Below are 57,671 nucleotides of genomic sequence, written 5' to 3' on the forward strand. Positions count from 1 at the left end.
TTCCAAGTCTATTATGAGCGATTTAATGAATATATGCTTGGCTACGTTGTCGCTTAACTATGTAGCTCATCGACTTGATCTTGCAAAAGGTCTCTTTTCAAGGACAAGCGCTTATTCCCTTTGTAAATCCGAACAGCAATTAAAAAGTAAGCTAATAGTAGGGGGCCGTAAACCAATCCCATCAGCCCAAATAGCGGGATACCAATAATAACTCCGATGACCGTGATGATCGGATGAATATCTCCTACCTTTTTGGCGATGATTAATCGCAGTACATTGTCAATATTAATTACCAGTCCGAATCCCCAAATCAAGAGTCCTATCCCTTGCCAATTCTGTCCATTAGCCAACAAAACTAACGCGGCAGGTACAAATATCAAGGGAGGTCCTAATAAGGGAACGAAGGATAGAATAGCACATATAACGCCCCAAAAAACAGGATCCTTGGCGCCGAAAATCCAAAAACCAAGCGCAAGACAAGCTCCTTGAATAATCGCAATAATTGTTTGGCCAATAATATTGGCGTAGGTGATGTTTTTAAGCTCTTCTCCAAACGCTACAGCATTCTCGTCATCGAATGGCAAGTAATGGATTAAACTCCCCTCAAAACCCTTATAATTAACAAATAGGAAATACAGGATGAAATACATAACCGTGATGACAAGGAAGGCATTTGCAGCACCACCAAGTGTCGAGGTTAACAAGCCTCCCAGGTAACTAGAGCTTGCCTCGAGTTGTTTTTCCAATAAGTCAGGTTGCCCTAATTTATCCCCAACAAAATGATCGACGGCATCCATTATTTTCTTTACCCATTGCGGATTCTGTTGCAACTCTATGGCTTTATCGAACAGCATTTTCCCAATGCCGACAAAAGGGAGGACAATGATAATAATGGATAGAATAATAAGGAATATGGAAGATGCTGGTTTTGGCCAGTTCCATTGCTCGATCAGAAATATGTTCAGGTTACGAAAAAGCGTATACATGACCATGGTACCAAGAAAGGCTCCAAAAATGCCACGCGTCGCGTAGAGGATGATACCCCCTAAAATGACAACAATTATTAGGATAATCACATTTCGCTCTTTCTGCGAGAAAACATCATTTTTGCTCATAAATTTAGATCTACCTTATGAGTAACAATAAATTAGAAATTTGGTTTTCTTTTCTCTAGAAATGCAGATACACCTTCGTTGAAATCTTCCGAACCAAAGCTCTTTCCGAAACTTTCGATCTCTATTTGATAGCCATTTATGGCTTTCTCCATTCCTGCGTTTACCGCATGAATAGCGTTAGCAATAGCCGATTTCGAGCGTTGATACATCTTATCAAGTAATGCTTGGGCGGCATCTAATAGTTCGTCTTGAGCAACCACTTTATTCACTAGCCCCCATTGATAAGCATCTTTCACATCAATCATATCCCCTGTCAAAATCATTTCCAATGCTTTTCCACGACCTACGAGTTGCGTGAGGCGTTGTGTTCCTCCATATCCGGGAATCAAGCCTAACGATACTTCTGGCAATCCCATTTTTGCAGTTTCAGCAGCAATGCGGATATGACAAGCTAAAGCAAGCTCAAGCCCTCCTCCAAGTGCAAATCCGTTAATCGCGGCAATGATTGGTTTGGGGAAATTGGCAAGCATGTCCATTAGTTCATGTCCAAATACGGAGAGTTCCATCGCTTGTTCATCCGATTTACCTACAAACTCCTGAATATCTGCCCCTGCAACGAAGGCCTTTGCCCCAGCACCAGTCAAGATTACACCGCGTGTATTCTCATCTTGTTTCAATGCTGTAAATACAGTTTTCAACTCAGCAATCGTATCGTAATTTAAAGCGTTGAGTTTAGACTCACGATTGATCGTCACGTAGGTGGTAAATCCTTTATGGGTTAGTAATACATTTTCGTAGCTCATAATTAAAAATTGATGTTAATAGATACTCTAACTCTTTCCTTTTCCCCATTTGGTAAACCCTGGTAGGTTAATCGTTTCACATACTCAACCCTCAAAAAATTTAGGATATTGTCAATTCCGACAGAACCTTCCCAGTATGGAGCGGTATTTAAAATCTGTGTTAAAATTTGTCCTTCGTTATTTTTATCAAATTCAACGACATCATTACTAATATAAGGGTTATTACGATCACTCATCTTTCCATAAAACATATTGGCTCCCCAAATCTCCCTTAAGTTTAATTTTTTAAGAAGTGGAATCTTGTTAAATAGAAATCCCTGCAATTCATGTGAAAAGCCAAATTTCAGGTATTGATCTGCTGCGAATTCCATTTGGTTCATCATGCTATAATCAATTGCGTGTCGATCATCTGGTTGCTTCACATTCGGCATCTCAAGTAGTGTATAAGGTAAAGTTCCCCAAATCTTTCCTCCTGTTAATTTTACATCGGCAAATCCCAATTGATTTAAGAAAAACCGTTTAGAAGCCGCAAGGGATAGCTTTTCATAGGCATAACTTGTATTCCAAAAGCCATCTAAACTTCGCGTATATTTAACGTTGAAAACGGGGTATTTTTCTTTGATCGTCCTTCTTGTTAAGTTTCTATAGTAGAATTTTTCATAGGGTGCCCATCTTAAATCCACATGCGCCTCATTCGTATTCACTTCCGTTACTAATAATTCAGGGTTTCCTGAATTTACCAAACGCAAATCGCCTACTGTGTTTCTACTTTGATGGGTAAAGCCTGTGGTTAAGCTTAAGTGGTTACCAAATTCGATTACATGCTGAAGTTGATATCCCTGTGTATCAAACCACTTTGTAGGTCTATTTTTTCGAATCGATCGAAAAAAACTATCTCCTTTCAAGAATGCTAATTGCTGTCCAGGCTCCATAATATCGCTTTGAACTGTTCCTTCGATGTAGTGAGCCGGGAAAGTCACGACAGACTCGCCATTTAAGGAAACCGCTGAGCGGAGATAATACTTCAGCTTTTGGTCATCCATGCCATACGCTAAGTAGCCTTCAAAAAAAGCTTTATTTGTTAAATCTTGAGTGGTTCGACCACCAATACGAATTCGATTTCCTTCAATATTATTTCTGCTATACAAGTATTCAAGCGGTCCAAGCTCGAATTTGCCTAAGTTGTAATAACCTTGCGCTATTAAGTAGCCTAAGCCTAGCATCGTCTTAAAACTCTGTTTATTATTGAGTTGTTCAATATTCTGATAAGTTGCCTTTTCAAAAGAGCTGAGCTCGACGGGGCGCTTTGTTGCGATAAGTTTTGCTTGCGGTTGCAATTCGATGGGAGCCCCTTGAAACGCGCCATCAGGGATTGTTGCTGGCAACTGATAATCAGTATGTACACTCAGGCGATCTGCAAAAACCGCATCACCTCGTTTAGTACCAAACGATATAAAAGCATGTGCAGTATCGAGTAACATGATTCCTTCTTCATTCTTGCGGTAGTGAAAAGTCAACTCTCCTTGATTCACCCAGTTGATATTCGCCTCTTTATCGATGGATAAAAAAGCCTTCTTTACTGCATAGCTTCCATCCATACTTACTTGAAGCTTTCCTTTGAACAAGAGATCCGTAGCGTTCCTAGGTTCAAAAGCTAACTGAATGAAATAACCTTCTTTATTGAATATGGTATCTAGAATGTAGTATTTGTAGAATACTTTCCCATTGTCAGCAATAGGACTTAAAAACTGTTTATTGAGAATAAAGATACTCTCGTCGTAGACGTCAATCGGCTGAAAAACATAGTTCAAATAAGATTGGATATTGTGGTTGTTGATATATCGCTTATCAAACTCTGTTTGCTTTTGGCTGTAAACTAATTTCTTATACTTGGATGGATTTTTCTTGTTGTATACTTTGGCGTTGCTCTCTTCCATGAAGATGGTGAGTAGCTTCTTATCTTTATACTGAGTGGTATCTAAGTTATTGAAGAAAAAATTCAGGTCAGAAAGCCCTAATTTGAACATGGGTTTAGGATTCACCATTCCGAATTTGAGCTTATCGTATTGCTCAAAAGACAAACTATCCTTTCCCTTTAATCGATTTTGCTGTTTATGTTTAACAACGAGATCAATTAGTTCAACAGCCTTATTGTTTCTATTTCTATATTTTCCACGATGTGTTATGGAAATGGCTTCAAGCGTATTCGCTTCGTCATCCATCAATAAAGTTATGGCTGTATCTGCCGTACTGATGGTTTTATGCAACACTTTATACCCCATCGCGCGCACTTCGACCTTATACTCTCCAGCTTTCAGCTGTAGGGTAAATCGCCCAAGGGAATCTGTAGATGTTGCCTGTTGATCTTTTATCGAAAGAATCGTGGCTCCAGCAAGGGGTTCCTTCGTATCCTTATCTATTACCCTTCCGCTAATCGGCGATTGTGCATATACGACAGCATTGTTGCTTAGGGTAATAAATAATCCGAAGAACAATAAACATAGTAATCTTACAATCCGCATAATCAACTCTGAATGTTTATAAAGATACAATTTGTTGTGAAAGTTCAAATTATTTAACGAGAAAAGGTCGACAAATTGTACAGCAATTACTTACATACCTAAAAATAAAATCCAGTAGGTAGGTATTTTCAGCAAATTTTCAAAAACAAAAAGCCCCGTTAGTAAACTAACGGGGCATATATCTGCTATCGATTATTAAATTAATCGAATAATAAGGTCCGGATAAATACCAATTACAATGGTTAAGATCACTGCCAATCCGAATACAAATTGAAAGTTGACTGGAAGTTGTACTTGTGATTCTTCTTCTGATTTCATAAAGTACATATGTACAATAATTCGGAAGTAGTAGAATATACCAATCGCTGCATTTATAGCTGCTAAAATTAATAATACGGTATGGTAATCGTTCATCACATTACTAAACATCATAAACTTACCAATAAAGCCCGCAGTTAGTGGAATACCGGCTAACGATAACATCGCTATTGTGATTGCGAATGCTAAGCCAGGGTTTTTCTTTCCGAGCCCGTTAAAGGATTCAAATTGATCTGATCCGATATGACGTTTCACCAAGATAAGTGCACCAAAGGCTATAATCGAGGAAAGTCCATAAGCAACTGCGTAGGTAAGAATCCCAGACGCAGAGGTTGCACCAATGGAAAGGATCGCGAATAGCATGTATCCAGCATGTGAAATACTAGAGTATGCCATCATACGCTTGAAACTTGTTTGCATCAACGCAGATATGTTTCCAACGAACAAAGTGATAATTACTATAGTCAGCAAGATAGGCGTCCAGAATTCATTCAATGGTACTAATACCGTACTGAATAAGCGTAAAAATCCAGCAAATGAAGCAATCTTCACTACTGTACTCATAAAGCTCGTAATTAAAATAGGCGCTCCATCATATACATCGGGTGTCCAAAAGTGAAAAGGTGCCACACCGACCTTGAAACATAAGCCAACAAGCATTAATAAGATACCACCATAAAACAAAGGTGATATACCTGTTGGATTTGCTACAATATATTCTTTTAAAGCTGTTAAATCGAAGGTTCCTGTCGCTCCATACATGAGGGTTATTCCAAACAATAAGAAACCCGTAGAGAATGCCCCCATAAGGAAATATTTTAAGGACGCTTCATTCGAGGCTTTATCTTTTCTTCGAATACCAACAAGGATATAAAGTGCGACAGACATAATCTCTAACCCAATGAACAGCATCGCAAAGTTGTGGTAAGAACTTACCAGAAGTGCTCCTGTTAGCGAGAAGATAATTAATGTGTAGTATTCTGCAATATTATCGGAGAAACTATTGAAGTACTCCTTAGACAGAAATAGAATGAGAATAGTCAGGCTGATACATACAATAGAGAATGATAAGGCGAAATGATCAAATAAGACCATGCCCTTATATAATGTCACCGCTTCGATATTCCAATAATATAATTCAAACGCCAATGCTCCTAGGAGTCCTAGAATACTTACAGGTAATAATGCATTCTTTGCTTTAAACAAGCCTAAATACAAAATAAGAATACCTAATAAAGAAAGCGTAATAATAGCACCCATAATATATTGTTAACTTGTTCTATTTAATTTGTTGTAATAATTGACTTACCGATGCTTCTGAAATATTCAATAACATATTCGGCAAGATACCGATTACAATTACCAATGCAACGATTAGTACTAATACTAATACTTCTACTCCGTTAATATCTTTTACTTGTACATTGCTGTCAGATATATTTCCAAGCATGGTCTTTTGAAATAAACGCAACATATAAACCGCACCTAAAATTAGTGTAGTCCCTCCGAATACCGCAAACCATACACCGTTAACTGGATATGCAAAGATTCCCTTTAACAATAGGAACTCTCCAATAAATCCATTGGTTAGTGGTAATCCGATTGCTCCCATGATAATAATCAAAAAGCAAGTAGCTAAAATCGGCATACGTGATGCTAGCCCACCTAAGTCAGCGAAGTTTCTCGAGCCCGTACGCTGCTGAATAATATCTATAACAAAGAATAATCCAACAACAGAAATACCATGATTTACCATTTGGATGATAGCACCTTGTATACCCTCTTGTGTTAATGAGAATATACCTGCTGAAATCAAACCTACGTGCGCTATGGAAGAATATGCTATAAGACGTTTTGCGTCGTTCAATTTGAATGCAATTAAAGAACCATATACAACCCCAATTATACTTAGAGTCATCGCTAAAGTTCCGTACTGAGCAACTGCATTGGGTACCAATGGTAATAACCATCTCAGTAAACCAAATAAACCCATCTTAAGCATAATACCAGACAACAACATCGTTCCTGCCGCTGGAGCATGAGTATATGTATCCGGCTGCCATGTATGCAATGGAAATAAAGGAATTTTAATAGCAAAGGCGATAAAGAATGCCCAGAAAACCCATGTTTGAGCACTCTCGGTTAATTTGAGGCTCGTTAAAGTCGACCAGGAAAGGTCGTTCGTTCCGGTTTGTTGATATAAATAGATAATCGCAATTAGCATCAATAAACTTCCAAAGAACGTATAGATAAAGAATTTTAAATTGACACGAATACGATCTCCATCACCCCATAATGCGCAAATAAAATAAATCGGGATTAAGGCAGCTTCCCATCCTACGTAGAATGAAAAAGCATCCAGTGAAATAAATACCAACACCAAGCCTGCTTGCATAAAAGAAATCAAGGCATAGAAATTACCAGATTTGTTATGCGCAAAGCTTGCGAGTATGATTAGCGGAATTAAACCATTAGTCAAAATGAGCATCGGTAGGCTAATTCCATCTATTCCGATTTGAAACTTGATTCCCAAACTTTCTATCCACGTGAATGATTGCGCGAATTGTACGCTTGCATCCGGGATAAAGTTACATAGGAAAGGGACAGTCAATCCCAGTTGTATTAAAGACAAAAGCAATGCTGCCCATCTTGCAGATGATGACTTGATAAATGCTAGGATTATAGCACTTAAAACCGGTAAAAACAGCAGTATAAAAAGGTTATCCATTGATTCCTAAATTCTTTTACTAGACGGTAAATAATCCATAAAGCATGATTGCGATAACACCTATCACCATCATGAAAATATAAAATCCAACATGTCCACTTTGTAATTGTCTAATTCCTTTTCCAGAAGAGACAAACATATCACCAATCCCATTCACTATACCGTCTATGCCCGAAAGCTCAACGATACGCAGTAAAAATTTGGATAGCGCATTTAATGGGCGAACAAATAGGGTATTGTAAATTTGATCGATGTATAGTTTTTGATAAGATAAATTATACAATCCTGTCGATGGTGCATCTGCATCCGCCAACGGAATATCATTCTTCTTTACGTATTTGTTGTAAGCAAATATAGCCATCACAATAGCGCCGACCGCAGAAGCTCCCATTAGGATAAATTCTGTCGAATGTTCCATGTGGAATGGTTCCACAATTGCATTTGTTTGTTTGAATACTGGACTTAAAAAGTTTGCTAACCAATGTCCACCACCTAAGGCTTCAGGAATGTTTAACAATCCACCAACTACAGATAAAACTGCCAATACAATTAAAGGAACAGTCATCTGCCAAGGAGATTCATGCAAGTGATGTTTTTGCTCCGCAGTACCTCTAAATTCACCAAAAAAGGTCAGATAAAGCAATCTAAACATATAGAAAGCTGTACATAGAGCACCTAATAATCCTAATACCCAGTACACAGGGTTGGCAACAAAAGCATGTGCTAAGATCTCATCTTTAGAAAAGAAACCCGAGAGTGGAGGAATTCCTGCTATTGCAATCGTACCTAATAACATCGTTACATAAGTAATCGGCATAAACTTCTTCAAGCCGCCCATAGAACGCATATCTTGATCGTTACTCATCGCGTGAATAACAGAACCTGCTCCTAAGAATAGTAATGCCTTAAAGAATGCGTGAGTTAATACGTGGAAAAACGCTCCTGTAAATGCCCCAACACCTAAGCCTAAGAACATATAACCAAGTTGAGATACCGTTGAATAAGCAAGAACTTTCTTTATATCGTTTTGTGTTATGGCAATAAATGCGGCTATTAATGCCGTTGCGATACCAATGATGGCGATAATCTGCATCGTCACAGGCGAAAGTGTAAACATGATGTTCGAGCGAGCAATCATATAAATCCCTGCTGTTACCATCGTCGCAGCGTGTATTAAAGCCGAAACCGGTGTAGGTCCCGCCATCGCATCCGGTAGCCATGTAAATAATGGTATTTGTGCTGATTTACCTGTCGCAGCAACAAACAGCAATAAAGTAATGGTTAATAATGTGATATCACCCATTGGTAATTTGCCCGCTTCCGTAAATACAGCTCCGTATTCCAATGTTCCAAAGTTGAACAAGATGAAAAACATAGCAATTAAGAATCCTAAGTCTCCAATCCTATTCATTACAAAAGCTTTCTTCGCCGCTTTCGCATAAGTGGAGTTCTTATACCAAAAACCGATTAAGAGGTAGGAACATAGTCCTACGCCTTCCCACCCGATAAACATCACCAAGTAATTTGATCCTAAAACCAACAATAACATGAAGAAAACGAACAGATTCAAATAGGCAAAGTATTTTCCAAATCCTGGATCACCAGCCATATAACAAGCCGAATACAAATGGATTAAGAATCCCACCCCCGTAATGATCAGCAACATGATGGAACTTAAAGGATCCACCAAGAATTTAATATCTACACTAAAGTTTCCAACAGTAAACCAATTGAATATCTCTTTAATAAAAATCCCATCCTCGCCTAACTGTCTAGCTGCATACACTTCTTTGAAAACCCCGCAGCTTAACAAAAACGAGATCAGGATAACACCGCAACCAATTATGGAAATCAGTGGATTTGGAAATTTGTCTCTCAACAATCCCACAATCACGAATCCTAAAAAGGGAATTAATGGTATGGCCCAAATTAATTCTATCATATCTAGTATCTATCTAAATGCTTCTAATTACCACCTTAATTTACTTAAGGACTCTATATCCACCGATTTCGTATTCCTATATACCATAATGATAATAGCTAGACCTACAGCTACTTCTGCCGCTGCTAAAGCCATGATAAAGAATACGAATACTTGCCCGCTAGGATCTCCACGATAAGCGGAAAAAGCGGCCAATAATAAGTTTACTGAGTTCAACATGAGCTCAATTGACATCATAATAATGATGACATTACGACGGATGAGCACACCAGTTACTCCAATCGCAAAAATAATACTGCAGAAAATCAAATAATGATTTAGGGGTATCCCCTGCATATTTTGAATAAGACTATCCATGCTGTTTAACTCGTGTTTCTTTTTTCGCTAATAATACGGCACCTACCATCGCTGTTAATAACAGAATTGATGATATTTCAAAAGGAAGTAGGAAATCGCTAAATAACACTTTCCCTAGATTTTTTACCAATCCTATATTCTCATGTCCCTGAACCATTTCGTTGTTGCTTTCTAATAGTCTGAAAGCTCCTAAGAAAGTTACTATTAAACACATCCCCGCAACAATGCCCATAATCTTTACGAGATTAGACTTCATCGGCTCTGTTTCTTTATTAAGATTTAACAGCATCAGTACAAAAAGGAATAACACCATAATGGCGCCCATATAGACAATAAAATTGACTGCCGCCAAAAACTGCGCATTCAATAAGATATAATGAACGGTAAAAGTTGCAAAGGTTATCACCAAATACAATACACTGTGTACTGGGTTCTTCGTGAAGATAGTCATCAACGCAAAGAATATAGATAAGAATGCTACAAAATAGAATATCGTCATCGCTTAGTTAGTAATTTGTTGTTGATTTAATTTCGTGATATCGAACTTTGGTTCCAACAACTTATCTTTTCCATAAATAAAGTCTTTACGTAGGTAATCTGCCGTTACGTGCTTACCATCTAGATAAATAGCTTCTTTTGGACATGCTTCCTCACATAGGCCACAGAAAATGCAACGTAGCATATTGATCTCGTATACGACAGCATATTTTTCTTCACGGAATAGTAGCTCCTCTCCTTTCTTACGTTCGCCAGCAGTCATCGTAATCGCTTCTGCAGGGCAGGATAAAGCACATAACCCACATGCTGTACATCTCTCTCTTCCTAGTTCATCACGTTTTAAGGAGTGTTGTCCACGGAAATTCTTGGAATAAGGACGAATCTCCTCCGGATATTTGATAGTCGGAATCTTTTTGAAAAAGTGCTTTATCGTAATCGATAAGCCTTTCGCGATCGCCGGCAAATATATTCTTTCCCAGAAGCTCATAGGCTTCTGTTCTAATACTTTCTTTCTATTGGATAACGATTGCATACCAGATTATTTAAAATATTCATCAACAACAATAGTTATTACCCCAGTCAATACGATGTTCGCAATCGCTAGAGGTATTAACATTTTCCATCCCAAATTCATTAATTGGTCGTATCTGAACCTTGGCAAGGTCCATCTAATCCACATAAAGAAGAAGATAAATCCGAATATCTTAAGGAAAAAGACAATTACACCAATAATCGTAATCCAGTTTTCAGATAGCCCAAGATCGTACATAAACGGAAAGTTGTATCCGCCAAAATACAAGGCTGCCATTAAAGACGATGACACGAACATATTAATATATTCAGAGAACATATATAAGCCTAACTTCATGGAAGAATACTCAGTATGGTATCCACCAACAAGTTCAGTTTCACATTCAGGAAGATCAAAAGGAACACGGTTACACTCTGCGAATGCACAAACCATAAATATTAAGAAACCTAAAGGCTGAGCCCAAATATTCCAGTTTACAAAACCAGACTGCTGCGCTACGATCTCTCCTATTGATAAGGTTTGAGTAACCATTAATAGCGCAATGATGGACAGTCCCATGGCGATCTCGTAGGAGATACTTTGAGAAGCTGCACGAATTGCACCCATTAACGAAAATTTATTGTTGGATGCCCATCCCCCCAACATAATGCCATAAACACCTAATGCAATTACACCAAATATGTATAAGATTCCGATGTTGACGTCCGCAACTTGTAGACTAATGGTATTGTCTCCAATAGTAAGATTCTGCCCCCATGGGATTACAGCCGAACTAATACAGGCCGTTATAATTGCTAAGGTTGGGCCTAAAACGAATAATGACTTATGTGCTCCTGCGGGGATAATCTCTTCCTTAAAGAAGAATTTACCACCATCACAAAGAGGCTGTAATATACCAGCAATACCCGCTCTGTCCGGACCATATCTGTCCTGCATAAAACCTGCAATCTTACGCTCTGCTAAGGTCGAGTACATGGCAATAACTAAGGTTACTACAAAAACAATAACCACTAATATCAATTTCTCTAATATAAACGCTGTTTCCATCTTCCCTTCCTATTACTTTAATTTCTCAGATCTCGCCAACTGCTCAACATTAGCTTCCTTCAATTGAGGATTCTCCTGAATAACAGCTGGTGGATTAAATGCATGGTAGTGATTGGATGCAATCACAGATTGATCACTCACATTGGTAGGATGCTCCAAGACCCAATCATCGGTATGTTTCTTTTCGAATCGACAAGTATTACAGATAAATTCATCCACCTCATCATACTCATCCTTTCTACCCGTTACACGTATCACATCTGTACCTTTATACCAAAGTGTTACTTTCCCAGAACAAGTTGGACAATCACGATGAGCATCAACTGGCTTCGTAAACCAAACTCTATTTTTAAATCGGAAAGTTTTATCCGTTAATGCACCTACAGGACATACATCAATTACATTCCCAATAAAATCATGATCTAATGCATTTTCAATATAGGTAGATATCTCCGCGTGGTCACCACGGTAAAGAATACCATGCTCACGCTTGCCCGTTAACTGATTGGCAGTAAATACACATCTATAGCATAATATACATCTGTTCATGTGCAATTGAATCTTATCTCCAAGATCCACACGGTCAAAAGTTCTTCTCTCAAACTCATAACGCGTATTAACTGCACCATGCTCATAGCCTAGATCCTGTAATTTACACTCTCCTGCTTGGTCACAAACTGGACAATCTAAAGGATGGTTAATCAATAGCATTTCTACCACCGCTTTTCGTGCATCGACAACATCAGGAGATGTTATGTTCTGTACTTCCATACCATCCATAACCGTCGTTCTACACGAAGCAACTAACTTAGGCATAGGACGAGGATCTTTTTCGGAGCCCTTGCTTACTTTCACTAAACAGGTACGGCATTTACCACCACTACCTTCTAATTTCGAATAATAACACATTGCTGGAGGTACAATATCACCTCCAATTTGACGCGCTGCATTCAATATTGTAGTTCCTGGATCCACCTCAATAGCGATTCCATCGATACTAACTTTAAATTTTTGAATTTCTTCTGCCATTGTCTCGTTCTTTAAAAATAGCTGCTACTGAGTCACTGGTTCCAATGGGTCAGCGTAATGTGCTAAACCATAATTTCTTTGTTGAGACTCCCCCGGATTCAGTATATGCCATTCGAACTCATCTCTAAAGTGACGAATTGCTGCCGCTACAGGCCATGCTGCTGCATCGCCTAATGGACAAATTGTATTCCCTTCGATTCTACGCTGAATATCCCACAATAAGTCGATATCCGCTAAGCTACCATTACCAGATTCTATCTTGTAAAGTAACTTTTCCATCCAACCCGTTCCTTCACGACATGGCGAACATTGCCCACAACTCTCGTGTCTATAGAAACGCGTATAATTCCATGTATTTCTAACGATACATTGATCTTCATCAAATGCGATAAATCCACCGGATCCCATTGCTGTTCCACTTACAAAACCTCCATCTGCTAGAGACTCATAAGTCATTAATCGAGGATTTCCGTTAATTGTCTTAGTAATTAGATTTGCTGGTAGAATAGGAACTGAAGATCCTCCAGCAACAACCGCTTTCAGACGCTTTCCATTCGCAATTCCACCACAATATTCATCAGAAAAGATGAATTCTTCCACTGGAAGTCCCATCTCAATTTCATATACACCCGGTTTAACTAAATTTCCTGAAGCAGATATCAATTTAGTCCCCGTACTTCTTTCGATTCCAATCTTTGCATATTCTTCTCCTCCATCATTGACGATAGGAACGGTAGCAGCGATTGACTCTACGTTATTCACCACAGTTGGACAACCGTATAAGCCGGCAACAGCGGGAAAAGGAGGTTTTATACGCGGATTTCCACGCTTACCTTCTAGTGATTCCAATAACGCAGTTTCCTCTCCACAAATATATGCACCACCTCCTGGTTGAACATATATCTCTAGATCATAACCAGTACCAAGAATATTCTTCCCTAACCAACCCGCAGCTTTTGCTTCTTGAATCGCATTCTCGATAATACGAATCTGCGGCATCATCTCTCCACGGATATAGATATAGGAAGTATTTGCTCCCAAAGCATAGCTGGACACGATCATTCCCTCAATTAAAGCATGAGGAATATTGTTCATCAAATAACGATCTTTGAAAGTCCCAGGCTCTGACTCATCACCATTGCAAACCAAATAACGTGGAACACCTTCAGGTTTTGCTAAGAAGCTCCATTTCATCCCTGTTGGGAATCCTGCACCTCCACGACCACGAAGACCCGATTTCTTCACCTCTTCAACAACATCTTCCGGAGACATTGTCTTTAAAGCTTTCTCGACTGCCCTATATCCACCTTTTTCTCTGTAAACAGCTAAGGTGTTGATACCCGGTACATGAATATGTTCTAATAATAATTTACGTCCCATATGATTAAGCCTCGCTTTTAGCTTTATCTTTTAATTCATTAATAAGCTTATCAACACTTTCCTCGGTCAGGTTTTCATAAAACGTATATGAAGGTCCTATTTGAAGTACCGGTCCGAATCCACATGCTGCAAGACATTCAACACCTCGCCAAGAAAAAAGTCCATCTGAAGTAACTTCTCCCTCCTTAACACCTAACTTATTTTCTATGTGTGTCATAATTTTCTCCGCCCCAACTAAACAACATGGTCCAGTTCGGCAAACCTCTAAAAGATATTTACCTTGAGGTTGGAGTAAAAACATAGTATAGAAAGTTGCCACTTCATATACTTCAATCGGCTGTATGTTAAGAAACAAGGCTACTTTATCCATAGCGTCAACACTTAACCATCCATATTCTTCTTGAACTAAATGAAGAATTGGCAGCAGAGCAGACTTTTGTTTGTCTCCTGGGTAACGGCTAACGACATCGGAAAACTTGTTCAATAGTTCTACCGAAAACTCGACAATAAGATTTTCTTTAACACTAAGCATCTAATTCTCCTGCTATAACATTTAAACTACTCATATTTAAAATTGCATCCGATAACAACATTCCGCTGCTCATTGGAGCAAACATCTGATAGTTAATAAAAGATGGTCTTCTAAAATGCAAACGATATGGCGCTCTTCCTCCATCATGTACTAAATAGAAACCAAGTTCACCATTTGCTCCTTCTACAGCATGGTAAACCTCATCCTTTGGAGCATCCCATTCCCCCATCACAATCTTAAAGTGATAAATTAAAGCCTCCATATTGGTATAGACTTGCTCTTTTGGCGGCAAATAGAAATCTGGTACATCTGCATGGAACACCCCTTTAGGTTCTTTTTCAATTTTCTCTAAAGCCTGCTCAATAATGCGCATTGACTGCCACATTTCTTCATTACGAACCATATAGCGATCATAGACATCTCCATTAGTACCCACTGGGACTTCGAAATCAAATTCCTCATACGAACAGTATGGTGAATGCGCTCTAACATCATAATCCACTCCCGTAGCTCTCAAAATTGGCCCAGACCAACTATAGCTCAAAGCTTCTTCTGGAGTAACTGATGCTACATTTGACGTACGCTCAACGAAAATTCTATTTCTATCGAAAAGCTCTTGAAACTCTCTTAAAACAGGAGGGAAACGCACCAAGAATTCTCTAATTTTTGCAAAAGCAACATCGTTGAAATCTCGTTCAAATCCTCCTATACGACCAATATTAGTGGTTAAGCGTGCTCCACAAATTTCTTCGTAAATCTCATATATAAACTCACGTTCTTGCATTACGTACAAGAAACCAGAGAATGCTCCCGTATCAACACCGAGAATACCATTACAAATAATATGATCCGCAATACGAGCAAGCTCCATCACAATTACACGCATATATTGCACCCTTTTCGGGATTTCGATATCCAACAGCTTCTCCACCGTCATATGCCATCCCATATTATTGATCGGCGACGAACAATAATTTAGACGATCCGTCAATGGGGTAATTTGATAAAACGGTCGGTGCTCTGCGATCTTTTCAAAAGCTCGGTGAATATATCCGATTGTTGAAACACCACTTACTATACGCTCTCCATCAATTTGCACAACATTCTGAAACACCCCGTGTGTTGCTGGGTGAGTTGGCCCAATATTCAGGGTGATCAAATCTTCTTGAGGATCATTATCCTCAAAAACAGGGCTGTTTGTCGATATACGCGTTATTGGTTTACTCATGATTACAATTGCACTTAGCGTCCAAAATAAAAGTCTTTCTTATCAACACGGTTCGGATCCTCTAATGGATACTCTTTCCGCATTGGAAAAACACCTAAATCATCCATGTTCAAAATTCTTCGCAAATCAGGATGTCCCTCAAAATTGATTCCGAAGAAATCGAAGGTTTCGCGCTCCATCCAGTTAGCACCATTCCAAAGGACCGTTGCCGAAGGGATATTCAGATCATTAATATTTAAAAAGACCTTGATTCTGATTCTAACATTAAAAACTAAACTGTGAACATGGTAAACAACCGCAAATGCATTTTCCAATTCTGGATAATGAACTGCAGTTATATCTGTAAGATAAATAAATTGCAGTGTATCATCCTCTTTTAATAGGCGAAGGATTTCAATAACACTGTCCTTGCCCGTCACAATAGTTAGTAAACCTTTCGGTTCAGCGACATGCAAAATTCTATCCGCAAACTGCGACTGCAGCTTATCTAATACTTGTTGATTGTTCAACTTATCCATTGTCAGTTACAATTCCGTACTTTTCCAATAAGGCTTTGTACTCTGGTGTATTTCTTCTATTTAACGACTCGCTTTTTACGATGTCTTGCAAACGTAAAACGCCATCTAGAATAGCTTCTGGGCGTGGTGGACAACCTGGTACATAGACGTCAACAGGAATGATTTCATCAATCCCCTGTAGAACAGAATATGTATCAAAAATACCTCCACTCGAGGCACATGCACCAACAGCGATCACCCAACGAGGTTCCGCCATTTGCACATAAACTTGTTTTAACACAGGAGCCATCTTTTTAGCAATGGTCCCCATTACTAACAACATATCCGCTTGTCTAGGTGAAAAACTCGGACGCTCTGCACCAAACCTAGCTAAATCATATGTAGAACCCATCGTAGCCATAAATTCAATCCCACAGCAAGAAGTCGCAAAAGGAAGAGGCCATAGTGAATTAGCACGTGCTAAACCAATAGCTTTATCCAATGTCGTTGCGAAAAATCCCGCTCCTTCAACACCCGGAGGCGCATCTGATAAGGTAATATTGCTCATTTCAGTATATTTAACGTTTTAAGCTAGCCTAGATTAATCCCAATCTAAAGCTTTCTTTTTAATGATATAAATAAAGCCTAATAACAATAAGCCCATAAAAACAAACATTTCAACTAATCCTTGCCATCCAAATTCCCGAAAATTAACTGCCCAAGGATACATGAAGATAACCTCGATATCAAAAATTACAAAGAGGATCGCAACAAGAAAATATTTAATGGAAAATGGTTGTCTAGCATTACCTACAACCTCAACCCCAGACTCGAAAGCCCCCAGTTTGTTCTCTGTACGAACTTTAGGGCCAATTAAGTGCGTTCCGATAATCGTAACGACCCCAAAGCCCACTGCAACAATTAATTGGATTAATATGGGTAGATAATCAATTGGCGTACTCTGACCTGCTAGCTCATTCATACCTTCAGTTTAAAGTTTATTAGTAGTCTAACAAAAATAGAAAAATAAGTCATAAAAAAAAGGGGCTATTGTCACCAAAAGCCCCTTTTTTCTTATTTTGAATGATTATAAATTACTTCTGATTTAATACATCCACCATCTGCTTCGCAAATGGGTCTTCTGCATTGATTTTCAATGATTCAGCAAAGTGAGTCTTCGCTTTTGCTGCATCACCTTTCAAGTATGCAAAGTAACCTAAATAGTTATGCGCATCTGCAGCGTATGCTTTTTGAGCATCCGTAAGATTAGTACTTGCAGCGATTGCAGACAATAATTCAGTAAATGAACCTACAAATAAACCTTTAGCGTTTTCAGCATCATGAATTACATTATCTAATGCTAACTCAGAAAGTCCCTTGTAGTATAAAGCATTCACTTTATATTTATCAACAACCTCTTGTTTTGTAGCCTTTGCAACTAAATCTAACGATTTAACAGCTGATTCTAAATGCGGTTTCGCCTCTTGGAATTTTGCAGCAACTACTTCAGGAGTAGCTTCTGCTTCTGGAACACTAACCAATTTAGATCCAACACCATACTCTCCAGTTCCCATGTAGTAGTTTGAATCGTAGTAATAATCCGACTCCGGATTAGAAGCAGGGAATGCGAATAATTTTCTAGCTACTTCTTCTTCACCATCTTGTAATTTAGCGAATGCTGTTTCTGCAACTTCCTCGTCTAAATTCTCATCTTCACTTTGTTTAGAGATAGCAACTTTTAAATCTGCATTTCCTTGAGCATCATTACCATTGATAATTTCACTCATCCCTTTAATTAAAAAGTCACGAGCAATAAGACGGCTAGTATCGACTTTAGAGAATAACTGAGTCATATACTCTAAAGATTTAGCGTAATCTTTATCTTGTAAGAACGAAATATAACCTAAGTAACGAAACACCTTAGCATCCACGCCTGCTTGATTAGATAATTCTTGAGAAACTGTTTTCAGTTCATCATAGTTACCTGAATATACCAAGAAGTCAGCGTAACGTACTTTTGCGTCAAGAGAAGCGTCACCAGTTAATGACAAGTATTTCTTGTAATTCTCTACAGCCTTTTGGTTAATCTCACGATATTGATCTTCCGGAGCTTTTTTCGATGACAAGTAATACGTCTCAGCTAATTCACGATAAATTGGACCATACTCAGGGTTTTCACCTGCAAGTGTCGTTAATTGCTCTAATACTACATCGTAAGCTTGCGCTCTACGAGAGATAATCGCTTGACCGATTTTTGGTGCTAATAATTTATCGTTCAACGTTAATGCATCACGATATGCCACATATGCTGGGCTACTTTCGCGTAGACCTGCGTAAGCATCACCTAATGCAGTAGGTACTAATGCGTCCTTAGGAGCACCTTCTTTTGCTTTTGTTAAATATTCAACTGCTTTTTTGTAATCAGGTTTTGGAGCATCAATATATGCTCTACCAATGTAATACAATGGTAAATAATCTTTCTTACCAAGACCAGTAGTAGCTTCAGTAAATTTTGACTCAGCACCACTCACATTACCCTTCTCCAATTCCACGATACCTAAACCGACAACGTTTAATTTTTCTTTTGGAGCGTTGGTTACACCTTGTTGAAAAACGTAAGCAGCAGAATCGATCTTATCATTCACCAAGTGAATTTGACCCAAATAAAAGTAGTTTTCACCATCTTTTGCTTTTTTCTCTACTAGTTGCTGAAGCATCGTTTTAGCTTTATCATATTGCTCCGCTTCCATAGCAGCTTTCGCGTCTTTTAAACTTTGCGCACTCACTGTTCCTACAGCACCCGCTAACAAAAGACTTAAAAATAATTTGCTGTTTGTCATAATCTATTATTTACTCTTTGTTATAAACTAATTTATATTATCCCTAATAATAATTTCTCTTCCAGGCATTGTTGCAGGCAATAAACCTGATTTTAACACGATACGTTGCCCACGATCTCCTGTTAAGAAAGCCGAAAATCCAATACCTAATCCCAGATTCGGTTGATAGTTCAAGACAAAAAACTCAGACTTTAATGGATATTCATTCGTCGCAAATGTACTTTGCGAAGGTTTGAAATACCCGCCTTTTCCATCTTTACTGTCATTTTGAAGGCTTAAGATACGAATTTTATTTTCTTCTCCAAATTTCCTGCGGTATTCTAAATACTGTCCATAAGACACTGCGCCTATGGCATTCGTGTTTTTCAATAGATAGTCAAATACTTCTTGAGAATTCTTGAGTCCTATCACGGAAACTCCAGAAACCTTTTCAATCTTTGTTAATTCTTTAACTCTTCTTAGACTACTTGAATTAGCGTTATCAAACACCAACGATTTTGCCTTCGATTCGCCTGTCAACAATGAAGATAACGTTTTTATATCCATTGAAGTATCTGCTTCCGCAATATTATTTACAAAAACTACGCCATCATAAAAAACAGGATAAATCCTCGGACTAATCGAACGATGCTTAAAACCAACGGATTCTTCCTTACTCAATTCACGCGCAAGAACGGCAAGCGAGGCCTCCCCTCTCAACAACGCATTGATTGCTTCACGCTCAGGCAGAGGAATTAAATTAATCTTCGAATTCACATAACTATCCTTGAACACATCCACTTGTTCGAGCATGATCGGATAAATTGCTTCATCCACAATAACGGACATTTCCCCGGTCAAGATATCATCTTTTCCCGCAGTTGCTTCCTTATTCTCTGCCGCTGCCGTTTCCGATTTCTTATTATTTGAACAGGAATAGACAATAGCAAGTCCTAAGAAGAGCATAACAATACCATATATTCTATGCTTTCTCATATACTATTAGAATGAATAAATGCGCGAAGGATTAACTAATTCCTAAAGTTATTTTGCCACAGGCGGGCAAAGCGCATAAATGAATAAACGATTAACAGGATGCCAAAAAGAGTTTTATAAGTCGGGTTTATCTCAATTGGAAAATTATTCCAAAAAATCACAAGTAAGCCCACGACAAAATAAAAGCCAAACATGAACAGTCCTAAAATGGACAGAAATCGCTGTGTGGGCGATTTCTGTCTAAATTTACTTCTTGTTGAATGATCCGACATATCGAATTACATTTGTGACAAGTCTAAGCGCAATGGAATCGAATAGCGTACCGGAACTGGGCGACCATTCTGAATACCAGGGCTCCAATTTTTAGATTTCTTCAATGTATTGATCAAAGCTTGACCAGTACCATAAGATAAATCTCTATTAATTTTGATGTCTGTTACTTTACCAGATTTATCGATTACGAAAGATGCTTCAACCGTACCCTTAACACCTGCGTCAATAGCCGCTTGTGGGTAAGAGTAGTTATTTTGCACCCATGTACGGAAGGCGTTTACACCCCCTGGATATTCTGGTTGTACCTCGATGGCTTCGAAATCGTAAACCTTGTTCGCGTCACCACCTTCTACACCTTTTGTACTACCTGTAATTGCACCTTCAACTTTTTTAGGACCAAATTCTCCAGTAGGAACACCAGCAGCGCCGGGAGTACCTTTTAAAGTGATACGTGCAGGAGTAGCGTTTTTCTCTTTGATCTCTTCCTGAGATACAACTTCCTCTTTTACTTGTCTCGCATCAACAACTTTCGGCTCAGGGAAACGGATTAAGTCTTCCGCTGGCGGCTCTTCAGCGATACGTTGAGGAGGTGTTTCTTCTTCAGGAATTGGCTCTTCCTCTTCCTCAGGCTCAGGAATCTCTAAGTCTTCTAAGGTAACCTCAGTTACAACAGGAGCTTCCTCGACAGCTTTCTCAGGAAAAATCTTGATATCGAAAGCCTTTATGGCTACGAATAAAAGAACAACCGCCGATACAGAGAATAGAGCAATATTGGTAGCAATCGGTGCATACTTACGTAATGCATAAGCCCCATATTCTTTATTTCTATTCTCGAAAACGACATCAAGCCATTCTTTCTTAAATAAATCTAATTTTGAACCTATCATGTTTTTCCAATTTTTTATCTTGAATACTAGTCGTTATAGATTCCATTCGTTTTTAAAACTTCAACCTCTTCAGGTTTAATTTTAGAAATCATATAACGTTTAATATCCGTGATTTTCATTTCATCTAATATGTCAACGAGGTTACGTTGAACTGATTGATCACTTGGACGAATAACGACGATTAAGTCCTTACCCTGCGCTACCTTAGGAACTTGTGCTTTCTTTTCTAAAAGAAGTTGACGAATTCCTTCTTTACTGTAATCAACTACAGTTGGAGGAGTAATCGGCTTTGCCAACTGACCATAATACCAGGCAATCTTGTTATCTGAGCCTAAAAGCAAAGTGATTGAACGGTTATCCGCGATGTCAATCTCTGGCTGTTTATCGTTCCAGTCTTTGTTTTTATCTGGCATTGCAACATCCATTGCTTGTGGCTTATTCAAAGACGTTGTAAGCATGAAGAAGGTAATCAGTAGGAACGCTAGATCCACCATCGCGGTTAAATCTACGCGGCCACCATTTTTCTTCGACCTTACCTTGCCGCCTTTTTTGCCACCACCGGAGTCTTGATTTAATTCTGCCATTTTACCTTGTTAATTTTCCTGACGTAAACCTGTCACAAAACTAAATTTGTTTTGCTTTTGATTTCTCAGGGTTTCAATGATCAAATTCATGATTGAATACTTCTCTTCAGCGTCTGCTTTAATCGCAACTTTCATCGGCCCTGGATCTACCCAGTTTTTAACCTTTGTCTCTTGATCACGATTAAACTCTACTGTAGCTAGGCGAGCTTGTTGAACCCATTGGTACAATTCGTTCGTGTTGGCTTCTGTACTATCCACAGGAATTCCTGGTTGGATGTCTTCCGTACGTTTGTCATTCTCTAGCGAAAGTAGGGCGCGCAAATTCTTGATAGGAACGCCGAATTCGTCTAGTGCTTTAAACTTCTCATAATCTTGTTCCGAGAAAGCTACACCATATTTTGCAGACATGTTCTTTAAAGTTATTTTTCTAACTTCCGGATTTTTTACTCCGAAGAACACTTTTCCTTTGTTACCTACAGTGATTACCGACAAGTTATCATCTGGTAATTTATCCAATGTAGTTGACGCGGGGGTATCTACTGGCATAACCTCTGGCTGACGCGCAGTTGCAGTCAATACGAAGAAAGTAAGAAGTAAAAAAGACACGTCACACATCGCCGTCATGTCGATGGCGGTACTGGCTCTTTTTACTTTTGCTTTTCCCATTTCTTTACTTCTTTAAGTGAATACTCTAATTCGTTCTATTATAATGATGATCTAGTGTTAAAGATTCCATAAAAAATCTTCAAATTTTTAAATCATCTTATTTGTGGTTCGCAGCGTATGTTTGTACGATTGAGAAACCAGCCTCGTCGATAGAGTAAGTTAATGTATCGATCTTAGAAGTTAAGATGTTGTAGAAAATAATAGCGATAGTAGATGTACCGATACCTGTAGCCGTATTAATTAAGGCCTCAGAGATACCGTTTGCTAATTTAGCTGAATCTGGAGCACCACCTGTTGCCAATGCCGAGAAGGCCTTGATCATACCTGTTACTGTTCCTAATAGACCTGTTAATGTACCGATAGATACTAATGTTGCAAGAACTGTTAAGTTTTTCTCTAACATTGGCATCTCTAAAGTTGTAGCTTCTTCAATCTCTTTTTGGATTGCTAATACTGATTTTTCAGTATCTAAACCTGGATGAGCTTCAACATCTTTGTATTTTAATAAACCTGCTTTGATCACGTTTGCAACAGAACCTTTTTGTTTGTCACACTCTTGAATCGCATTATCAATGTTACCTGATCTTAATAAACCTTGTACTTTTCTTACAAAGTTTCCTACATTTCCAGTTCCAGACGCCTTACCGATAACGATGAAACGCTCGATTGAAAACACCCATACCATTAAGAATAATCCTAAAAGCACTGGCACAACTAAGCCGGCGTGGTAAATCATACCGAAATAGTTACCTGGTTTTGGTTGGTTCTCTGGGTTGTTGTCGATAAAGTTGTTAGGATCACCCATTACAAACTTGTAAACCAAGAAACCAATGATTAAACAAATGATAATTGCTAAACTCGCAAATAAATTACCCGCATTGCCACTTTCTTGTTTAGCTGGGGCTGTTGTAGTTTTTGGTGCGTTTGCCATTTTTACTAATTTTTAGATTTTTTACTGTTGTTTAATTATTAAGTTAAATTCAATTTAATGCAATCCAAATGCCGTTATATTACATTAATTTAAAACAAATATAGCATTTTATGTTAAAAACAAAATTAATTTGAAGATATCTGATTGTTCAGCTTTTTGGGCTCTGTTATGTTTTCATTGATATGCTTCAGCAGTCTCCAATCAATGCTTACTTGTTCGTACTACATAACGGTTGAATATTCCTGTCATATTTTTTACAATGAAAACCATTTTTTTTTTGATATGCAAATTATCAAATCGTTAAATGTAAAAATTAAGTGAGCGTTCACTTACAAAAGTTAAGTGTCAAAACAATGTCAGCTGAGCCTGAGCTTTGAGTATACCTTTGTTTTTTAGTGAATTAGCGCATATAAAATTCACTATCCTCCAAATCCTTTCACTTGGTAACCTTCACTCTGTAGATATTGGATTATTTTGTCTTTAAATTCCCCTTGTATCAAGATTTCACCATCCTTAGAACTACCGCCAACACCACATTTCTGCTTTAAAACCTTAGCTAAATCGTCCAAATCACCTTGTGTTCCGATAAAACCGGTAATTAAAGTAACTACTTTCCCTTTTCTAGCTTTCCGATCTAACCCAACTTTCAGTTTTTGCTTACCTTTTGGTAAAGTATCAATATCGACACTATCGTCAGACTCCACGTATGAAAATTCGTCCGAAGTCGAATACACAATTCCTTCAAATCGTTGCTTCTTCTGCTTACTCATTTATTAACATATTATATTTAACGCTTTTTCCATCACTTCTATTTCAATTCGCTGACCTAAATCTTTGGGTTCACCATCCAAATGCACCGGATCTTTCCCTTCTTGCTCAATAATTATATGCTTGCCAGGTATAATTTCAACGTATTCAGACTGATCAGCCGTTTTGTTAAAAAGATGAAAAATCATCATCGGAAGCGTGTAGAGTGGAAACTTATGAACGATACAAACGTCCAATAATCCATCCGTAATAGAAGCGTTAGGAGCGATATAGGCGTTATTTCCATACTGTGGTGAATTGGCCACAGAAATCATAAACGCTTCGCGCTCATAGCTTTTGCCATCAATTGTAAACCGATATTTCTTCGGCTTATAGTTACTGAGAACGTTGATAACTGTTCTAAGGTAGCCTACCGGCCCGCGGAACGTTTCGTTAGCGAATTTATCACTTACCGACGCATCGAACCCCATACCCGCAATATTAAAGAAACGCTCGTCCCCAACTTTCGCGCAATCAACCGCAACGGAATCAAAGCGATTTATTCGACGCAAGGCTGCCGATTCATTCATCGGTATACCTAGATAGAGTGCTAATCCGTTACCGGAACCTTCTGGTATAATACCTAAAGGAGTATCCGTCCCTGCTAATGCAGATCCAATTTCATTGATTGTTCCATCACCACCAACGGCAATCACCGCATCATATTTTTCATCGATTGCTTGCTGCGCCAGTTCAAAGGCGTGATTCACATGATTGGTAGTTTTAAAAGTTGGTTCGAAACGACTCAAATCAAGAACCTCCAACACCTGTTTATTGAACGCTGTTTTCTTCTTACCTCCTGATACTGGGTTCACTACAAACAGAATGCGTTTTTTTGTCATTTTAAAATATAAATTCTGCTAAAGATAATAATTTGAACGAAATACTTTTTAAATATTGCAAAGTATCGTAGCTTTGTGCCACACAAAATGTGGACTGATTTGCATTTTGCATTATTATAATGTAAATGGGAGATTGCAACCACAGTAAAAAAGTGCTAAAACTATCTATATCCGTGTTTTTCCACTCGCTGTAAAGTCTTTTTCCCCCAATTCGATAGAATATTTATGGCTTATTTATTTACTTCCGAATCTGTATCTGAGGGACATCCAGATAAAATCGCAGACCAAATTTCGGACGCTTTAATTGACAACTTCTTAGCATGGGACGAAGATTCTCGTGTAGCAATTGAAACCCTAGTTACTACTGGACAAGTAGTACTTGCCGGTGAGGTAAAATCAAAAATTTACTTAGATGTACAAAAGATTACCAGGCAGGTAATCGAGAAAATCGGTTATACCAAATCTGAGTATATGTTTGAGGCTAATTCCTGTGGTGTATTATCCGCGATTCATGAGCAATCAGCAGATATTAACCAAGGGGTAGACCGCATCAGCAAACAAGAGCAAGGTGCAGGTGACCAAGGGATTATGTTTGGTTATGCCAATAACGAAACGGATAACTACATGCCTTTGGCATTAGATATTTCGCATCGCCTACTGTATGAGCTTGCCGCATTACGTCGTGAAAACAAGGACATCCTTTATTTACGTCCAGATGCAAAATCGCAAGTGACATTGGAATATGATGATAATCATCAACCTGTCCGTATCGATACCATCGTTATTTCTACACAACACGACGACTTCGCCTCTGAAGCGGAAATGCAAGCGAAAATTAAATCAGATATTATTAACATCTTAATTCCACGAGTTAAAGCACAATTGAAGCCTGCTCTTCAAGCTTTATTCAACGATGAAATTAAGTATCATATTAATCCAACTGGAAAATTCGTTATCGGTGGACCACACGGAGATACAGGATTGACTGGAAGAAAGATTATTGTCGATACCTATGGCGGTAAAGGTGCCCACGGTGGTGGCGCATTCTCTGGAAAAGATCCATCAAAAGTTGACCGCTCTGCAGCTTATGCTACGCGTCATATCGCGAAGAACTTAGTTGCTGCAGGTGTTGCGGACGAGATCTTAGTACAAATTTCATATGCGATCGGTGTCAAAGACCCTATGGGGATTTATGTGAACACATACGGGACTTCTAAAGTTGGAAAAACAGATGGAGAAATCGCTGCAGTGATTGCTCAACTGTTTGATATGACTCCTTATGGCATCGAAACGAGATTAGGATTGCGAAACCCAATCTATTCGGAGACTGCAGCCTACGGTCACATGGGAAGAACTCCTAAGACGGTAAGTAAAACATTTGAAAACTCAAATGGTGATTCAAAGACTATCGAAGTCGAATTATTCACTTGGGAAAAACTAGATTACGTAGACCAAGTAAAAGCTGCTTTTGGAATCTAAGAGTTTGCTCTAGCATATAAAAAAGGGCTGCATTAGAAAATACAGCCCTTTTTTTATAGGTTAAATACGATTCATTCTGAAAAGAGCAATGTACAATTATGTGTACCTCATTTAGATTGAATACCGAAACTATTCGCCAATCTTTGCCGAAGCAGTAGGGATTTGACGATCTACCTTTTTCACTAGACCTTGAAGAACGGCACCTGGACCAACCTCGATAAAGCTCTCTGCACCATCCGCCAACATCGTTTGAACGGTTTGTGTCCATCTTACTGCACCAGTCAATTGTGATATTAAGTTTTCTTTGATAGCTACTGGATCTTGATAAGGTCGTGCATCGACGTTCTGATAAATTGGACAAACAGGTACTTGAATCTCAACATCAAGAATTGCCTCTTGTAATTCTTTCTTTGCAAGTTCCATTAATGGAGAGTGGAATGCGCCACCTACATTTAACTTAAGTGCGCGTTTAGCACCTGCTTCTAACAATTTTTCACAAGCCTTATCAACTCCTGAAACCGAACCAGAAATAACCAACTGACCTGGGCAATTGTAGTTTGCCGGTACAACAATGTCATCAACCTCCGCACATTTCTCTTCAACAATAATATCTTCTAAACCCAAAATTGCAGCCATCGTACCAGGCTCTGCTTCCGTTGCTTTTTGCATCGCATTTGCCCGTTTTGCTACTAAGCGCAATCCATCTTCAAACGTCAATGCACCAGCAGCTACTAAGGCCGAAAACTCGCCTAATGAATGTCCTGCAACCATTGCTGGTTGAAACTCCGCTCCTAATGCTTTCGCAAGGATAACAGAATGCAAGAAAATAGCAGGTTGAGTAACTTTTGTCTCCTTAAGGTCCTCTTCCGTTCCATTGAACATAATATCCGTAATACGGAAACCTAAAATATCATTAGCTCTTTCGAACAAGGCTTTCGTTTCTTCATTTAAGTTATACAAGTCTTGGCCCATGCCAACAAACTGAGCTCCCTGTCCTGGGAAAATATAAGCTGTCTTCATTTGGATTTCTTTATTTAGCAAATATAAAAATATAGTTAATCTTCCGGGAGAAAAGTCAGGGACGATAATTTGTCGTCAGCGAAGAGATCGTTAGAAATACCATGGATATCCGCAACAGTAACCGCATCAATCTTATCGAAGACCTCTTGTAGCGAAATCACACGATCATAATCTAACAAGTTTTTAGCTTCAGCAATGATCATACTCATCCTATTCTCTTCCGCTAAAGCAATCTGTCCCTTGAATTTAGTTTTTGCACGCAACAAAAAACTCTCACTTAAAGGCTGATCTTTCAGCTTGTTTAGCTCCTTATGAACAAGTTTCAGGGCCTTTTCTGCCTTCTCTTCATCTGTTCCGAAATAAATACTAAAGAGTCCTGTATCGCTATACAAACTATAATTTGATTCAATGGTATACGCTATTCCATATTTCTCTCGGATATTTAGATTCAAAATAGAAGCCATCCCAAAGCCTCCTAAAAGACTATTGAGCAATAGTAAGCCTGTCTTCCGATCATCATATATGCTGTAAGCTGTGCTCCCTAAAACACAATGAACTTGATTAATTGGGCGTTGTAGTTCGACCTGCGTTCCACCAACAAAAGATACGTCCTCGCGAACATGATCCCATTCATGGACTTTAACCTGACCAAACAACTTATTAGCCAACTTCAAAAGCTTTTTTTCATCATAATCACCAGCGATAGCAATCACCATCTTTGAAGTAGCATAATGCTGACTGATAAAAGTCTTGATGTCGTCTTGAACGATCCCCTTCAAATCATCTTCTAAACCCAAGATATTATGCCCCAGACCAGAGCCCTTAAATATCTGATCCTCAAAATCATCCATGATAGACTCTTCCGGACTATCTAAATAAGATGCCATCTCGTCTAGAATAACTCCTTTCTCTTTCTCCATTTCATCTTCCGGAAAAAGCGAATGAAAAATAATGTCTTCGAATAAATCGAGTGCCCTGTCTAAATAAGGGTTTAAAAAAGAGGCTTGTATGCAGGTATATTCTTTTGTCGTATACGCATTTAAATCTCCTCCAACCGATTCCAGTCGATTTAGAATCTGATTCGTTGAACGACGTTCAGTCTTTTTAAATAAAAGATGCTCTATAAAGTGCGCGGTCCCAAATTTCCCAAATTGCTCATGTCGTGATCCCACATCAACGATCAAACAAGCATGCGTAATTGACGAAACTTGAGGATGTAACAATATCCGCAATCCATTTTCAAGCTGGAAAATTTTATGATCCATAGTTATTGCAAAGGTAGGGAAATAAGTAGAGAGTATTTAGTAGTTAGTATATAGTAGTTAGTTGATGGTATAGACGAAATGAGTAAGGTTCCTATCTTGATATCACAGCAGTATTCATTCCCCGTGGAACATTACTGCAATTTCTAACATAGTGTCCGATTTATACAATTTTCTTTTCGCTCTTCGCTATAATTTTGCTCCGTATTATTTTAAAATATGATATCGATGAATACAAAGGACTATAAATACCCAAAAGAGCAAATAATCATTGTCGGTGCCGGGATCGCTGGTTTAAGTTTAGCAATACAGCTCACCGAAAACAACATCCCCTGTCTTGTACTCGAAGCTAGAGATCATTTTTCTGGAGCTACAAGTGGGGTAAGAATATCCGCAAATGGTGTAAAGGTGCTAGAAAAAATGGGAATCCATCATATTGGAGAACCTACTGAAAAACTAATCATGTATTTCGGAAACAATAAAATTTCATTCAACGTAAATAAGAAACCGAACGAAAGTGCTGCAATTATCGTCACTCGACTGGCCATTTTCGAAAAACTTCGACAAAGGGTTGAGGAAATGGATATACAAATCCTGTATGACTTTACACTAGATCATGTTATAGAACATGAAACCGGCGTAATAGCGATATCCAGCAACGGAAAACATATTGAAGGAAAATACCTTGTGGGTGCTGACGGAGTCGGTTCGAAGGTCAGAAGCCTGTTAAACCCCGATAGTAAATCAAATAAGCGATACGCTGGATATTTAGGTATTGGACTTATTTATCCAAGCGATCAGAAAATAGAGATGTCGCTATTTAATAATGTAAATGGGAATATTGGCTTGGGTTCCATCGGCAGAATACACCCGAACGATAACTATACAAACAACTTTCTTTGAACCCACATCCATATGGATGAAAAGACAGCGAAAAACATGAAAGACCAAGACGTGTACAAGCTCTTGCTAGCAAAATCAAAACATTGGCCTGCTGCTTTACAACAAATCCTTAAAACCTGTCAAACCACGAAGAACACGGTAATGTACCATCAACCGGTCTACAATGGCAACATACCAGAGAATTGGTATAATGATCGATTGTTTCTAATTGGAGACGCCGCTCACCCCTATGGACCCGGCGGACAGGGCATGAGCTTAGCCATGCTAGATGCGGAAGCCTTGTGTGGTCTACTTACCCAGGAACTAACCGCCGAAGGAAAGGAAAACTTCCAAAAGACACGGATGGCTATTGCAAAATCTAAGGGGGAAAGTTCGGAAGAACGAAATAAACCCGAAAACCAAATATCGAGCAAATGGAAACTCACGTTGAAGGGTGTGTTAATGCGAATATATCAACTAATCAATGCTGGAAAAATCGAATTATAATGCAAAAATTGAGTCTAGAAGAACGTATCCAAAAACTTGAAGACAGAGAGGCCATCTTGAATTTAACCTTTCAATATGCGTTAAACATTAATTTGGGAGCAGATCGTAGCCATATAAACACGAAAACTTTAAGGAATATCTTCACCAAAAATGCAATTTGGGAATGTCAAGCGATGAATATCCGTGAAGAGGGAATCGACAATATCATCAGTAGTATTATTTCAGAAACAAAATCTGTTTTATTTTCGATGCATAGCTACTCCAATCCAGTTATAACGATCAGCCGAGTAAACGCACATGCCCATTTCTTGTTTTGGGTGACAAGCAAGATAAAAACAAACAGTATCAATCAAGTTTTCATGAGCCAGGATCTTCAGTACGTAAAAACCAAAAATGGGTGGAGAATTTGCAATGTGCAACTATACTATGGAGACCATATAAAAAGTGTGTCTGAACAATAGGAAATTGCATATAGAACTTCTACTTACTGAAGCTTAAAATTTATTAATTTTAATTTATCATGAAGATCGATTATCGTTTAGTAACACCTCCAAAATTTCTTGACGATTTTGTCGAGAGCTTTTGGATGTTAAGTAATTTGACCGATGAAAAGCAAGACATCATCGTTTTACCCGATGGTCGCGTTGATCTATTTCTAACGGTAGCCGATCACGAACCCTTTAGAATTGTGCTATTGGGACTTGACACAAAGCCGATTGCAAGAGTAATATTACCCGGAAAATTAATTTACGCGATTAGTTTTAAACCGATTGCAATATCCTATCTTTTCAAACAAAAAATAGCTTCGATAAAAAACACAGCACTTGTTTTACCAAACGATTTTTGGGGATTTCAAGAAGCAGACTTAAACGACTTTGATCAATTTTGTGTTAAAGCAATCGATATGCTAGACCATCTAATGCCCAAAATATATGATGATGAAAGAATAAAGCTCTTTAACCTGATTTATGAGCAGCGTGGTGAAATCAAAGTGAAAGAAGTTGCTAGAACTCTTCAATGGAATGAGCGTAGTATGCATAGATTCTTTAACAAGAATTATGGTATATCCCTAAAGCAATATGCCACAATCGTCAGGTTCAAATCTGCATTCAAACAGTTAAAAGAAGGCTTCCTTTATCCCAAGGGAGATTTCACTGATCAGTCTCACTTTATTAAGGAAATCAAGAAGAACGCAGGTGTTACCCCCAAAGAGCTCTACGTAAATGAAGGTGATAAATTTATTCAAATTACGATTGAAAATTTTGAAGCCGCAAAGACTTTATAGGTCTCAGCAAATTAAAAAAGCGGCTTCCAATCTAAATCGGAAAGCCGCCTGCATTCATAGGTATTAAGATTCTTACATTCTCGGTCTACGCATTCCGCCAGGGAAAGGACTTTCCTCAACGGGAGCAATTCCAGAGAATTTCTGCAGTTTAAACGTAAACGTCAGCATAAAGTAGCGACCAAGACGATTTGTCTGTCTGTCAAGGATCATACTCTCTTGCGCTAATCTAGAAAGATTTGTTTGCTCATTCAACAAGTCAAAAGCTTGCAGACGGATCGTTCCGCGCTGACCTTTCAACATCTTTTGCTCAATATAAGTGTTGATAATGAATGGATTCGCACTAGTCAAAGGGCCGTAACCTGAATTGAAAGACTTGGAAACATCAGCACCGAAAATTGTTGTCGGCGTTATATTTACGGAACCAATAATTGTTGGTGTCCAGGTCGAAACATTATTATTGTTTGTCCCTATGCTATTTTTTGTATGATTGAACGAGTAACGTACTCCAGGATTAATTTCTAAATTTTCTGAAGGGTTATATCGAAACATCAAACCTTGATTGAACACCCAATTATTTGCAATATTCTTTGCTCCTTCTGTTGCATCCAAATCCTGTGAAATATAGGAGATGTTTTTATTATAGGAGATTCCCCCCATCAACATGATATTGTATGTTTTTTCCTTTAATGACTTTCCGTAATGATAAAATGAATTCAAGTTATAAACGGGATCGGACTCATTCAAATATTGAGTTTGAGATACCATACCGACATTCTCGACGCGTTCTCGCTTAACATAAGTGACGATACGGTCTGTTGTTAAATTACCATTAAACATCGCGAAAAATGTATTCCCCTTTTGGAAATCCCCAGCGCGGTATCGCATCATCACGCGATGTCTAAACTCAGGGTTTAGCGCAGGATTACCAAACGTAATATTTGTTGAGCTATTACCCACAGCAAACGGAAGCACTTGATTTAGTGACGGTTCGGTAGATTGTCCTGAATAGTTAACACTAATATTCTTTTGACGAGAGAATTTATATTCAAATCGCGCAATCGGCATCCAATTTAGATTTGTTCTGTCAATAACTGCACTTTCATCATCACTAGATGCGTCCCCGAACATTTTCGAAGGTTGTACCGCAGCTCCAACAGAATATTTTACCTTATCATTTTCGAATGCATAACTTGCGCCAAGTCGGTGAGTCGTGAAGGAATAATCCTGATCGTAATGATAATTTAACAAGCGCTCAGCAGTATTTGGCAATAGCCCCCCGTCTGCATCATATGCATCCTGATATTGCTTGTTATCATAGTTGTTTTTATTAAAATCGTAAGCAATCTCAATTTTACCGTGTTTAGACACTGGCTCTAAGTAAGAAAGACTAGCCCCCGCATTCCAACTCTTATTATTTAATTCTTGTATCGTGCGCTCGTAAATTTCACCCAAGGTTGAACCTTGTGCGTTCGGATCACTTAGCAAACGTTCTAAAATACCCTCATAATCTTTTTGAGTTGATGAGTTATCATAATTAAAGTTCATAAATAAATTACGCCCTTTATCATTCAATTTACGATTGTATAAACCGCTAATTCCAAAACGTGGAGCATCTGAATTAGAACCTTCACCTCGTGTATCAGAGTTATCTAATATATTATTTTCGTCAAAGAATTTCCCAAACGAAGACGAATTAGCCTTTGTTCCGTTAAATCCGAATTGCGGAGTTATCTTCACATAATCCTTATCGGTTATATTCCACTCTAAGTTTCCTTCGAATCGGTGGCTCGACAAAATATTGTTCGCTGTAGAGTCAGACTCTTGGCGTTGAATTCCTCCTTCGACATAGTATTGCGTTAAACTGTTCGTTAACAAATCATTGTCATCACGCCCATAGGAATAACTACCATAAACCTTTAATTTGTCCGAGAAATCATGTCGTACGTTTAAACCAATTGATCCCGCATTGGTAAGACCAGAAGATCCACCAAACATACCGCCACCACCTGGACGTCCTCCACCTCCCATACGACGACGGGCTCCTCCTCCCATCGTGTTAAAATCAAACAACGGCGCATTGATGTTATTTAAGTTCCCTAATACAGAGACTTGAGTTTTGTCGGTCATACCCATCCACATACCAGTCGCCTGATAGCGATCCTCGGTACCATAGCCACCACGTAAGGTGGTCATAAAACCTCTATTGTATTTTGGATCGATTTGAATATTAATAATCTTTTCAGAATCGCCAGACTTATTCCCCGTAACATTCGCCATATCACCGTAATCATCAACCACCTGAATTTTTTCAATGATATTAGCCGGCAGGTTTTGTGTAGCTGTTTTCACATCTCCCCCAAAGAAATCCTTCCCGTTGATACGAACCTTTGTCACCGTTTCTCCTTGTGCAGTTACGTTACCATCTTTATCAACTTCAACCCCTTGTAATTTCTTTAATGCATCCTCTGCAACCGACCCTTCACGAAGTTTCAAATCTTTCGTCGAATATTCTACCGTATCACCTTTCACTTGCACCGTTAACACACCTTTTACAACAACCTCTTCGATCATGTTCGCATTGACTTTCAACACGAAGGTAGGTACCCGAACTTCTGTTTGTCCTTCAGGAAAATCTACCTCTTTCTCAGAAGCATCAAACCCAAGGCTGCTCACACGAATCTTAAACTTTTGAGCTTTCACCTGTTCGAAAGTGAAAAAACCAGCTTGAGACGAGCTTGTTCCCATTGAATCACCATCAGCAATAAGCTTCACTGAAGCACCGGAAATTGGTCTTGACTCTGTATCAAGTAACATTCCCTGTACGACTCTTTTTGTCTGCGCCTGTGCCGTAACACCTATGACGAACAAACAAATACATAAAAGAGCCTTTACAATTTTATCCATATCTATTTTATCTAATTCTTATTTAATGGCGTAATAATCCAAATGTCGGTTTTTGCCGTATATGGGGTACGCACTGACGTCGTTGTTGGACGGCCATAAATACCTCTACTCGGTTGAACTCTACTACGCATTGCCTTCTGTAATAAGGCGTACTGATTGTTCAGTTGTACTTGAATTGCGACCGTTTGATCAAAGTTCTGAAGCCCGATGGCATCAATTGGCACTTTTGCTTCATAAATTAACACGTTAGCCTCTGTTAATTTTGCTTTAGCTAAGACGCCATAGGTGTTCTCAAAAGATAGCAGACCATCAACAATATGCTGAAATCCCCGTACGCCGTAACCACGACTTCTTTTAATTAACTCTTCACGGACATTCATGTTTTCAAAATTGTCATCTTGACTCATCGCGCGTCTCGATTCACTGTCAGGAATTGGAAAGATTAGCTGTGCGCCATCTTTTTTCTTTCCATCTTTATTAATATTGAGGATAACCCCATTACGAACGGCCTCATATTGAAGCATTTCATTTTTCACCAAAACCGCGAGGTAAATAAATTCGCTATCGTTTGTAACCGCGAAACTCCAGCTTGAATCCTGATCTATCGGCGTTAATTTTCCATCCCACTCAATCAAATCAGCATCTACTGTAACCGGAAATGGAGAAACTAGGTGGTATTCTTCTTTTTTCTTCTTTTGAGCAAATACATTTACACATACCAAAACCATTAGGATAACGATAATCGTCTTTCTCATAAGTCTATATTGTAGTTTACGTTTTGACATAAGAATACGCTAAATAGTTTACTCTCCCAAGATTCCAATGCAAAGAAAATTATAAGAAGTGTAAATAAATGTAAATGGTTTAGAATAACAGAGAAGTTACATTGAGTTATCGCGCAAATGCTATTATTTGATTCAATCACCTTGATTGATTTTATTGCATTTTACCAAAACAAAAACAGATTAACTCGATCTCGGGAGCTAGAATCTAATTTCTACGGTCGATTTTCTATCTTTACAAACATGAAGAATCAAGCCGTTTTATTATCAAGTTTCCAACAGGAATTCATTGAGGCTGGTTGCGATGAAGCTGGACGCGGTTGTCTTGCCGGGCCAGTGTTCGCGGCCGCAGTTATTTTCCCCGCAGATTACCATAATGCAATATTAAATGACTCAAAGAAGCTCTCCGAGAAGAAAAGGATGGCATTACGCCCGATAATTGAACAAGAAGCACTTGCGTATGCGGTTGCTACTGTCTCGGCAGCAGAAATTGACAAAATCAATATACATAAAGCATCTTACCTAGCGATGCATAAAGCGATCGATATGCTGAAGATGAAGCCAGAATATTTAATAATTGATGGGAATAAATTTATTCCATATCCAGATCTACCCCACACTTGTATCGTGAAAGGCGATGGAAAATACCTATCTATCGCTGCAGCGTCAATATTAGCGAAAACCTACCGTGATCAGTATATGGAAGACTTATCAATCGAATTCCCGGAGTATGATTGGTTACAAAATAAAGGCTATCCGACGGTCAAACACCGAGAAGCGGTTATTCGATTAGGTCTCACTCCACACCATAGAAAAACCTTCAGAGTTTCGGATCCACAACTGGCCTTATTCTGAAGGTTTAAATAGAACAAAAATATCTTATATCGCTAGCTTGCTTTTACAGCAGGCTTATTTTTATTATTGTGCTTATATCCCATCCATGCAGCAAATCCCAATCCGATAACCAAGACAATTGATGCTATTAGCGAGATGATATTGGAAATACGCATAGACTCTGGAGCGAATACAAACTCCACTTTATGATTTCCTCCAGGGAGTTTTAAACCACGTAACAAATAATCTGCGCGAATAATTGGCGCTTCTTCGCCATCCACGTAAGCTTTCCAGCCCTTATCGTAAAATATTTCTGAGAATACGGCAAAGCCTTCTGCAGGTGTACTGTATTCGTATTTTAGCGTATCCGGATGATAAGAAATCAACTTAATTTCCGCATTTGGAGAGTTGGCGATTCCTTTATCATTGAACTGGTTTTTGAATCCCTCATTGATTACCGCTTCTTTGCGCGGATCAATTGTCCCTAAGGCGCTCATTTCTTCATTATTACTCTTTACGAAACTCACTTTGTCAACAAACCAAGCATTTCCTAAAGCCGAACTACGGCGTTGAATACGATCTGAGTTGTTCGACGGATCTTTCGTAATCACGTAGCGAACATTAAGCATATCCAATACGTCTTCATTGATATTATTATTGAATTGATTTTCCAATACTTCTTGGAAGCGCATCAATTTAGCGGCATGATAACCACCTATGCTTTTATGGAAATAAGAAGCTCCCGCATCTTGAAAGGGGCTGGTTGTCAAATCGAACACTCGGTAAGAAAGATCTTTATCCATATGGATCAATTGATCAACCTCGCGTTCAGGAATTGGTTTATCGTAGATGCTTTTGTCAACAAACGCGTCGTTGTTTAGATAACGTTTATCAACTGACCATAAATCAACTAAAGTAATTAATGTGATCGCTGCTATTAGAATAGTCGCTGAAACTTTCTTTTTCACGAATGCAAAGACCAATCCCAAGGTCAAAGCAACGATAAAGAATGATCTCCACGCATCCTTCGACGCTAAGTCCGAACGATCTTTTAATAATGAATTTGCCAATTCATTGGCAAGATTCTGATCTCCCACCAATTGTTGCAATTGACCAACATATTGCTGATGTTGTGATGTTCTTAAGTCCAATACACTTGGCATCAAAGCAATCAATAGACAAAGCGCAGCAACTGCTCCGCCTGTATACAGAATTGTTTTATCTAATTTAGGAATTTCATTACCCCTTGTGATTAATTCGTTTAATGCCAGTATTGCCATAATTGGTATCAGAACCGCAGGAATCACTAAGATCGACTCAACCGCTCTAAACTTATTGTACATCGGAAAATAATCAAAAAACAAATCCGACACCAATGGGAAGTTTTTACCAAACGATAAAAGAATCGCGAGAATAGTAGCCGTCAAAATCCACCATTTTAAGCGATTTTTGACGATGAACAAACCTAAAATCGCAAGGAATATGACAGCAGCACCAAAGTACCAAGGTCCGGAAGTAAAAGATTTCTCTCCCCAATATGTTGGGAAATAGCTTTTCGCCATTTGCACCGCTTCGCCTTGAGGAGCTCCAACTTTTACCAAGGTTTTTACTACATTCGATTTCTCATCTAAGACGCCCGATGAACGTCCACCATATGCGTTTGGAATAAGGAAAGTAATATTTTCTCCTACTCCTTGGCTCCAAGCATAAGCATAATCTTTGTCTAATCCTCCTGAAGGCGCTTCTGCATCTCCAGTTTTTGTTAAGTTCGCTTTCCCACGAATAGTTTCTTTTGCATATTCATAGGTTGGAAACAATACAGAAGCATTAACTAGCACGGCTATTATGACACCTACCAGTTGCAATACCGACGCTTGCACAAAATTCTTAAGCTTCTTATCGCGGATTGCATAATATAACTCAAACCCTACTAATACCAAGATACTTAAGAACAAATAATAAGTAATTTGGACGTGGTTGGCCCGTAACTCTAATGCCAGAAATAAGGCTAATAATGATGGCCCCCAATAACGACTCCCTCTGTAACAAAGAATAACCGAAGCAATTATAGGCGCCATATAAGCGATCGCGTAGGCCCTACTTAGGTGTCCCGCTTCAACATATATGATGTTATAAGATGAAAAGGCCAAGGCAATGGCACCTAATGCCGCCAGCCAAGGACGTATTTTTAATACAGAAAATAAAAAATACCCTCCCAGTAAGAACAGTAATAACACATCTGATGGAGGTGGAAAAACAGCACGAATTGCTGGTCCTATATGTGTTGTCAAGTTGTTTGCGTGGTCATACCAAATTTGGTAGGTAGGCATTCCGCCGAACATTGAGTTTGTCCACAAAGGAGTCTTTCCATCCTTTTCTTTGTAGTCGAAAATTTCCTTCTGGCTGCCTCTCGCCTGCATCACATCATGCTGCAATAACGTTTTCCCTTGCCATACCGGTGTAAAGTAGAATACAACCAACAGCAGGAAGATCCCTATAACAGATAGGTGATTCGCATTTTCCTTAAACCAATTTTTCATTTATTATATAGGATTATTGATATAGCCCCAAAAATATAGAATTGATTTCAATTATCCGTATCGTCGCGTAGATTTTAATAAAAGCCTTTGCAGAGTCGTTTCAAACTACTACTTGAAGGGTTAAGGTCCGAAGGAGTCTTGTAGGAACCCTATTCTTTAATTAGATTTTTTGTGTAATTTTTTTCGAACAGATTTTATAAATAATTGGATATATCTAAAGGTTCGGCAGGTTATTCCACACGGTATTTATTCAAAGCGAATATTCGTTGATATAACTCCTCAAGCGTGTTTTCAAAGGAGTCTACAGTAAATAGGTAGATCCCAAATGGGCATAAAGATCGCTAACAATAGGATGTTTTAGTGAAACGCAGATTTCACTAACCTTTCTGAATTAGGTTCTTAATATTAGCCAGCTCACCAAACAAAACTAACAAATCATTTTCACGCAACACTGTATCTGATTTTGCAATTCCAGAAGCTTCCTTCAATAATTTCGTTGCCCCTTCTGCCGTTGTTTCAGTTTCAACTTGCAACGTGGTTAATACAATTACCTTGTACTTATTGGTTAAATCAGCGTCTTTTAAAGTCATTCCGACATACTTTGCTGGCACACGTGTTTCCACAATACTATATTTATCAGACACTTTAAAAGAGTCAACGATATCAATATTATCCAGTCGCATCGCTAATCGCTCGGCGGCCTCTTCTTCCGGCATAATGTATTCATCGATATTCATCGCCTCAAGAACTGTTTTTTGCAAATCCGATACAACGCGTCCAATAATTCGTTTGACTTTCAATTGCTTTAAAAGCGCAACAGTCAATAAACTTGCGCCTTCTTCTTCCCCAATAGCAACGATAACAGCATTGCTATCACGTAAAGGCAAGGAGCTTACTGCCTCCTTGTCGGTCGAATCTAAACACACGGTATGCGTTATTTTATCCTTCGTTTGTTCAACGATACTTAAATTTTTATCAGCAGCAATTACTTCATGTCCTAATTCTGTTAAATGAATAGCCAATGATCTTCCAAAATGTCCGAGTCCCAGTACGATGTATTTCATAATTAAAACAGAATTTTTTCAGTTGGATAAATATAGCTTTTGTTCTTCGTATTCTTAATAAACGCGACAAGCAAAGTCAGCATCCCCACACGTCCCACAAACATGGTCAACATTAAAATAATCTTACTCGTCGCGGACAACGAGGCGGTAATACCCAAAGACAAGCCACAGGTGGTATACGCGGACACCGTTTCAAAAAGCAAGGGCACCATCTGTTGGTTGGGATCTGAAAAATTAAGTAGAATAAAGCTGAATAAGATTGTTAATATGGATAAGAGTATAATCGCGAATGATTTATTGACCGATTCGGCTGCAATCTTGCGTTTAAATACTTCGATAGATTCTTTTCCTCTCGCTAAAGCAACAATATTCATGAGCGCAATAGCTACCGTTGTCACTTTCACTCCCCCACCAGTTGACCCTGGAGATACGCCAACCCACATTAAGGTGACAACCATGATTAACGTTGGAATATTAATAAAATTAAGGTTCACACTGTTGAATCCTGCTGATCTGGCAGAATTGGCCATGAATAATGAGGTTACCCAATCACCATAAACCGTCTTGTCATCAATTAAGCTATGGTTTTTCTCGAGCAAAAAATAAGAGATTGTCGCTACGATAATTACGAAAAGATTACAGATCACAATAAAACGCGAATTGAATGAAAACACCTGCGGTCTATGGATATAATTGCGTTGGAAAATATACTTACAGATGAAGGCATCGATTCTAGCTTTTATTAAAGTATAGAAGTTAAAAATAGTTCCAAACCCTAAACTACCAATAATAAACATGGACGAAACTGCCAATTGAAAATTATAATTAAACCGATAGTTTTCGTTGTTTATGCCTTCTTTGATAATCGTAAACCCAGAGTTACAGAACCCGGATATGGCATGAAAAGCTGCAAAAAAAACTCGCTCTCCGAAGCTGTCGAACAATTTAGGGTCTAAAGAGAAAAAGATTAACAATCCACCAATAAATTCAAACAAGAAGGTGATTAAGATAATGGTGATTAAGGTCGATATGACCGAGTTCAGTTTATTCTCTCCCAATATTTCTCCAAACATCAATTGATTTTTAAAGGAGAAACCTCCGGAGAAAAAATATCCAAAAAACCCTGTAAAGGTCATGATTCCCAATCCGCCTATCTGAATTAGCGCCATGATAACCGCTTGTCCGAAGAAGGAGAAATTCGTCGAAATATCTGTCACAGTAAGCCCTGTAATACACACGGCGCTTGTTGCCATAAAAAAGGCATCAATAAAGCTTAATGGAGCTTCCAACGTTGTTCTAGGCAACATCAACAGTACCGCCCCGAGAATAATTAATCCAAGAAAGCTGACAACGAAAAGTATAGTTGGATTAAAATAAAAGTTATCGAAAAACAGGCTACTCCGAGAAAGTTCAGACAGAAACATAATTGCAATCCCCATATACAGCCATTCGTCTTTTTCAAAGGTGGATATAAGACCTCCCGAATGCCTTGCAATGGTAACCAGTAAAAAATATGCCGTGATTACAACGCCAGAATAATGCGAAACATCGATCCGCCTTGCTACCAAAATCGAGGATACTGTTCGAATCGTCTCGAATAGAAACAATCCGTAATACATCGAAATGACTATTTTCTGGGTGATATCCGCTAATTCTGGATCGGTAATATAGCCGACGTGAAGCACCATTGTAACTGCGCAGATCAGGCTTAAATAAAAAAGTACTTGATCGACAGCTTTATTATGATATCTAAATATGAATTTGAGAAAACTAAAAATAGAGTCCATGTGCTACAAACTTAGGAATATCCACCGAGATACACGCAGCCCTTTTCACGTGAAACTAGTTCTCCTTTTCTTCATTTTTGTTTTTCTTCTTGAAGATACCTTTAATGAAATTACCCGTCTTGTTAATCACTTTCTTCGATTCATCCACTATGGTTTTCGCCTCTTCAGCTGTTCCCATCAGTTTCGCTTCTCTTTCTTTGCTAATGCCAGCACATTGTTTTATACCATCAAGAAGGCTCTGCCACATCGTTTTAAAGAAAGAATGTTCGGGAACACGGCGGTAGTTGATTTTGGCGACGTGATACTTCTCATTGGCGTCGGGATTACTATCATTTATTAGAATCTGATTGACAATAAAAGAAGCAATACCTTTCTTCTCTATATCCGAACCCGGTGCATTTAGCAGACTAATTTTCAAATGGTCGTAATCAAAACGAAAATCTCCCCAGTTCCGATGATCATTTGCAGACATATTGAAATTGATTTTTCGGATATTCCCCGAAGCAATTTCCACGTTCAATAGTGGCTTCAATATTTTATTGAATGATGTCGCTTGCATACTTCCCAAGGTTCCGCTGTAGGTATGCGAACCATCCTTGCTCAGCATATCAAATCCAAAATGAATATTTAGATTTCCCGCATTCATTATTTTCGCAGATAGATTGGCTTTCATCATTCTATCCTTTTGTAACGATAAGCTATCGTTCGTTAAATTCGTGATTGTCCCTTTCGCATTATTAAATGTTAGCGTTCCTTCTCGATTAAATTTCGCGCTGTGTTCTCCATAGAGAATGTCAATATTATCTACAAAAACCGTATCTATTCGAATCAACTTCTGGACTTTCATCAATTGTTGATGCGGGGAATTTCCGATCTTTGAAGTCGCCTTTTTCGGATATCTTTTATCGTTGTAGAGAGATACCGAGCCGTTTTTTATCTGTATGCGTTCAGCAATTGTTTGTTGATCATCGATTAATTGTTTGAAATTCAACTTCTCCAAACGCAATGTATCAAACTTCATGACCGCCATAGTCACATTCTGCCCTTTTGTTTTAAAGTATGCAGATTTGCTCATCTTTGGAGCATATTCCACCTTCGTTAAAAGGACGTTTTCATCTCTAGTATTGATTTTTAATCGGTCAAACTTTGCCTTATAAATTCCATTTGAAAGGTCATAAGTAAACCCCGGCACATCGATGTCAACCATCTTCGTATAGAACAAGCGTGTAGAATCATTAATCGAAGTCTCATCCAACAATACGTCATGTACATTAATCCCTATACTATCTAAAACTATATCACTGGATTTCCCATTTTCAATCTTAGAGAATTTAAATTTGACGTTATCAATTTTTATATCTCTAACATTTACCGCGTTAAAAACATCTTTTATATTATCATATAATGTTTTGGTTTTTCTATCTACAATAGTATCATTATAAGCATGATACTCCTGTACCATATGGATATCTGGCGATTCGAAATTAATAGATTTAATGAAGAGTGTTTTATTTTTCAATACGTCCCAAAGATTGAAACTTCGGACTTTTAGTGCCGCTAACTTGATATGATATCGACTATTTGGCGCCAATTTCTGTGCTACCATCTTTCTATAGACATTGGTATCAGGCACCAATTCTGCATTTTTGAGCGTCACATTCCCTAACGCAACATTCAAATCTAAGTCGTCATACTTTATACTGTACAAGCCATTTGTTGCATTCGTAACAGTTTCCTTAAGTTTCGTTTCGACAAGCGGTTTCCAGTTTCTACTGAAATACCATGCAACACCCAATACTATAAGTACGAGCATTAAAAGAATGCCAATAATCCATTTCCAAATTGGTTTCATAAATCTATAATGGGTTTTGCCTATTATCCCTAAGCAGAAACAATGATATAGACAATATGTTTAGCTAATTTCGATTATTTTCGTTGTTGTATATACTAATGTAGCTATCGTAACGTGAGGGTTCGATCTCTCCAGCCTCTACCGCCTGCAATACAGCGCAGCCTGGCTCATTAATATGTCGACAGTTGTGGAACTTACATTCATTCAATAAAGCGCGCATTTCCGGAAAGAAATGAGATAATTCCTGCGGTTCGATATCAACGATACCAAGTTCACGAATTCCAGGGGTATCAATAAGCTTTCCGCCGAAAGGCAATTCAATCATTTCAGCGAAAGTAGTCGTGTGCTTGCCTTTATCTGACCATTCTGATATTTCACCTGTTTTCATAGCGGCTTCGGGAACAACAGCATTTACCAATGTCGACTTACCCACGCCTGAATGCCCAGATACGACTGTCGTCTTGTCTTTCAATAATGTGCGTACCTCTTCAATATGTTCTCCTTCTAGCGCCGATACCGCATAGCAAGGATAGCCTAGGTGCTCGTAAAGCCCCATAAATTCATCAAGCAGTTCCAATCCCTCCTCGCTGAATAAATCGAGCTTGTTAAAAATTAAAATAGCGGGGATACTGTAAGCTTCTGCCGTTACCAAAAAACGATCTATGAAGCCCGTAGAGGTCGCTGGAGAAGCGAGTGTAACAACAAGAATCGCCTGATCCAAGTTTGCACCAATAATTTGCGTTTGCTTGGATAGGTTAACTGATTTCCGAATAATATAGTTTTTGCGGGGCTCCAGTTCCGTTATAATTCCTTTCTGCTGTCCGGGTTCCAATTCAAATTTTACCCAGTCGCCGACAGCAACAGGATTGGTACTCTTAATCCCATGGGTTCTAAATTTCCCTTTTATCCTGCACTCATAGCGAACGTCATCAGGTCCTAAAACCAAATACCAACTACCTGTAGATTTCGTTACTAAACCGCGCATATAAAATCCCTCATACCTGTTAAATCTGTCATTATTCTACGCAAAAATGGAAAAAATTTATTAATCTTTACGTCTATTTGAATTTGTTAACTTTGTTGTTAGCGCATTAATAAAAAACGATTTTGAAGAAATTATTCCTTTTAGATGGGATGGCCTTAATCTATAGAGCGTATTTTGCCTTAAGCAAAACGCCTCGATTGACGTCCTATGGCTTGAATACAGGTGCAATTCTTGGATTTACTAACACCTTGTTAGACGTACTGAAGAATCAACAACCAACACATATTGCTGTGGTTTTTGACACCGCCGCTCCCACCAATAGACAAATAGAATTTGAAAGCTATAAAGCTCATCGGGAAAAAATGCCAGAGGATTTAGCGGCATCAATTCCTTATATCAATCGATTAATTGAAGGTTTTAATATACCAATATTAACGATGGACGGTTTTGAAGCCGACGACATCATCGGAACTTTAGCAAAAAAAGGAGAACAATTAGGTTTTACTGTTTATTGCATGACTCCTGACAAGGATTTCGGTCAATTAGTTTCCGAGAACATTTTTATCTATAAGCCAGCAAGGATGGGAAATGGTGCTGAAGTCCTTGGGGTTCCAGAAATCCTTGAGAAATGGGAGATAAACAATGTTCATGAGGTTATTGATATTTTGGGTCTTTGGGGAGACGCTGTCGATAATATCCCTGGAATACCCGGAGTTGGAGAAAAGACAGCAAAAAAACTGGTTCAAGAATTTGGTTCGGTTGAAAACTTAATCCAGAATACAGATAAGCTAAAAGGAAAACTGAAGGAAAACGTAGAAAACTTTTCTGAACAGGGATTGATTTCCAAAAAGCTAGCGACCATTTTATTAGACGTACCTGTAGAACTAGATGAAAAAGCGTTCGAACTGGAAGAACCCAATCGTGAGCTACTAGAGTCTTTATTCTCTGAACTGGAATTTAGAACCTTGGGCAAGCGCGTTTTCGGTGATGAATTCTCTGTTGCCGATTCGCCAGTTGCAAAGTCTGCTCAAATGGACTTATTTGCTCCGATTTCAGATATAGATGCTGCCCCTAGTCTTCAGGCAAGTCCAGAAGAAGTTCCGGCTAGTTTAAATAATATCTCCACGACAACACATAACTACGTATTAGTTGATACTTTAGAAAAGCAACAAGAACTTGTATCTACATTAAATAGTGTAAAATCATTTTGTTTTGACACAGAATCGACAGGATTGGATGCCATGACTGCAGAACTGGTAGGTATGTCATTTTCTATTACAAGTTCAGAGGCGTACTATGTTCCAGTTTCTTCAAATAAAGTAGAAGCCCATACTTTAGTCGACCTATTTAAGCCTGTTCTACAAAACGACTCCATTCAAAAAGTTGGACAGAATTTAAAATATGACCTATTGATTTTGGCTCGTTATGGTGTTCGTGTTGCGGGACCCTTGTTTGATACAATGCTCGCCCATTACCTAATCGATCCGGATACTCGTCATAATATGGATATCCTTGCAGAAACTTACTTACGATATACACCAGTCTCTATCACCGAACTGATCGGTCCTAAAGGAAAAAATCAGGGCAATATGCGTGACGTTGAGTTAGAGAAGATAAAAGAGTATGCTGCTGAAGATGCAGATATCACCCTTCAATTAAAGGAGTTATTTGAACCTTTATTGAAGGAGACCTCAACATTAAAGCTTGCCGAGGATGTTGAATTCCCGCTTGTTTATGTTTTAGCGGAGATTGAAAAGAACGGAGTAAAGATTGATGAACAAACGTTAAAACAGTTTTCTGTTGAAATCGAATCCGAAGTATCGAAGCTAGAATCGACTATATACGAAAAAGCGGGTGTTGTCTTTAATATTGCATCTCCGAAACAACTCGGTGAAGTGCTTTTTGATAAGTTACAATTAGATCCTAAAGCAAAGAAAACCAAAACTGGACAGTACAAAACGGGCGAAGATGTTTTACTGACACTTGCAAATAAATCCGATATCGTTAAAGACATCCTGGATTTTAGACAGTTACAAAAATTAAAATCGACCTATGTTGATGCTCTTCCAAGTTTAGTTAATCCGAATAGTGGCTTAATCCATACCTCATACAATCAAGCTGTTGCAGCAACGGGACGTCTAAGTTCGACAAATCCAAACTTGCAAAACATTCCGATTCGTACAGAACGTGGGCGTGAAGTTCGTAAAGCCTTTATCTCTCGACAAAGTGGATGGACCATATTATCTGCCGATTACTCCCAAATTGAATTACGTTTAATTGCAGAATTGAGCCAAGATGCAAATATGTTGGAGGCATTTCAACAGGGCTTAGATATCCACCGAGCAACAGCGGCTAAAGTTTACGGCATCGACTTGGAAGAAGTGACGTCTGATATGCGTAGAAATGCAAAAGCTGTAAATTTTGGTATAATTTACGGTCAGTCAGCGTTCGGATTATCTCAAAGTTTGGGAATCCCTAGAAAAGAGGCTGCAGCGATAATCGATCAATATTTTACGCAATACACTGGTATTCGTAAGTACATGGGAGATATCATTGAGTTTGCGAAAGAACATGGTTATGTTGAAACGCTATTGAAACGTAGAAGATATCTGCGCGACATCAATTCTGCGAACATGACTATTCGTGGATTCGCTGAGCGAAACGCCATTAATGCGCCTATTCAGGGCTCCGCGGCTGACTTGATAAAAATAGCAATGATCAACATTCAAAATGATATTGAGCAACAAGGCTTGGCGGGAAAAATGATAATGCAAGTTCATGATGAACTTGTTTTTGATGTTCCGGAATCGGAAGTTGAAGCTTTCAAAACGATCATTACAGATCGTATGAAAAATGCGATGAAACTACAAGTCCCTATTGAAATTGAAATTGGTCAAGGTAACAACTGGTTAGAAGCACATTAAATTTTAAGCATGAGGTATTTGCTTATTTTCATTCTATTTATCACATCGGGATGGTCTTTTGCACAAGAGTCCAAACCAGTTTACTTTGAACGGACCGCAGATAGCCTGCTACGTTTTTATTACGATGCGAATTATTATCTAGTTGATAAGAACTGTGAATTTAAAAGTATAGAACGCGTTGCAGAATTTGATACTCGTCAGAGTAAGTTTGTCGGAAAATTTGTGGACTATTATCCGAATGGCCATCGTATGTTGGAAGGAAGCTACCAAGACGGTATGAAGGAGGGCGTATTCACTGCCTACCATCCAAACATGCAAATAAAATGGCAGGTTACTTACGCGAACAACACGCCTCAAGGTGATTGGAATTACTTCTATCCTGACGGCAAGCCCTTGATGACAGTGAATTACAGTGCATCGGGATCGAAATTTGTCAGTTTCTTCGATCAAAAAGGAGTTCAACGCGTTAAAGAAGGTAATGGAAATTATCAATTTAAAGTTCCTTTTCCTGGCTATAACCCTTATGGCTATCCTTTTCTACGACTAAAAGGTAAGCTCGTTAATGGTATTCCGAATGGCCTCTGGAGTATCTTCTATGAAAGCGAAAAAAATAGTGAACTCGCCGCAACGGAAGAGTATTTCGATAATCGATTAATTATTGGTGAGGACTACTTTACAGGGGAACGCTACAAGAAGCAACGTTTTCCAATTATTCCAATTGAGAGCTTTGTTAGAGCTGAAGGCATTATTTCTAAGAACTGCTCCTTCGATGATTTTTCTGGATTCATTATTTACCTAATTGATTACTTTAATAATTCATTTGCGAGTATTCAGATTCCAGAGCGAGGAGAATTGCCTTTTAGTTACGAGGTGATGCTTGATCGCGAAGGCGTGAGTAAAGGCGTGACAGTGACCAATAATCCCTTTGCTGAGCATAAGGAACTAGGCAAGGCATTTGAACAAGTTGTTAAATCGTTGGAATACTATCCACCGTCTTTTAAAGATGGTGAATATATAGCGGACCAACTGGAGGTTAAAGGAAAAGTCATTGTTACGGAAGACAATACATTACAATTCCATTCCTTTGAGATCTTTCGTGAGAACGAGTTAAAAAAGTGAAAATAGTCAATTGACTTTAGGAGAGTTGAAATGCAGATTTTATATTTGCGTAAATAGATTTATATGAGATTTCACAAGGAGGGATATACCAGTTTAGCATTAGTCCTATTGTTCTTTTTTATTGTCAGTGCATTTGCGCATTATTATGAGGCCGGATCTTTATTCAAGGGACTAATATACATTCTATTTGGAATGCTTTTTTTAGTCGTATTGTATTTCTTCCGAAGTCCTACGCGTATCATTAAACAAGACCCTTCTCAAATATATGCTCCATCAGACGGAACAATCGCTAGTATCGACGAGATTGTAGATGAAAATAATCTAGAACATTCTCTGTTTAAGATTTCAATTACCATCTCCGCCCTCAATGTTCGATTAACAAGAGCCCCAATTTCAGGAACCGCATTCACGAATAGTCTTGAATTCCATGGAAAATTTCGCCAATCTATAAAAAGCAACAACGAAATTGATGTTGTTGTCGAACACGATGGAAACTTTTGGAAAGGTCCGGTGTTTTATAACCAGAAAATGGTAAATCAAGGCGATGTAATAGGCTCAATAAAATTCGGATCTAGCGTTGACCTATATTTTCCAGCGACTGCAGTTCTAGTCGCAAAAAAAGGAGATACGATTCGAGCCGGCGAGACTATGCTCGCAAAAATCTAGCATTAGTATTCCATATTATTTGATCGTTGAATATGAATTTCCGCAGCTTAATTTTAATTATCAGCTTGATTTTCTCCCTTTTGCTAGCTGGAATGAATTATTATCATGAACAGCATCTTCCAACCCTCGCGTTTATCGCTATTATCAGCTTTATACTAATATTCTCGCTTTTAAACTACGTTTTTCAGAAATTCGTATACGAACGCATCAAGGCTGTATACAAATTAATTCACAATTTAAAGCTTGGCAAAGAACTTAAAGACGCCTTGGGTGATCATAAGTCAGATGATCCTATTGGCGACGCAGAAAAGGAAGTTCGCGATTGGGCAAAACAAAAAACATCTGAAATTAATCAGTTAAAGGCACAAGAGAAATTTCGAAAGGAATTCTTATCCAATATTTCACATGAATTTAAAACTCCCCTATTTGCGATTCAGGGGTATATAGAGACTTTACAAGACGGAATGATTGAAGACAATCCAGATATGGCTGTATCCTTTCTAAAGAAGGCGTCAAAAAACTTAGACCGTTTGAGCTATTTGATTCACGACCTGGATGAAATTGCAAAATTAGAATCGGGGCAAGTGCTAATTAGTAAGGAAAAGTTTGATATTCAAATTCTAATTCGTGAGACGATCGACTATCTAGAAGATAAAGCAAGCGACAGTGAAATTCAATTAAAATTCAATCCGAAGAGTCATAACCCGATACTTGTTAAGGCAGATCGAAAAAAAATTCAACAAGTTTTAGTAAATTTAATCGATAACTCGATTAAGTACGGAAGCCGCGGTGGAAAAACACAAATAAAAGCAATACCACTAATCGATCAAATTCTAATAGAGATTACAGATAATGGACAAGGTATTGAAGAAAAGAACCTTCCTCGTGTTTTTGAGCGGTTTTTTCGAACCGATAAAAGCAGATCACGCGACATCGGCGGGTCTGGTTTAGGTCTCGCAATTGTTAAACATATTATTGAAGCACATCAACAAAACGTGCATGTTCGGAGCACCGAAGGCATCGGTACAACATTTTCGTTTACCTTAGAAAAAGCCTAACAAAGTGTTGTTACAGAAAACTTAACATTAACTTAACATTAAGTCCATATTTTTGCGCTACTAAAATAACAAGTATATGTCTTTGAACAGCATTTTTCAGTATTTTGTCCCTAAGGACAAAAAATTCTTTCCTTTATTTGAGCAAGCTGGCTCAAATTTAATTGATATGGCTAAGCTATTGAAGGAAAGTGTTCATACATCTGATTTACAATTAAGAACAAACAATTCGAAATTGTTGGAAGATTTGGAACATAAAGGTGACAACCTAACCCACCAAATCCATTTAGAACTAGGAAAAAACTTCATCACACCATTTGATAGAGAAGATATCCATGCATTAGCAAGCTCATTGGACGACGTTGCCGACTTTATTCATGGCGCATCCAACCGTATGGAACTTTATAAGGTTATCAACACGAGTGAGCCGATGAAAGAAATTTCTAGTTTAATCTTGGAGGCTACAGAACACGTTGCAAAAGCGCTATTCGAACTTAAAGATTTAAAGAACATTCGTAATATCACCGATTCTTGTGTTAGAATCAATAGCGTTGAAAATAAAGCTGATTATATTTTTGATAAAGCAGTTGCAGAATTATTCGAATTCGAGAAAGATGCAATCAACCTTATTAAGTACAAAGAGGTTTTATCTGCCATGGAAGATGCAACAGACAAGTGTGAAGATGTTGCCAACGTATTGGAAAGTATATTAGTTAAGAACGCATAATTGCGATTCTTCCTCAACATATTATAACAGATGGATTCAATTTCAACATTATTAATTGTTGTTGTTGTATTGGCCATTGCATTTGATTACATCAACGGTTTTCACGATGCAGCCAATTCAATTGCAACGATTGTTTCTACGAAAGTATTAACGCCTTTTATGGCAGTACTATGGGCAGCCATATTCAACTTCGTAGCCTACTTCGTCTTCACTGACCACAAAGTCGCAAACACCATTGCAAAGACGGTCATTGAAGAATATATCACCCTCGAGGTTATATTCGCCGGTTTAGTTGCCGCAATTTCTTGGAACCTATTCACTTGGTATTACGGTATCCCTTCTAGCTCTAGCCACACATTAATTGGTGGTTTCGCGGGATCGGGTATGGCATATGCTGTGTTTATGGGTACTAACCCGATTGAGGCAATCAACATAAACGCGACATTAAAGATATTATCATTTATCGTTCTTGCGCCAATAATCGGTATGACGATCGCGATTATCATTACTCTTATTATCATTAATATTTGTAAAAAATCGAGACCCAGTATCGCTGAGAAGTGGTTTAAGATTCTACAGTTAATCTCATCCGCAGGATTGAGTTTTGCTCATGGAGGTAATGACGCTCAAAAGGTAATGGGTATTATTGCGACAGCATTGATCGCTGAAAACGTAATACCGAATTTTGAAGCCATGCCAGGATGGGTACCTCTTGCATGTTACGCTGCAATCGCAGCAGGAACAATGAGTGGTGGCTGGAAAATCGTTAAAACGATGGGAACAAAGATTACTAAAGTGACTCCGCTAGAAGGCGTGAGTGCGGAAACAGCGGGAGCGATTACTCTAGGTATTACAGAGCATTTTGGAATCCCTGCTTCTACTACACACACCATAACTGGTTCCATAATCGGGGTTGGTGTTGTAAAGCGCGTGTCGGCTGTTCGCTGGGGTGTAACGATCAGTTTGCTATGGGCATGGATTCTAACAATCCCTGTCAGTGCATTATTAGGCGGGCTTACATTAGCGGTTATTCATTACATCCTGTAGTAAATTACGTACATCGCAATGCATTTTATTGTTAAATAATAAAGATTTAACAAAAAATTTGCGTGCTATGTTGTTTATAAGTATTTTTACGCGTCAAAAGCCGGGTTTTAAATGTACAAAATCAGGATTTTACCAAGTTAACATTTTTTGGCATCGTTATTGTTAAGTTTTGTTAAATTGATTTTACAACTAGAAACAATTAAAAATTTTAATAACCTTAAAAAAAAGAGTATGAACTATTCTACAATTAAAAAAACAGCTGTTGCAGCTTCTTTAGTAGCCGCTTTAGGTTTCGCAGAGACTGCACAAGCACAAACCCCAACTGTATTTGGTGGTAGATCACAATACAGAACTTGGTCAATCGGTGTTCAAGGTGGTATCACTACGCCTAACACAATTTTAGGTGGACAAAATGGTTTTGGACAAAAGGTTGGTTACTTCCAAAATAAAGTTGGAGAGTACTACGGATTAACAATTCGTAAACAATTTTCTCACTTATTCGGTTTAGAACTAGAAGGTAACCGTGGTCGTATTAAAACTTACAACCATGAATTAGCTGCTAATGGTGGTGTTGAGAACAGTCTTTTAGCGAAATCTGCTGAAACATCAGTAAACTGGGCTGCTAGCTTAAATGGTGTATTCCAATTAGGTACTATCGACTTCATGAGAAGAGAAAATGCAGTTAACTTCTACGCTAAAGTTGGTTTAGGTGTTATGGCTCATAACCCAGTTCAATTCTCGAACAACGACTTCACAGGTACAGAAGTATATAACAACGAAGGTCAATGGGGTGAAGAAGTATTCGGAGATCGTGAAGCTACTGGTGACCGTGATAACCGTTTAACTGGATTTATTCCTGTAGGTGTTGGTGTTAAATTTAAATTATCTGAAGTTGTTGCCTTGAACTTAGGTTACACAATGAACTTCACTGATGATAACTTGTTGTACGGTCCAGTACGTTACGATGGAAAACAAAAATTCTCTAACGTATACGGTGGTTTAGAATTCACTTTAGGTTCACGCGATAAAGAAAGCTTAACTTTCACAAACCCAGTTGCTACTTTATATGATGAATTGAAAGATCCTTCATTACGTAACGAAGTTGAAGCATTGAAACAACGCGTATCTACTTTAGAAGGTACAGTTGATCAATTAAGCAAAGACTCTGATGGTGACGGTGTATCTGATAAATTTGATAAATGTCCAGGAACTCCTGCTGGTACAGTAGTTGATGGTTCAGGATGTCCTATCAAATTCCCAGAAGCACAACAATTGACTGAAAGTGGTTCAGGTTACTTCGCTCCAATTCAATTCGAATTCGATAGCTCAGTATTGAAAACTGAATCTTACGCAACTTTAGATAAATTAGCTAAAGATTTACGTGATAACAATTCATCTGTAACTTTAGATGGTTATGCATCAGCAGAAGGTACTGAAGCTTACAACTTAAACTTATCTAAAGACCGTGCAAATGCAGTAAAACAATACTTAGTTAACGCTGGAGTATCTGCATCAAGCATTACAGCTAACGGAAATGGTGAGGCTAACCCAGTAGCATCTAATGATACTGAAGAAGGTCGCGTTCAAAACCGTCGTGTTGAGATCAAAAAATAATTGTAAAAGCAATTATTAGATAATATGGAAAGCCGATCCTTTGGGATCGGCTTTCCTATTTTACACACACTTTACATTATTTAGTTTACCTTTGCGCGTGACCTTAGTCTAATAATGTGGATATGTTGAAAATAAATTAAGCTTCAAAACTTAAAAAACATTATTTTCATCATTGAATAGAGACATTAGGTTGAATAATATAAAGAGAGGAGAATAATGGAAGAAGATTTTGAATTTGGATCACCAGAAGAACAAAAAGTTTCTGTCGATCGTTATGAAGAAATGCTGCGGAATGAGGATCAATATTTTTTCGACGCGAAGGCATTTGAAAGCATCATCGACTATTATATCACTAAGAATGATCCAATAAAAGCCTTACAAGTAGTAGAATTTGCGGCGGCACAACATCCTTTTGAAACCATGTTTCTTTTAAAGAAGGCGCAGCTGCTCGCAAGCACTATGCAATTTGAGCAAGCTTTAGAATCTTTATCAAAAGCCGAACTACTGGAACCTTCCGAATCGGATATCTATTTGATTAGAGGCACAATTCTATCATCATTACAAGATCATAGTCTTGCTGAAGAGAACTTCTTCAAAGCATTAGAACTAAGTGATAGTCCCGATGAAATCTACTATCAAATAGCAGGCCTCTACCAAATGCAGGGTTCTTATCAAAAAGCAATTGACTATTTACAAAAATGTCTTGCTTTAAATCATGAAAATCATGATGCATTGTATGAGATCGCCTTCTGTTATGATGTATTGGAGAAACAGGAAGAGAGCGTTGCTTTCTATAATAAATACATTGACTCGGATCCATACTCTTACACTGCTTGGTATAATTTAGGTAATGCATATCATAAGCTAGAGCAATTTGACGCAGCCATAGATGCGTATGATTATTCTATTTTAATTAAGGAAAACTACTCATCAGCTTACTTTAACAAAGGGAATGCCCTGGTTAATTTAGACCGCTATCAAGAAGCAATTGATGTATATAAACAGACATTTGAGTATGAACCTGCAACGGCCGATACGAATTGTGCGATTGGAGAGTGCTACGAGAAGCTTGAACGTATGGACGAAGCTCGTCAATATTATAAAAAAGCTGTCAAATTAGATGCAAATCAAAGTGACGCATGGTTCGGCATTGGAGTAACCCTAGATTTTGAAGAACGGTATTTCGAGTCTTTACATTTCTATAAGAAAGCATTGGAGATAGATGATGAAAATCCTGATTATTGGTTTGCGATAGCTGATGCACGATATAAATTAAAACAATTCGACGAGTCGCTGGAGGCTTATTCAAAAGTCGTTGAACTGAATAGCACCGATATCGAAGCATGGTTAGATTATTCTTCACTATTATATGAACAGTCTAAGCTTAATGAGGCGATAGAAGTAATCTATGAAGCGATCAAATGTAATCCCGATGAGGCCTTACTATATTATCGATTAGTCGCCTATTTATTTGCAGCAGGTCAATACAATGAAGCTTTGAATTTCCTAGAAATGGCATTGCATAATAATCCCGACAAACACCATATCTTATTCGAATATCTACCCCAATTACAAGGAAATAAGGTGATTATCGATATCATAAAAAAATTCACAGAGAAATAATGAGGAAACTAGGGTTAATAGGATATCCCCTGGGACATTCCTTTTCCAAAAAATATTATCAAGAGAAGTTCGAAACAGAAAATATTGAGGGTATAGATTATGATCTATACCCTATTTCTAAAATAGAAGAATTCCCCAGTTTATATCAGAACGACAAGGAGTTCTATGGTGTAAATGTAACTATACCATATAAACAGAGTGTCATTCCTTATCTTGATGAACTTTCCCCGGAAGCGAAATCAATTGGTGCTGTCAATTGCATTCAAATTAAACAATGTGAGAATGACCAACCAAAACTTATCGGATACAATACTGATGTAATCGGTTTCATGAATTCATTGGAGCCCATTTTAAATAGTAACCATAGTAAAGCACTAATATTCGGAAATGGTGGAGCAACTAAAGCGGTTTGTTACGCTTTAGAAAAGCTAAACATCGAGTTTAAAGTTGTTAGCCGTACGAAGTCAGAAGACACAATTTCTTATCCTGAACTTACAGAAGAAATAATAAGAGATCATAAATTACTAGTCAATTGCAGTCCTGTAGGAACTGCTCCAAATATAGACGCATGCCCCGACATTCCTTATGAAGGAATTAGTGATAAACATCTCCTTTACGATTTGATTTATAATCCAGAAATAACACTTTTTCTTAAAAAGGGAAAAGAGAGAGGTGCATCAATTAAGAATGGCTATGAAATGCTGGTGTTACAAGCTGAGCAAAACTGGATAATTTGGAATCAATAAAATATATTCTGCTTTTATCTATCACCGTACTAATCTTTAGTTGCGGAAAACAAGATTATAGCCCTAAACCAAAAGGGTTTTATCGAATTAATTTACCGGAGAAATCCTATCGAAAGGCAGCTTTAAATTGTCCATATGAATTAGAGATACCGGACTATGCTAAGCTAGCTAATGACGAAAAAAATAATAAAAATAGATGCTGGAATAACATTGAGTTTCCCCAATTTAATGCGACTCTACATCTTAGTTATTTTCCAATAGATTCTAAAGCTACTTTCCAACAACTCTCGGAAGATGCAAGAACATTTGCATTTAAACATACTCCAAAAGCAACCGCTATAGATCAGTCGACGATTAGTATCCCTGCCCATGATGTTTACGGAATACAGTATTTAATCGGAGGAAATACAGCGTCAAACTATCAATTTTTTATTTCTGACAGCAGTAAACACTACCTCCGCGGAGCTCTTTATTTCAATGAGAAACCCCATCTCGACTCCATACAACCTGTTCTCGACTTTTTAAAAGCTGATATAAAACACTTAATTCATAGTGTAAAATGGAAATAATGTCTATTTTTGAGCATGTTGCAGATAAAGACCTTTGTATTTAATCCCTATCAGGAAAATACCTACTTAATCATAGATGAGCACAAAAACTGTCTTATCGTTGATCCAGGTATGCACAATTATATCGAAGAAAAACAATTTTCAGATTATATTGAAACGGAAGGGTTAACACCAATCGCTTTGGTAAATACCCATGGACATATAGATCATGTCTTGGGAAATAAATATGTAGCAGAAACATATGGATTGACTCCACAATTTCACGAAGGAGAGCTCCCTCTTATTATTCAAGTACAAAACTATGCTCCTCAGATGGGGATACGTTACGAACCTTCACCAATACCTGAAACTTTCTTAACAGAACAGGATACATTAACAATTGGAGATGAAACCATACGTTTTATATTAGCTCCCGGTCATTCCCCAGCACACTTATGTTTATACAGTGAAAAATATAAATTTTTAATTGGAGGCGATGTGTTATTCCGTGGAAGTATCGGACGAACAGACTTACCTGGAGGCAATCACCAACAGCTACTAGATAGTATTGCTAATAAAATATACACACTTCCCGAAGATATTATCGTATATCCAGGACACGGTCCTTCTACTACAATCAAAGAGGAAAAATTAAGTAATCCATTTATCAGAGGGTAAGTTCATGAGATTAGCACTTTTTTTCGCAAAACGCTATCTATTTTCGAAGAAATCAGTTAATGCTATCAACATTATTTCATCGATTAGTGTTGTCGGTGTTTTAGTAAGCACTGCTGCACTAGTTATCGTATTATCCTTCTACAATGGTTTGGAAAAGTTTATTCTTTCCCAATACAGCATCTTTTCTCCAGAACTGAGGATAGAACCGGCGAAAGGAAAAGTCTTCTCGACTTCCAATGAAACGTTCAAAACCCTTCGATCCAATCCAAAAATACAATCTTATACAGAAGTCCTAGAGGATAAGATATTAGCAGAGTATAATCATCAGCAATTTATTGGACGTATTAAAGGAATTGAACCCGAAAGTATACATCGACATGCTTCTCAAGAGATGCTCTTCGCGGGGCA

General features: G+C 38.2%; 53 protein-coding genes (2 of these 53 cut by a window edge). 19 read left to right on the forward strand and 34 right to left on the reverse strand.

Features of this window, described 5'->3' with window-relative positions; translation table 11 throughout:
* Positions 1 to 57 carry the end of a 4'-phosphopantetheinyl transferase superfamily protein gene (locus GFH32_RS17455; RefSeq protein WP_153512822.1) on the forward strand. Its footprint begins 582 nt before the window's first position, so 57 of the gene's 639 nt are visible here — the last part of the coding sequence; its start codon lies off the left edge, out of view; its stop codon occupies positions 55 to 57.
* Here the strand turns inward: GFH32_RS17455 and GFH32_RS17460 are convergent.
* The 25 genes from GFH32_RS17460 to GFH32_RS17580 form a co-directional block, all read right to left on the reverse strand.
* Positions 54 to 1,115 carry an AI-2E family transporter gene (locus GFH32_RS17460; RefSeq protein WP_153512823.1) on the reverse strand — a complete coding sequence of 354 codons (1,062 nt, stop codon included), beginning with the start codon at positions 1,113 to 1,115 and terminating at the stop codon, positions 54 to 56. The genes GFH32_RS17455 and GFH32_RS17460 overlap by 4 nt on opposite strands.
* Positions 1,116 to 1,147: 32 nt before the next feature.
* The gene (locus tag GFH32_RS17465) at positions 1,148 to 1,918 is read right to left on the reverse strand and encodes an enoyl-CoA hydratase/isomerase family protein (RefSeq protein WP_153512824.1); all 771 of its coding nucleotides are present in this window, start codon (positions 1,916 to 1,918) and stop codon (positions 1,148 to 1,150) included.
* 2 nt (positions 1,919 to 1,920) lie between these two features.
* Positions 1,921 to 4,440 (reverse strand): DUF5686 and carboxypeptidase-like regulatory domain-containing protein, encoded by a 2,520-nt coding sequence (locus GFH32_RS17470; protein WP_153512825.1) that lies wholly within the window; start codon positions 4,438 to 4,440, stop codon positions 1,921 to 1,923.
* 195 nt (positions 4,441 to 4,635) lie between these two features.
* The gene (locus tag GFH32_RS17475; protein WP_153512826.1) at positions 4,636 to 6,018 is read right to left on the reverse strand and encodes an NADH-quinone oxidoreductase subunit N; all 1,383 of its coding nucleotides are present in this window, start codon (positions 6,016 to 6,018) and stop codon (positions 4,636 to 4,638) included.
* A gap of 19 nt (positions 6,019 to 6,037) precedes the next feature.
* Positions 6,038 to 7,486 (reverse strand): complex I subunit 4 family protein, encoded by a 1,449-nt coding sequence (locus GFH32_RS17480; RefSeq protein WP_153512827.1) that lies wholly within the window; start codon positions 7,484 to 7,486, stop codon positions 6,038 to 6,040.
* A gap of 19 nt (positions 7,487 to 7,505) precedes the next feature.
* A complete protein-coding gene (nuoL, locus tag GFH32_RS17485; protein WP_153512828.1) occupies positions 7,506 to 9,428 on the reverse strand; it encodes an NADH-quinone oxidoreductase subunit L in 1,923 nt (640 codons plus the stop codon).
* Between the two features lie 27 nt (positions 9,429 to 9,455).
* Positions 9,456 to 9,785, reverse strand: coding sequence for an NADH-quinone oxidoreductase subunit NuoK (gene nuoK, locus GFH32_RS17490; protein WP_153512829.1), 330 nt, complete (start codon positions 9,783 to 9,785; stop codon positions 9,456 to 9,458).
* Positions 9,778 to 10,284, reverse strand: a complete 507-nt coding sequence (locus GFH32_RS17495; protein ID WP_153512830.1) for an NADH-quinone oxidoreductase subunit J family protein — start codon at positions 10,282 to 10,284, stop codon at positions 9,778 to 9,780. Before GFH32_RS17495 ends, nuoK begins: the two co-directional genes overlap by 8 nt.
* 3 nt (positions 10,285 to 10,287) lie before the next feature.
* Positions 10,288 to 10,815, reverse strand: a complete 528-nt coding sequence (locus GFH32_RS17500; protein WP_153512831.1) for a NuoI/complex I 23 kDa subunit family protein — start codon at positions 10,813 to 10,815, stop codon at positions 10,288 to 10,290.
* A 6-nt stretch (positions 10,816 to 10,821) separates the two neighbouring features.
* Positions 10,822 to 11,862: an NADH-quinone oxidoreductase subunit NuoH gene (gene nuoH / locus GFH32_RS17505; RefSeq protein ID WP_153512832.1), complete on the reverse strand. Its 1,041-nt coding sequence runs from the start codon at positions 11,860 to 11,862 to the stop codon at positions 10,822 to 10,824.
* A gap of 12 nt (positions 11,863 to 11,874) precedes the next feature.
* Positions 11,875 to 12,891, reverse strand: a complete 1,017-nt coding sequence (locus GFH32_RS17510; protein ID WP_153512833.1) for a 2Fe-2S iron-sulfur cluster-binding protein — start codon at positions 12,889 to 12,891, stop codon at positions 11,875 to 11,877.
* 24 nt (positions 12,892 to 12,915) lie between these two features.
* Entirely contained in the window at positions 12,916 to 14,271 is a 1,356-nt protein-coding gene (gene nuoF, locus GFH32_RS17515) for an NADH-quinone oxidoreductase subunit NuoF (protein ID WP_153512834.1), read from the reverse strand.
* Positions 14,272 to 14,275: 4 nt separating this feature from the next.
* The gene (locus tag GFH32_RS17520; RefSeq protein ID WP_153512835.1) at positions 14,276 to 14,803 is read right to left on the reverse strand and encodes an NADH-quinone oxidoreductase subunit NuoE family protein; all 528 of its coding nucleotides are present in this window, start codon (positions 14,801 to 14,803) and stop codon (positions 14,276 to 14,278) included.
* Positions 14,796 to 16,031 (reverse strand): NADH-quinone oxidoreductase subunit D, encoded by a 1,236-nt coding sequence (locus tag GFH32_RS17525; protein ID WP_194285652.1) that lies wholly within the window; start codon positions 16,029 to 16,031, stop codon positions 14,796 to 14,798. Before GFH32_RS17525 ends, GFH32_RS17520 begins: the two co-directional genes overlap by 8 nt.
* Positions 16,032 to 16,045: 14 nt before the next feature.
* Entirely contained in the window at positions 16,046 to 16,549 is a 504-nt protein-coding gene (locus GFH32_RS17530; RefSeq protein ID WP_153512836.1) for an NADH-quinone oxidoreductase subunit C, read from the reverse strand.
* Positions 16,542 to 17,096, reverse strand: coding sequence for an NADH-quinone oxidoreductase subunit B (locus GFH32_RS17535; protein WP_153512837.1), 555 nt, complete (start codon positions 17,094 to 17,096; stop codon positions 16,542 to 16,544). Before GFH32_RS17535 ends, GFH32_RS17530 begins: the two co-directional genes overlap by 8 nt.
* Before the next feature lie 33 nt (positions 17,097 to 17,129).
* Complete coding sequence (locus GFH32_RS17540) at positions 17,130 to 17,510, reverse strand: NADH-quinone oxidoreductase subunit A (protein ID WP_153512838.1); 381 nt, start codon at positions 17,508 to 17,510, stop codon at positions 17,130 to 17,132.
* A 112-nt stretch (positions 17,511 to 17,622) separates the two neighbouring features.
* A complete protein-coding gene (locus tag GFH32_RS17545; protein ID WP_153512839.1) occupies positions 17,623 to 19,368 on the reverse strand; it encodes a tetratricopeptide repeat protein in 1,746 nt (581 codons plus the stop codon).
* Positions 19,369 to 19,395: 27 nt separating this feature from the next.
* Positions 19,396 to 20,343: a PstS family phosphate ABC transporter substrate-binding protein gene (locus GFH32_RS17550; RefSeq protein WP_153512840.1), complete on the reverse strand. Its 948-nt coding sequence runs from the start codon at positions 20,341 to 20,343 to the stop codon at positions 19,396 to 19,398.
* 278 nt (positions 20,344 to 20,621) lie between these two features.
* Complete coding sequence (locus GFH32_RS17555; protein WP_153512841.1) at positions 20,622 to 21,503, reverse strand: energy transducer TonB; 882 nt, start codon at positions 21,501 to 21,503, stop codon at positions 20,622 to 20,624.
* A 26-nt stretch (positions 21,504 to 21,529) separates the two neighbouring features.
* On the reverse strand, positions 21,530 to 22,087 hold the full coding sequence (locus GFH32_RS17560; protein ID WP_153512842.1) for an ExbD/TolR family protein: 558 nt from the start codon (positions 22,085 to 22,087) through the stop codon (positions 21,530 to 21,532).
* Positions 22,088 to 22,096: 9 nt separating this feature from the next.
* Positions 22,097 to 22,753: an ExbD/TolR family protein gene (locus GFH32_RS17565; RefSeq protein ID WP_153512843.1), complete on the reverse strand. Its 657-nt coding sequence runs from the start codon at positions 22,751 to 22,753 to the stop codon at positions 22,097 to 22,099.
* Positions 22,754 to 22,850: 97 nt separating this feature from the next.
* Positions 22,851 to 23,684, reverse strand: coding sequence for a MotA/TolQ/ExbB proton channel family protein (locus GFH32_RS17570; RefSeq protein WP_153512844.1), 834 nt, complete (start codon positions 23,682 to 23,684; stop codon positions 22,851 to 22,853).
* A gap of 419 nt (positions 23,685 to 24,103) precedes the next feature.
* On the reverse strand, positions 24,104 to 24,454 hold the full coding sequence (locus GFH32_RS17575) for a translation initiation factor (RefSeq protein ID WP_153512845.1): 351 nt from the start codon (positions 24,452 to 24,454) through the stop codon (positions 24,104 to 24,106).
* Between the two features lie 3 nt (positions 24,455 to 24,457).
* Positions 24,458 to 25,333, reverse strand: a complete 876-nt coding sequence (locus GFH32_RS17580; RefSeq protein WP_153512846.1) for a diacylglycerol/lipid kinase family protein — start codon at positions 25,331 to 25,333, stop codon at positions 24,458 to 24,460.
* A 225-nt stretch (positions 25,334 to 25,558) separates the two neighbouring features.
* On the opposite strand from GFH32_RS17580, the gene metK reads away from it, so the two are divergent.
* Positions 25,559 to 26,812, forward strand: coding sequence for a methionine adenosyltransferase (gene metK, locus GFH32_RS17585; protein WP_153512847.1), 1,254 nt, complete (start codon positions 25,559 to 25,561; stop codon positions 26,810 to 26,812).
* Positions 26,813 to 26,941: 129 nt separating this feature from the next.
* Here metK and fabD read toward each other — a convergent pair whose 3' ends face one another.
* Complete coding sequence (gene fabD, locus GFH32_RS17590) at positions 26,942 to 27,832, reverse strand: ACP S-malonyltransferase (protein WP_153512848.1); 891 nt, start codon at positions 27,830 to 27,832, stop codon at positions 26,942 to 26,944.
* Positions 27,833 to 27,867: 35 nt separating this feature from the next.
* Complete coding sequence (locus GFH32_RS17595; protein WP_153512849.1) at positions 27,868 to 29,097, reverse strand: M16 family metallopeptidase; 1,230 nt, start codon at positions 29,095 to 29,097, stop codon at positions 27,868 to 27,870.
* A 225-nt stretch (positions 29,098 to 29,322) separates the two neighbouring features.
* On the opposite strand from GFH32_RS17595, the gene GFH32_RS17600 reads away from it, so the two are divergent.
* The 4 genes from GFH32_RS17600 to GFH32_RS17615 are packed head-to-tail and all read left to right on the forward strand — an operon-like array spanning position 29,323 to position 31,768.
* Positions 29,323 to 29,997 (forward strand): FAD-dependent oxidoreductase, encoded by a 675-nt coding sequence (locus tag GFH32_RS17600; protein WP_160366886.1) that lies wholly within the window; start codon positions 29,323 to 29,325, stop codon positions 29,995 to 29,997.
* 12 nt (positions 29,998 to 30,009) lie between these two features.
* Positions 30,010 to 30,483, forward strand: coding sequence for an FAD-dependent oxidoreductase (locus tag GFH32_RS17605; protein WP_153512851.1), 474 nt, complete (start codon positions 30,010 to 30,012; stop codon positions 30,481 to 30,483).
* Positions 30,483 to 30,944, forward strand: coding sequence for a nuclear transport factor 2 family protein (locus tag GFH32_RS17610; RefSeq protein ID WP_160366887.1), 462 nt, complete (start codon positions 30,483 to 30,485; stop codon positions 30,942 to 30,944). The genes GFH32_RS17605 and GFH32_RS17610 overlap by 1 nt, the downstream gene beginning before the upstream one ends.
* Before the next feature lie 59 nt (positions 30,945 to 31,003).
* Positions 31,004 to 31,768, forward strand: a complete 765-nt coding sequence (locus GFH32_RS17615) for a helix-turn-helix transcriptional regulator (RefSeq protein ID WP_153512853.1) — start codon at positions 31,004 to 31,006, stop codon at positions 31,766 to 31,768.
* A gap of 72 nt (positions 31,769 to 31,840) precedes the next feature.
* Here the strand turns inward: GFH32_RS17615 and GFH32_RS17620 are convergent, their stop codons facing one another.
* Positions 31,841 to 34,672, reverse strand: coding sequence for an outer membrane beta-barrel protein (locus tag GFH32_RS17620; RefSeq protein ID WP_153512854.1), 2,832 nt, complete (start codon positions 34,670 to 34,672; stop codon positions 31,841 to 31,843).
* A gap of 11 nt (positions 34,673 to 34,683) precedes the next feature.
* Positions 34,684 to 35,427, reverse strand: coding sequence for a hypothetical protein (locus GFH32_RS17625; RefSeq protein ID WP_153512855.1), 744 nt, complete (start codon positions 35,425 to 35,427; stop codon positions 34,684 to 34,686).
* Between the two features lie 270 nt (positions 35,428 to 35,697).
* Between GFH32_RS17625 and GFH32_RS17630 the strand changes: the two genes are divergently transcribed.
* Positions 35,698 to 36,309, forward strand: coding sequence for a ribonuclease HII (locus tag GFH32_RS17630; RefSeq protein ID WP_153512856.1), 612 nt, complete (start codon positions 35,698 to 35,700; stop codon positions 36,307 to 36,309).
* Positions 36,310 to 36,341: 32 nt separating this feature from the next.
* Here GFH32_RS17630 and GFH32_RS17635 read toward each other — a convergent pair whose 3' ends face one another.
* The 5 genes from GFH32_RS17635 to rsgA form a co-directional block, all read right to left on the reverse strand.
* Positions 36,342 to 38,828, reverse strand: a complete 2,487-nt coding sequence (locus GFH32_RS17635; protein ID WP_153512857.1) for a YfhO family protein — start codon at positions 38,826 to 38,828, stop codon at positions 36,342 to 36,344.
* A 377-nt stretch (positions 38,829 to 39,205) separates the two neighbouring features.
* A complete protein-coding gene (locus tag GFH32_RS17640) occupies positions 39,206 to 39,892 on the reverse strand; it encodes a potassium channel family protein (protein WP_153512858.1) in 687 nt (228 codons plus the stop codon).
* 2 nt (positions 39,893 to 39,894) lie between these two features.
* Positions 39,895 to 41,580, reverse strand: coding sequence for a TrkH family potassium uptake protein (locus GFH32_RS17645; RefSeq protein WP_228384166.1), 1,686 nt, complete (start codon positions 41,578 to 41,580; stop codon positions 39,895 to 39,897).
* A 154-nt stretch (positions 41,581 to 41,734) separates the two neighbouring features.
* Positions 41,735 to 43,531 carry a hypothetical protein gene (locus GFH32_RS17650; RefSeq protein ID WP_153512859.1) on the reverse strand — a complete coding sequence of 599 codons (1,797 nt, stop codon included), beginning with the start codon at positions 43,529 to 43,531 and terminating at the stop codon, positions 41,735 to 41,737.
* 64 nt (positions 43,532 to 43,595) lie between these two features.
* Positions 43,596 to 44,516, reverse strand: a complete 921-nt coding sequence (gene rsgA, locus GFH32_RS17655) for a ribosome small subunit-dependent GTPase A (RefSeq protein ID WP_153512860.1) — start codon at positions 44,514 to 44,516, stop codon at positions 43,596 to 43,598.
* Positions 44,517 to 44,638: 122 nt separating this feature from the next.
* Between rsgA and polA the strand changes: the two genes are divergently transcribed.
* The 12 genes from polA to GFH32_RS17715 form a co-directional block, all read left to right on the forward strand.
* On the forward strand, positions 44,639 to 47,440 hold the full coding sequence (polA, locus tag GFH32_RS17660) for a DNA polymerase I (protein ID WP_153512861.1): 2,802 nt from the start codon (positions 44,639 to 44,641) through the stop codon (positions 47,438 to 47,440).
* A gap of 9 nt (positions 47,441 to 47,449) precedes the next feature.
* On the forward strand, positions 47,450 to 48,559 hold the full coding sequence (locus GFH32_RS17665; RefSeq protein ID WP_153512862.1) for a toxin-antitoxin system YwqK family antitoxin: 1,110 nt from the start codon (positions 47,450 to 47,452) through the stop codon (positions 48,557 to 48,559).
* 63 nt (positions 48,560 to 48,622) lie between these two features.
* Positions 48,623 to 49,225, forward strand: coding sequence for a phosphatidylserine decarboxylase (locus tag GFH32_RS17670; RefSeq protein ID WP_153512863.1), 603 nt, complete (start codon positions 48,623 to 48,625; stop codon positions 49,223 to 49,225).
* A 32-nt stretch (positions 49,226 to 49,257) separates the two neighbouring features.
* Positions 49,258 to 50,283, forward strand: a complete 1,026-nt coding sequence (locus tag GFH32_RS17675) for a sensor histidine kinase (protein WP_153512864.1) — start codon at positions 49,258 to 49,260, stop codon at positions 50,281 to 50,283.
* Between the two features lie 76 nt (positions 50,284 to 50,359).
* Positions 50,360 to 51,007 (forward strand): DUF47 domain-containing protein, encoded by a 648-nt coding sequence (locus GFH32_RS17680; protein WP_153512865.1) that lies wholly within the window; start codon positions 50,360 to 50,362, stop codon positions 51,005 to 51,007.
* Between the two features lie 30 nt (positions 51,008 to 51,037).
* The gene (locus GFH32_RS17685; protein ID WP_153512866.1) at positions 51,038 to 52,054 is read left to right on the forward strand and encodes an inorganic phosphate transporter; all 1,017 of its coding nucleotides are present in this window, start codon (positions 51,038 to 51,040) and stop codon (positions 52,052 to 52,054) included.
* A gap of 231 nt (positions 52,055 to 52,285) precedes the next feature.
* Positions 52,286 to 53,668: an OmpA family protein gene (locus GFH32_RS17690; RefSeq protein ID WP_153512867.1), complete on the forward strand. Its 1,383-nt coding sequence runs from the start codon at positions 52,286 to 52,288 to the stop codon at positions 53,666 to 53,668.
* A 216-nt stretch (positions 53,669 to 53,884) separates the two neighbouring features.
* Positions 53,885 to 55,291 (forward strand): tetratricopeptide repeat protein, encoded by a 1,407-nt coding sequence (locus tag GFH32_RS17695; protein ID WP_153512868.1) that lies wholly within the window; start codon positions 53,885 to 53,887, stop codon positions 55,289 to 55,291.
* Entirely contained in the window at positions 55,291 to 56,037 is a 747-nt protein-coding gene (locus GFH32_RS17700; RefSeq protein ID WP_153512869.1) for a shikimate dehydrogenase family protein, read from the forward strand. The genes GFH32_RS17695 and GFH32_RS17700 overlap by 1 nt, the downstream gene beginning before the upstream one ends.
* Entirely contained in the window at positions 56,025 to 56,606 is a 582-nt protein-coding gene (gene gldD / locus GFH32_RS17705) for a gliding motility lipoprotein GldD (protein WP_202111285.1), read from the forward strand. Before GFH32_RS17700 ends, gldD begins: the two co-directional genes overlap by 13 nt.
* A gap of 15 nt (positions 56,607 to 56,621) precedes the next feature.
* Complete coding sequence (locus GFH32_RS17710; protein ID WP_153512870.1) at positions 56,622 to 57,263, forward strand: MBL fold metallo-hydrolase; 642 nt, start codon at positions 56,622 to 56,624, stop codon at positions 57,261 to 57,263.
* A gap of 4 nt (positions 57,264 to 57,267) precedes the next feature.
* Positions 57,268 to 57,671 carry the start of an FtsX-like permease family protein gene (locus GFH32_RS17715; protein WP_153512871.1) on the forward strand. It continues 826 nt past the right edge of the window, so the window shows 404 of its 1,230 coding nt (coding positions 1-404); its start codon is at positions 57,268 to 57,270; its stop codon lies off the right edge, out of view.

The organism is Sphingobacteruim zhuxiongii (assembly GCF_009557615.1).
Classification (GTDB): Bacteria; Bacteroidota; Bacteroidia; order Sphingobacteriales; family Sphingobacteriaceae; genus Sphingobacterium; species Sphingobacterium zhuxiongii.

What these genes read in the sequence shown, in the direction of transcription:
- metK (WP_153512847.1), top strand. Translation starts at nt 25,559, where the DNA reads ATGGCTTATTTATTTACTTCCGAATCTGTATCTGAGGGACATCCAGAT.
- GFH32_RS17520 (WP_153512835.1), bottom strand. Translation starts at nt 14,803, where the DNA reads ATGCTTAGTGTTAAAGAAAATCTTATTGTCGAGTTTTCGGTAGAACTA.
- nuoF (WP_153512834.1), bottom strand. Translation starts at nt 14,271, where the DNA reads ATGGGACGTAAATTATTATTAGAACATATTCATGTACCGGGTATCAAC.
- GFH32_RS17630 (WP_153512856.1), top strand. Translation starts at nt 35,698, where the DNA reads ATGAAGAATCAAGCCGTTTTATTATCAAGTTTCCAACAGGAATTCATT.
- GFH32_RS17460 (WP_153512823.1), bottom strand. Translation starts at nt 1,115, where the DNA reads ATGAGCAAAAATGATGTTTTCTCGCAGAAAGAGCGAAATGTGATTATC.
- fabD (WP_153512848.1), bottom strand. Translation starts at nt 27,832, where the DNA reads ATGAAGACAGCTTATATTTTCCCAGGACAGGGAGCTCAGTTTGTTGGC.
- GFH32_RS17560 (WP_153512842.1), bottom strand. Translation starts at nt 22,087, where the DNA reads ATGGCAGAATTAAATCAAGACTCCGGTGGTGGCAAAAAAGGCGGCAAG.
- GFH32_RS17700 (WP_153512869.1), top strand. Translation starts at nt 55,291, where the DNA reads ATGAGGAAACTAGGGTTAATAGGATATCCCCTGGGACATTCCTTTTCC.
- GFH32_RS17565 (WP_153512843.1), bottom strand. Translation starts at nt 22,753, where the DNA reads ATGGGAAAAGCAAAAGTAAAAAGAGCCAGTACCGCCATCGACATGACG.
- GFH32_RS17640 (WP_153512858.1), bottom strand. Translation starts at nt 39,892, where the DNA reads ATGAAATACATCGTACTGGGACTCGGACATTTTGGAAGATCATTGGCT.
- GFH32_RS17600 (WP_160366886.1), top strand. Translation starts at nt 29,323, where the DNA reads ATGAATACAAAGGACTATAAATACCCAAAAGAGCAAATAATCATTGTC.
- GFH32_RS17615 (WP_153512853.1), top strand. Translation starts at nt 31,004, where the DNA reads ATGAAGATCGATTATCGTTTAGTAACACCTCCAAAATTTCTTGACGAT.
- GFH32_RS17620 (WP_153512854.1), bottom strand. Translation starts at nt 34,672, where the DNA reads ATGGATAAAATTGTAAAGGCTCTTTTATGTATTTGTTTGTTCGTCATA.
- GFH32_RS17465 (WP_153512824.1), bottom strand. Translation starts at nt 1,918, where the DNA reads ATGAGCTACGAAAATGTATTACTAACCCATAAAGGATTTACCACCTAC.
- GFH32_RS17530 (WP_153512836.1), bottom strand. Translation starts at nt 16,549, where the DNA reads ATGGATAAGTTGAACAATCAACAAGTATTAGATAAGCTGCAGTCGCAG.
- GFH32_RS17670 (WP_153512863.1), top strand. Translation starts at nt 48,623, where the DNA reads ATGAGATTTCACAAGGAGGGATATACCAGTTTAGCATTAGTCCTATTG.
- GFH32_RS17685 (WP_153512866.1), top strand. Translation starts at nt 51,038, where the DNA reads ATGGATTCAATTTCAACATTATTAATTGTTGTTGTTGTATTGGCCATT.
- GFH32_RS17625 (WP_153512855.1), bottom strand. Translation starts at nt 35,427, where the DNA reads ATGAGAAAGACGATTATCGTTATCCTAATGGTTTTGGTATGTGTAAAT.
- GFH32_RS17535 (WP_153512837.1), bottom strand. Translation starts at nt 17,096, where the DNA reads ATGAGCAATATTACCTTATCAGATGCGCCTCCGGGTGTTGAAGGAGCG.
- GFH32_RS17690 (WP_153512867.1), top strand. Translation starts at nt 52,286, where the DNA reads ATGAACTATTCTACAATTAAAAAAACAGCTGTTGCAGCTTCTTTAGTA.
- GFH32_RS17695 (WP_153512868.1), top strand. Translation starts at nt 53,885, where the DNA reads ATGGAAGAAGATTTTGAATTTGGATCACCAGAAGAACAAAAAGTTTCT.
- nuoL (WP_153512828.1), bottom strand. Translation starts at nt 9,428, where the DNA reads ATGATAGAATTAATTTGGGCCATACCATTAATTCCCTTTTTAGGATTC.
- GFH32_RS17605 (WP_153512851.1), top strand. Translation starts at nt 30,010, where the DNA reads ATGGATGAAAAGACAGCGAAAAACATGAAAGACCAAGACGTGTACAAG.
- GFH32_RS17665 (WP_153512862.1), top strand. Translation starts at nt 47,450, where the DNA reads ATGAGGTATTTGCTTATTTTCATTCTATTTATCACATCGGGATGGTCT.
- GFH32_RS17575 (WP_153512845.1), bottom strand. Translation starts at nt 24,454, where the DNA reads ATGAGTAAGCAGAAGAAGCAACGATTTGAAGGAATTGTGTATTCGACT.
- GFH32_RS17480 (WP_153512827.1), bottom strand. Translation starts at nt 7,486, where the DNA reads ATGGATAACCTTTTTATACTGCTGTTTTTACCGGTTTTAAGTGCTATA.
- GFH32_RS17635 (WP_153512857.1), bottom strand. Translation starts at nt 38,828, where the DNA reads ATGAAAAATTGGTTTAAGGAAAATGCGAATCACCTATCTGTTATAGGG.
- GFH32_RS17545 (WP_153512839.1), bottom strand. Translation starts at nt 19,368, where the DNA reads ATGACAAACAGCAAATTATTTTTAAGTCTTTTGTTAGCGGGTGCTGTA.
- GFH32_RS17595 (WP_153512849.1), bottom strand. Translation starts at nt 29,097, where the DNA reads ATGGATCATAAAATTTTCCAGCTTGAAAATGGATTGCGGATATTGTTA.
- GFH32_RS17510 (WP_153512833.1), bottom strand. Translation starts at nt 12,891, where the DNA reads ATGGCAGAAGAAATTCAAAAATTTAAAGTTAGTATCGATGGAATCGCT.
- GFH32_RS17500 (WP_153512831.1), bottom strand. Translation starts at nt 10,815, where the DNA reads ATGCAATCGTTATCCAATAGAAAGAAAGTATTAGAACAGAAGCCTATG.
- nuoH (WP_153512832.1), bottom strand. Translation starts at nt 11,862, where the DNA reads ATGGAAACAGCGTTTATATTAGAGAAATTGATATTAGTGGTTATTGTT.
- GFH32_RS17570 (WP_153512844.1), bottom strand. Translation starts at nt 23,684, where the DNA reads ATGGCAAACGCACCAAAAACTACAACAGCCCCAGCTAAACAAGAAAGT.
- GFH32_RS17645 (WP_228384166.1), bottom strand. Translation starts at nt 41,580, where the DNA reads ATGGTGCTTCACGTCGGCTATATTACCGATCCAGAATTAGCGGATATC.
- GFH32_RS17475 (WP_153512826.1), bottom strand. Translation starts at nt 6,018, where the DNA reads ATGGGTGCTATTATTACGCTTTCTTTATTAGGTATTCTTATTTTGTAT.
- nuoK (WP_153512829.1), bottom strand. Translation starts at nt 9,785, where the DNA reads ATGGATAGTCTTATTCAAAATATGCAGGGGATACCCCTAAATCATTAT.
- GFH32_RS17650 (WP_153512859.1), bottom strand. Translation starts at nt 43,531, where the DNA reads ATGAAACCAATTTGGAAATGGATTATTGGCATTCTTTTAATGCTCGTA.
- GFH32_RS17555 (WP_153512841.1), bottom strand. Translation starts at nt 21,503, where the DNA reads ATGATAGGTTCAAAATTAGATTTATTTAAGAAAGAATGGCTTGATGTC.
- GFH32_RS17550 (WP_153512840.1), bottom strand. Translation starts at nt 20,343, where the DNA reads ATGAGAAAGCATAGAATATATGGTATTGTTATGCTCTTCTTAGGACTT.
- GFH32_RS17540 (WP_153512838.1), bottom strand. Translation starts at nt 17,510, where the DNA reads ATGAATGAGCTAGCAGGTCAGAGTACGCCAATTGATTATCTACCCATA.
- GFH32_RS17710 (WP_153512870.1), top strand. Translation starts at nt 56,622, where the DNA reads ATGTTGCAGATAAAGACCTTTGTATTTAATCCCTATCAGGAAAATACC.
- GFH32_RS17675 (WP_153512864.1), top strand. Translation starts at nt 49,258, where the DNA reads ATGAATTTCCGCAGCTTAATTTTAATTATCAGCTTGATTTTCTCCCTT.
- GFH32_RS17470 (WP_153512825.1), bottom strand. Translation starts at nt 4,440, where the DNA reads ATGCGGATTGTAAGATTACTATGTTTATTGTTCTTCGGATTATTTATT.
- GFH32_RS17525 (WP_194285652.1), bottom strand. Translation starts at nt 16,031, where the DNA reads ATGAGTAAACCAATAACGCGTATATCGACAAACAGCCCTGTTTTTGAG.
- GFH32_RS17580 (WP_153512846.1), bottom strand. Translation starts at nt 25,333, where the DNA reads ATGACAAAAAAACGCATTCTGTTTGTAGTGAACCCAGTATCAGGAGGT.
- GFH32_RS17680 (WP_153512865.1), top strand. Translation starts at nt 50,360, where the DNA reads ATGTCTTTGAACAGCATTTTTCAGTATTTTGTCCCTAAGGACAAAAAA.
- rsgA (WP_153512860.1), bottom strand. Translation starts at nt 44,516, where the DNA reads ATGCGCGGTTTAGTAACGAAATCTACAGGTAGTTGGTATTTGGTTTTA.
- GFH32_RS17495 (WP_153512830.1), bottom strand. Translation starts at nt 10,284, where the DNA reads ATGACGATATTCTATTTTGTAGCATTCTTATCTATATTCTTTGCGTTG.
- GFH32_RS17610 (WP_160366887.1), top strand. Translation starts at nt 30,483, where the DNA reads ATGCAAAAATTGAGTCTAGAAGAACGTATCCAAAAACTTGAAGACAGA.